At 71.8% G+C, this 57506-nt stretch carries 56 protein-coding genes, 1 rRNA gene and 1 pseudogene (1 of these 58 running past the window's edge); 8 read left to right on the plus strand and 50 right to left on the minus strand.

Going from position 1 to position 57506, the window contains the following annotated elements; genetic code table 11:
• Together HAV40_RS30345 and tyrS are read right to left on the minus strand one after the other, a co-directional pair.
• Window positions 1-81, minus strand: a 16S ribosomal RNA gene (locus HAV40_RS30345); the annotation flags it as partial.
• Window positions 82-645: 564 nt separating this feature from the next.
• A complete protein-coding gene (tyrS, locus tag HAV40_RS30350; RefSeq protein ID WP_409364997.1) occupies window positions 646-1914 on the minus strand; it encodes a tyrosine--tRNA ligase in 1269 nt (422 codons plus the stop codon).
• A 141-nt stretch (window positions 1915-2055) separates the two neighbouring features.
• Here tyrS and HAV40_RS30355 point away from each other — a divergent pair, with 141 nt between their 5' ends.
• A complete protein-coding gene (locus HAV40_RS30355; RefSeq protein WP_166387324.1) occupies window positions 2056-2709 on the plus strand; it encodes a hypothetical protein in 654 nt (217 codons plus the stop codon).
• Window positions 2710-2836: 127 nt separating this feature from the next.
• Here the strand turns inward: HAV40_RS30355 and HAV40_RS30360 are convergent, their stop codons facing one another.
• Window positions 2837-3508 carry a DNA-3-methyladenine glycosylase gene (locus HAV40_RS30360; protein WP_166387547.1) on the minus strand — a complete coding sequence of 224 codons (672 nt, stop codon included), beginning with the start codon at window positions 3506-3508 and terminating at the stop codon, window positions 2837-2839.
• A gap of 30 nt (window positions 3509-3538) precedes the next feature.
• Here HAV40_RS30360 and HAV40_RS30365 point away from each other — a divergent pair, with 30 nt between their 5' ends.
• Window positions 3539-4450 carry a hypothetical protein gene (locus HAV40_RS30365; RefSeq protein WP_166387326.1) on the plus strand — a complete coding sequence of 304 codons (912 nt, stop codon included), beginning with the start codon at window positions 3539-3541 and terminating at the stop codon, window positions 4448-4450.
• A gap of 138 nt (window positions 4451-4588) precedes the next feature.
• On the opposite strand, the gene argH is transcribed toward HAV40_RS30365, so the two are convergent.
• The 9 genes from argH to HAV40_RS30410 all read right to left on the minus strand — a co-directional run bounded on the left by argH (window position 4589) and on the right by HAV40_RS30410 (window position 13020).
• The gene (gene argH / locus HAV40_RS30370) at window positions 4589-6001 is read right to left on the minus strand and encodes an argininosuccinate lyase (protein WP_166387328.1); all 1413 of its coding nucleotides are present in this window, start codon (window positions 5999-6001) and stop codon (window positions 4589-4591) included.
• A gap of 126 nt (window positions 6002-6127) precedes the next feature.
• Window positions 6128-6664: an arginine repressor gene (locus HAV40_RS30375; protein WP_166387330.1), complete on the minus strand. Its 537-nt coding sequence runs from the start codon at window positions 6662-6664 to the stop codon at window positions 6128-6130.
• A complete protein-coding gene (gene argF, locus HAV40_RS30380; protein WP_166387332.1) occupies window positions 6661-7608 on the minus strand; it encodes an ornithine carbamoyltransferase in 948 nt (315 codons plus the stop codon). Before argF ends, HAV40_RS30375 begins: the two co-directional genes overlap by 4 nt.
• Entirely contained in the window at window positions 7605-8921 is a 1317-nt protein-coding gene (locus tag HAV40_RS30385; RefSeq protein WP_409364998.1) for an acetylornithine transaminase, read from the minus strand. The genes argF and HAV40_RS30385 overlap by 4 nt, the downstream gene beginning before the upstream one ends.
• Window positions 8915-9799, minus strand: a complete 885-nt coding sequence (argB, locus tag HAV40_RS30390; protein ID WP_166387336.1) for an acetylglutamate kinase — start codon at window positions 9797-9799, stop codon at window positions 8915-8917. Before argB ends, HAV40_RS30385 begins: the two co-directional genes overlap by 7 nt.
• Window positions 9796-10953: a bifunctional glutamate N-acetyltransferase/amino-acid acetyltransferase ArgJ gene (argJ, locus tag HAV40_RS30395; RefSeq protein ID WP_166387338.1), complete on the minus strand. Its 1158-nt coding sequence runs from the start codon at window positions 10951-10953 to the stop codon at window positions 9796-9798. The genes argB and argJ overlap by 4 nt, the downstream gene beginning before the upstream one ends.
• Before the next feature lie 55 nt (window positions 10954-11008).
• Window positions 11009-12022 (minus strand): N-acetyl-gamma-glutamyl-phosphate reductase, encoded by a 1014-nt coding sequence (argC, locus tag HAV40_RS30400; RefSeq protein WP_166387340.1) that lies wholly within the window; start codon window positions 12020-12022, stop codon window positions 11009-11011.
• Between the two features lie 69 nt (window positions 12023-12091).
• Window positions 12092-12343, minus strand: a complete 252-nt coding sequence (locus HAV40_RS30405; protein ID WP_166387320.1) for a hypothetical protein — start codon at window positions 12341-12343, stop codon at window positions 12092-12094.
• Window positions 12340-13020 carry a TNT domain-containing protein gene (locus tag HAV40_RS30410; RefSeq protein WP_203671760.1) on the minus strand — a complete coding sequence of 227 codons (681 nt, stop codon included), beginning with the start codon at window positions 13018-13020 and terminating at the stop codon, window positions 12340-12342. The genes HAV40_RS30405 and HAV40_RS30410 overlap by 4 nt, the downstream gene beginning before the upstream one ends.
• 109 nt (window positions 13021-13129) lie before the next feature.
• Here HAV40_RS30410 and HAV40_RS30415 point away from each other — a divergent pair, with 109 nt between their 5' ends.
• Both HAV40_RS30415 and HAV40_RS30420 read left to right on the plus strand, forming a co-directional pair.
• On the plus strand, window positions 13130-13720 hold the full coding sequence (locus HAV40_RS30415; RefSeq protein ID WP_166387344.1) for a winged helix-turn-helix domain-containing protein: 591 nt from the start codon (window positions 13130-13132) through the stop codon (window positions 13718-13720).
• Window positions 13717-14979 (plus strand): MFS transporter, encoded by a 1263-nt coding sequence (locus HAV40_RS30420; RefSeq protein ID WP_166387345.1) that lies wholly within the window; start codon window positions 13717-13719, stop codon window positions 14977-14979. The genes HAV40_RS30415 and HAV40_RS30420 overlap by 4 nt, the downstream gene beginning before the upstream one ends.
• Before the next feature lie 179 nt (window positions 14980-15158).
• On the opposite strand, the gene HAV40_RS30425 is transcribed toward HAV40_RS30420, so the two are convergent.
• The 11 genes from HAV40_RS30425 to HAV40_RS30475 form a co-directional block, all read right to left on the minus strand.
• The gene (locus HAV40_RS30425; protein WP_166387347.1) at window positions 15159-15872 is read right to left on the minus strand and encodes a pyrimidine reductase family protein; all 714 of its coding nucleotides are present in this window, start codon (window positions 15870-15872) and stop codon (window positions 15159-15161) included.
• 9 nt (window positions 15873-15881) lie between these two features.
• Window positions 15882-16772 (minus strand): dihydropteroate synthase, encoded by an 891-nt coding sequence (gene folP / locus HAV40_RS30430; protein ID WP_166387349.1) that lies wholly within the window; start codon window positions 16770-16772, stop codon window positions 15882-15884.
• Complete coding sequence (pheT, locus tag HAV40_RS30435) at window positions 16772-19252, minus strand: phenylalanine--tRNA ligase subunit beta (protein ID WP_166387351.1); 2481 nt, start codon at window positions 19250-19252, stop codon at window positions 16772-16774. Before pheT ends, folP begins: the two co-directional genes overlap by 1 nt.
• Window positions 19253-19254: 2 nt before the next feature.
• Window positions 19255-20346, minus strand: a complete 1092-nt coding sequence (pheS, locus tag HAV40_RS30440) for a phenylalanine--tRNA ligase subunit alpha (RefSeq protein WP_166387353.1) — start codon at window positions 20344-20346, stop codon at window positions 19255-19257.
• Between the two features lie 388 nt (window positions 20347-20734).
• A complete protein-coding gene (locus HAV40_RS30445; protein ID WP_239086847.1) occupies window positions 20735-21547 on the minus strand; it encodes a TrmH family RNA methyltransferase in 813 nt (270 codons plus the stop codon).
• An 8-nt stretch (window positions 21548-21555) separates the two neighbouring features.
• A complete protein-coding gene (rplT, locus tag HAV40_RS30450; RefSeq protein ID WP_120320125.1) occupies window positions 21556-21927 on the minus strand; it encodes a 50S ribosomal protein L20 in 372 nt (123 codons plus the stop codon).
• Between the two features lie 40 nt (window positions 21928-21967).
• The gene (gene rpmI / locus HAV40_RS30455) at window positions 21968-22162 is read right to left on the minus strand and encodes a 50S ribosomal protein L35 (protein ID WP_120320124.1); all 195 of its coding nucleotides are present in this window, start codon (window positions 22160-22162) and stop codon (window positions 21968-21970) included.
• A 73-nt stretch (window positions 22163-22235) separates the two neighbouring features.
• Complete coding sequence (gene infC / locus HAV40_RS30460; RefSeq protein ID WP_166387551.1) at window positions 22236-22811, minus strand: translation initiation factor IF-3; 576 nt, start codon at window positions 22809-22811, stop codon at window positions 22236-22238.
• Between the two features lie 350 nt (window positions 22812-23161).
• Window positions 23162-23620, minus strand: a complete 459-nt coding sequence (locus HAV40_RS30465) for a PH domain-containing protein (RefSeq protein WP_166387355.1) — start codon at window positions 23618-23620, stop codon at window positions 23162-23164.
• A gap of 188 nt (window positions 23621-23808) precedes the next feature.
• Window positions 23809-24654 carry an ATP phosphoribosyltransferase gene (hisG, locus tag HAV40_RS30470; protein ID WP_166387357.1) on the minus strand — a complete coding sequence of 282 codons (846 nt, stop codon included), beginning with the start codon at window positions 24652-24654 and terminating at the stop codon, window positions 23809-23811.
• 109 nt (window positions 24655-24763) lie between these two features.
• Window positions 24764-25027, minus strand: a complete 264-nt coding sequence (locus HAV40_RS30475) for a phosphoribosyl-ATP diphosphatase (RefSeq protein ID WP_155370357.1) — start codon at window positions 25025-25027, stop codon at window positions 24764-24766.
• 229 nt (window positions 25028-25256) lie between these two features.
• Here HAV40_RS30475 and HAV40_RS30480 point away from each other — a divergent pair, with 229 nt between their 5' ends.
• On the plus strand, window positions 25257-26204 hold the full coding sequence (locus HAV40_RS30480; RefSeq protein ID WP_166387359.1) for an NADP-dependent oxidoreductase: 948 nt from the start codon (window positions 25257-25259) through the stop codon (window positions 26202-26204).
• 129 nt (window positions 26205-26333) lie between these two features.
• Here the strand turns inward: HAV40_RS30480 and HAV40_RS30485 are convergent, their stop codons facing one another.
• From HAV40_RS30485 to pyrR, 24 genes and pseudogenes are all read right to left on the minus strand, one after another.
• Entirely contained in the window at window positions 26334-27242 is a 909-nt protein-coding gene (locus tag HAV40_RS30485) for a GerMN domain-containing protein (protein WP_166387361.1), read from the minus strand.
• A 134-nt stretch (window positions 27243-27376) separates the two neighbouring features.
• A complete protein-coding gene (gene ribH / locus HAV40_RS30490; protein WP_166387363.1) occupies window positions 27377-27850 on the minus strand; it encodes a 6,7-dimethyl-8-ribityllumazine synthase in 474 nt (157 codons plus the stop codon).
• Window positions 27850-29082: a bifunctional 3,4-dihydroxy-2-butanone-4-phosphate synthase/GTP cyclohydrolase II gene (locus HAV40_RS30495; protein WP_166387365.1), complete on the minus strand. Its 1233-nt coding sequence runs from the start codon at window positions 29080-29082 to the stop codon at window positions 27850-27852. Before HAV40_RS30495 ends, ribH begins: the two co-directional genes overlap by 1 nt.
• A gap of 2 nt (window positions 29083-29084) precedes the next feature.
• Complete coding sequence (locus tag HAV40_RS30500) at window positions 29085-29687, minus strand: riboflavin synthase (protein WP_166387367.1); 603 nt, start codon at window positions 29685-29687, stop codon at window positions 29085-29087.
• A 40-nt stretch (window positions 29688-29727) separates the two neighbouring features.
• Window positions 29728-30816 (minus strand): bifunctional diaminohydroxyphosphoribosylaminopyrimidine deaminase/5-amino-6-(5-phosphoribosylamino)uracil reductase RibD, encoded by a 1089-nt coding sequence (ribD, locus tag HAV40_RS30505; protein ID WP_166387369.1) that lies wholly within the window; start codon window positions 30814-30816, stop codon window positions 29728-29730.
• 269 nt (window positions 30817-31085) lie between these two features.
• Window positions 31086-32033, minus strand: a pseudogene (locus tag HAV40_RS30510) (GGDEF domain-containing response regulator); the annotation flags it as partial.
• Complete coding sequence (rpe, locus tag HAV40_RS30515) at window positions 32030-32737, minus strand: ribulose-phosphate 3-epimerase (RefSeq protein WP_166387373.1); 708 nt, start codon at window positions 32735-32737, stop codon at window positions 32030-32032. The pseudogene HAV40_RS30510 and the gene rpe, both read right to left, overlap by 4 nt.
• A gap of 85 nt (window positions 32738-32822) precedes the next feature.
• The gene (locus HAV40_RS30520) at window positions 32823-34280 is read right to left on the minus strand and encodes an RsmB/NOP family class I SAM-dependent RNA methyltransferase (RefSeq protein ID WP_239086848.1); all 1458 of its coding nucleotides are present in this window, start codon (window positions 34278-34280) and stop codon (window positions 32823-32825) included.
• Window positions 34277-35203 carry a methionyl-tRNA formyltransferase gene (gene fmt / locus HAV40_RS30525; RefSeq protein ID WP_166387375.1) on the minus strand — a complete coding sequence of 309 codons (927 nt, stop codon included), beginning with the start codon at window positions 35201-35203 and terminating at the stop codon, window positions 34277-34279. Before fmt ends, HAV40_RS30520 begins: the two co-directional genes overlap by 4 nt.
• A gap of 3 nt (window positions 35204-35206) precedes the next feature.
• Window positions 35207-35764 (minus strand): peptide deformylase, encoded by a 558-nt coding sequence (def, locus tag HAV40_RS30530; RefSeq protein ID WP_166387377.1) that lies wholly within the window; start codon window positions 35762-35764, stop codon window positions 35207-35209.
• A 163-nt stretch (window positions 35765-35927) separates the two neighbouring features.
• Window positions 35928-37829, minus strand: a complete 1902-nt coding sequence (locus tag HAV40_RS30535) for a primosomal protein N' (RefSeq protein ID WP_166387555.1) — start codon at window positions 37827-37829, stop codon at window positions 35928-35930.
• Between the two features lie 272 nt (window positions 37830-38101).
• Window positions 38102-39292, minus strand: coding sequence for a methionine adenosyltransferase (metK, locus tag HAV40_RS30540; protein ID WP_166387379.1), 1191 nt, complete (start codon window positions 39290-39292; stop codon window positions 38102-38104).
• Between the two features lie 133 nt (window positions 39293-39425).
• Window positions 39426-40619: a bifunctional phosphopantothenoylcysteine decarboxylase/phosphopantothenate--cysteine ligase CoaBC gene (gene coaBC, locus HAV40_RS30545; RefSeq protein ID WP_166387381.1), complete on the minus strand. Its 1194-nt coding sequence runs from the start codon at window positions 40617-40619 to the stop codon at window positions 39426-39428.
• 7 nt (window positions 40620-40626) lie between these two features.
• Entirely contained in the window at window positions 40627-40893 is a 267-nt protein-coding gene (gene rpoZ, locus HAV40_RS30550) for a DNA-directed RNA polymerase subunit omega (RefSeq protein WP_166387383.1), read from the minus strand.
• A 32-nt stretch (window positions 40894-40925) separates the two neighbouring features.
• Window positions 40926-41540, minus strand: a complete 615-nt coding sequence (gene gmk / locus HAV40_RS30555; protein ID WP_166387385.1) for a guanylate kinase — start codon at window positions 41538-41540, stop codon at window positions 40926-40928.
• Between the two features lie 324 nt (window positions 41541-41864).
• A complete protein-coding gene (mihF, locus tag HAV40_RS30560) occupies window positions 41865-42179 on the minus strand; it encodes an integration host factor, actinobacterial type (RefSeq protein ID WP_120320109.1) in 315 nt (104 codons plus the stop codon).
• Window positions 42180-42391: 212 nt separating this feature from the next.
• The gene (gene pyrF, locus HAV40_RS30565; protein WP_166387387.1) at window positions 42392-43237 is read right to left on the minus strand and encodes an orotidine-5'-phosphate decarboxylase; all 846 of its coding nucleotides are present in this window, start codon (window positions 43235-43237) and stop codon (window positions 42392-42394) included.
• A 74-nt stretch (window positions 43238-43311) separates the two neighbouring features.
• Window positions 43312-44610 (minus strand): adenosylmethionine--8-amino-7-oxononanoate transaminase, encoded by a 1299-nt coding sequence (locus HAV40_RS30570; protein WP_166387557.1) that lies wholly within the window; start codon window positions 44608-44610, stop codon window positions 43312-43314.
• A gap of 92 nt (window positions 44611-44702) precedes the next feature.
• Entirely contained in the window at window positions 44703-45746 is a 1044-nt protein-coding gene (locus HAV40_RS30575) for a quinone-dependent dihydroorotate dehydrogenase (protein WP_166387389.1), read from the minus strand.
• Window positions 45743-49099 (minus strand): carbamoyl-phosphate synthase large subunit, encoded by a 3357-nt coding sequence (gene carB, locus HAV40_RS30580; RefSeq protein WP_166387391.1) that lies wholly within the window; start codon window positions 49097-49099, stop codon window positions 45743-45745. Before carB ends, HAV40_RS30575 begins: the two co-directional genes overlap by 4 nt.
• A 1-nt stretch (window position 49100) precedes the next feature.
• On the minus strand, window positions 49101-50237 hold the full coding sequence (gene carA / locus HAV40_RS30585; protein ID WP_166387393.1) for a glutamine-hydrolyzing carbamoyl-phosphate synthase small subunit: 1137 nt from the start codon (window positions 50235-50237) through the stop codon (window positions 49101-49103).
• On the minus strand, window positions 50234-51511 hold the full coding sequence (locus HAV40_RS30590) for a dihydroorotase (protein ID WP_166387395.1): 1278 nt from the start codon (window positions 51509-51511) through the stop codon (window positions 50234-50236). The genes carA and HAV40_RS30590 overlap by 4 nt, the downstream gene beginning before the upstream one ends.
• Window positions 51512-51555: 44 nt before the next feature.
• Entirely contained in the window at window positions 51556-52464 is a 909-nt protein-coding gene (locus HAV40_RS30595; RefSeq protein ID WP_166387397.1) for an aspartate carbamoyltransferase catalytic subunit, read from the minus strand.
• A complete protein-coding gene (pyrR, locus tag HAV40_RS30600; RefSeq protein ID WP_203671792.1) occupies window positions 52461-53033 on the minus strand; it encodes a bifunctional pyr operon transcriptional regulator/uracil phosphoribosyltransferase PyrR in 573 nt (190 codons plus the stop codon). The genes HAV40_RS30595 and pyrR overlap by 4 nt, the downstream gene beginning before the upstream one ends.
• A gap of 346 nt (window positions 53034-53379) precedes the next feature.
• Here pyrR and bldD point away from each other — a divergent pair, with 346 nt between their 5' ends.
• The gene (gene bldD / locus HAV40_RS30605) at window positions 53380-53868 is read left to right on the plus strand and encodes a transcriptional regulator BldD (protein WP_120320100.1); all 489 of its coding nucleotides are present in this window, start codon (window positions 53380-53382) and stop codon (window positions 53866-53868) included.
• 68 nt (window positions 53869-53936) lie between these two features.
• Here bldD and nusB read toward each other — a convergent pair whose 3' ends face one another.
• On the minus strand, window positions 53937-54374 hold the full coding sequence (gene nusB / locus HAV40_RS30610; protein WP_166387401.1) for a transcription antitermination factor NusB: 438 nt from the start codon (window positions 54372-54374) through the stop codon (window positions 53937-53939).
• A 30-nt stretch (window positions 54375-54404) separates the two neighbouring features.
• Entirely contained in the window at window positions 54405-54962 is a 558-nt protein-coding gene (gene efp / locus HAV40_RS30615; RefSeq protein ID WP_166387403.1) for an elongation factor P, read from the minus strand.
• Between the two features lie 198 nt (window positions 54963-55160).
• On the opposite strand from efp, the gene HAV40_RS30620 reads away from it, so the two are divergent.
• Window positions 55161-55814 (plus strand): response regulator transcription factor, encoded by a 654-nt coding sequence (locus tag HAV40_RS30620; RefSeq protein ID WP_239086853.1) that lies wholly within the window; start codon window positions 55161-55163, stop codon window positions 55812-55814.
• 25 nt (window positions 55815-55839) lie between these two features.
• The gene (locus HAV40_RS30625) at window positions 55840-57111 is read left to right on the plus strand and encodes a sensor histidine kinase (RefSeq protein WP_166387407.1); all 1272 of its coding nucleotides are present in this window, start codon (window positions 55840-55842) and stop codon (window positions 57109-57111) included.
• 14 nt (window positions 57112-57125) lie between these two features.
• On the opposite strand, the gene HAV40_RS30630 is transcribed toward HAV40_RS30625, so the two are convergent.
• Window positions 57126-57506 carry the 3' portion of a hypothetical protein gene (locus HAV40_RS30630; protein WP_166387409.1) on the minus strand. It continues 93 nt past the right edge of the window, so only the last 381 of its 474 coding nucleotides appear in the window; the start codon falls outside the window, past its right edge — the gene reads right to left on this strand; its stop codon occupies window positions 57126-57128.

The raw sequence follows: 57506 nt of genomic DNA on the forward strand, positions 1-57506 counted from the left end.
CGAAAGGCCTTTCCGCTCGACTTGCATGTGTTAAGCACGCCGCCAGCGTTCGTCCTGAGCCAGGATCAAACTCTCCAAAAAGAATTCAAAAACCCGGCAAAAAACAAACCCGACATAAATGTCCAGATTGTTTAATACCAAAGTAACCATCCCAAAGGATGGCCAATAAATTGGCACTTGGCTTAAATAGCGCCCTGTTGAGTTCTCAAAGAACAAGCACACACCGCGCCGTTCCAGGTCTCCCTGGCCCGTCTCCGGGGCAACTCATCCAGCTTACCCATCCGGTCGTTCCGTGTCAAATCCGAATTTTCGGATCTGGCCGGTTCGTCCGTTTGGACACCTCGAACACGCTGAACCGCTGAGGTCCGAACGAGGATCGAGGAGAACCAGCGACCCGGCCGACGGCTTCCTCCGAGAAGATTCTCGGCGAGCTCATCCGCCCGGCTCGTCACCGGCTCGGTAACCATACCCGGTTGGTTTCGGCCGATCAAATCGGCCCCACCCGGTGCGCTCCGGCCTCTTTGCTCCGACCTTCTGGTCTCGGCTGTTTTGTCCGTTCCGCGCTGGCAGAGAGAACATTACGCGGGACGCGCCGCCGCCCGCAAATCGGGGGGACGCGTCCCGCGTCACATCATGGTCAACTGCCTATTTCAGCAGCTCAGCGCCCGCGATGGTCTTCTTTCCACGGCGCAGCACCAGGTACTTGCCGTGCAGCAGCAGGTCCGCGGACACCGGTGCGTCGGCATCGGTGACGCGCTCGTTGTTGACGTACGCCCCGCCCTCGGTGACGGCGCGCCGCGCCTCGCCGAGGCTGGCCGCCAGGCCGGACTCCTTGAACAGCACCGCCACGCTCGGCAGCTCGTCGACCTCGACCAGGCCGGCCTCGGCCAGCGCCGAACGCAGCGTCGACGGGGCGAGGTCGGTCAGCGCACCACGGCCGAACAGCGCCTGCGAAGCCGTGATGACCTGCTCGCACTCGTCCTTGCCGTGCAGCAGCGTGGTCAGCTCCTCAGCCAGCGCCTTCTGCCCGGCCCGCGCGAACGGGCGCTCGGCGGTCTCCCGCGCCAGCTCCTCGATCTCGGCGCGGGTGCGGAAGCTGAACACCTTGAGGTAGTTCACGATGTCGGCGTCAGCGGCGTTGAACCAGAACTGGTAGAACGCGTACGCGCTGGTCATGCTCGGGTCCATCCAGACCGACATGCCCTCGGCGCTCTTGCCGAACTTGGTGCCGTCGGCGCGCGTGATCAGCGGGGTGGTGAACGCGTGCACACCGCGTACGCCCTTGCGCCGGTTGAAGTCGATCCCGGCGATGATGTTGCCCCACTGGTCCGAGCCGCCGTGCTGCAGCGTCACGCCGTAGCGCTCGTGCAGCTGGTGGAAGTCGTGCGACTGCAGGATCTGGTACGCGAACTCGGTGAAGCTGATGCCGCTCTCCAGCCGGGCCTTGACCACCTCGCGGGCCAGCATCTGGTTCACCGGGAAATGCTTGCCGACGTCGCGCAGGAACTCGATCGCCGACAGCGGCGAGGTCCAGTCCAGGTTGTTGACCATGCGGGCCGCGTGGGCGCCCTCGAACGCGAAGAACGGCTCGACCTGCCGCCGGATCTTGTCGACCCAGCCGGCGACGGTCTCCTCCGAGTTCAGCGAGCGCTCGCCCTCGGCCTTGGGGTCGCCGATCAGGCCGGTCGCGCCGCCCACGAGCAGCACCGGAATGTTCCCCGCCTGCTGGAGCCGGCGCGCGGTGAGCACCTGCACCAGGTTGCCGACCTGGAGGCTGGGCGCGGTCGGGTCGAACCCGACATAGAACGTCACCGGCCCCTCAGCCAGGTGCTTGCGCAGCTCGTCCAGGTCGGTGGAGTCCTGCAGCAGGCCACGCCACTGCAGATCATCGAGGATGTCGGTCACGCCGTCGATTGTCGCGCATCGGGCTGACCGGCCGACAACCGGTTTGCCCGCCGCCGGGCCTTCGCGCTCGGCGAACATGGCACGATCGCGTGGTTGCGGCGCATGGCGGGCGGGCATAGCGCGGTCATGGAACTGTCGTTTCTTCGCGCCATGTATGACATCCCCGGTCCGTGGGCGTCGCTGTACATCGACGGGACCGACCACACCGAGGCGACCGCCGCAGCACTGAAGCTGCGCTGGCGGGCCGCCCGGGAGACGCTGCTGGAAGAGGGCATCGACGAGCCGACGCTGCTGGCACTGGAGGGCGCGCTCGCCCAGTACCAGCGGCCGCGCGAGCGGCACGGTCTGGCGGTGTTCGCCGCGCAGGGCCGGGTGCACTACTCGGAGGCGATGCCGGAGCCGCTGTGCACCGACAGCGCCGAGATGGCGCCGCTGCCGCACGTGACGCCGCTGCTGGCCAAGCGTGACGGCGAGCCGCTGCCGGACAGTGCCGCCGAGCCCGCCGCGTGCGGTGTCGCCGACACCCTGGCCGCGTTCGAGAACCGGCAGGTCGAGGCGTTGCTGCTGGATCCGTCGGTGCTGGCCAAGGCGCGGGTCTGGATCGGTGACTCCCCCGCCGACCTGTCGGCGAGCGAGGAGCGGCTGCGGCAGCTGGGGGCGTCCCGCGCCCATCCGGTACGGGCCGAGGACGCGCTGGTCCGCGCCGCCGTCCTCAGTGACGCCGAGCTGATCATCGTCAACGCCAGCGAGGTCCAGCTCGACGAGGGCGTGGGTGCGGTCCTCCGCTCCGACCCGGCGGCGTGATCCACCCAACGCGCGCACTCCACTCCTTGATAGACGCTGGCCTATGACATCGACTGGAAGAAGATCGAACTCGATGTCATAGGCCAGCGTCTATGCAAAACCGGGTGCGGAAGCACCCGCCAACCGGCTACGGCGTGCGGGGCGGGGCGGTCCCGGCCCGGCGGCGGGGCGTATGGCGGCGATACGGGCTCACCGACGGGTCCCCGTCGACCCAGAAGCGCCAGGGCCGGTCGTGTGCGGCCGCGACGCCCACGCGCGGGCCGGATCTGATCGACTCCGGCGCGACCGGCACGGTCGCCGGGAACAGCCGCGCCGGGCCGGTCCCGTCCAGCAGCGAGGTGCGGTTGGCCGTCCCGTCGATGCCCAGCGCGACGGACAGCCGGGCCGGTCCCCGTCCCAGCTCGCGGTCGGCGACGGGCCCCCGCCGCGACCGGGCCAGCTCCGCTCCCCCGATCACTCTGCCCGCGCGCAGCAGCACCGCGGCCGCCTCGCCCTCGTGCCCCGCCGTCACGTTCATGCACCAGTGCATGCCGAACACGAAGTACACGTACAGCACCCCGGCCGGGCCGAACATCACCGAGCTGCGCGGGGTGGGGCCGTTGTGGGTGTGCGAGGCGGGATCCTCACCGACTCCGGCGTACGCCTCGACCTCGGTGATCCTGACCCGTACGCCGTTGGCTTCGAGTTCCCAGCCGAGCAGGCCACGCGCGGTGTCGGTGATCCGGGAGGCGGGGGCGTCGAGCAGCGAGTAGTCCACGCCACCAGGAAACTCCGCCGTGTGCCCGTTGGCAAAATCCATGCTGTCGTACCCGTCGGGGACCATCGGCGGATGTCGACTGTCTTCACGCGGGGCGAGCGGTTCGTGTTCGAGCAGGGACGGCCGCTGGACCGGGCCCGGCTGCGGTTCCACTTCGCGTCCGGCCCGGCGCGGGCGGTGCTCGACGAGCTGGCGGCCTACCAGAACGACGACGGCGGCTTCGGCCACGCCCTGGAGCCTGACCTGCGTACCCCCGTGTCGTCGGCGGTGGCGACGTGGTGCGCGGCCACGGTGCTGCACGAGGTCGGCGCGGGCGCCGGTGAGCCGCTGGTCCGCCGGATGGTCGGCTACCTGCTGGACACGTACGACGCAGCCGGGCATCGGTGGTGGATCGTGCCGCCGCAGACCGAGGACGCGCCACGGGCCCCGTGGTGGGCGTACGCGGACATCGGCGCCACCTTCGGCGGGTGTCTGCTCAATCCGACGGCGGGCCTGGCCGGGGCGCTGTGGGAGTACCAGGAGCTGGTTCCGCGCGCGATGCTGGCCGCGCTGACCGAGGCGGTGCTGGGCAGGCTCGAAGCGGGGGCCGAGAGCACGCTGGATCGCGGTGACCTGACCGCGGCGGAGTTGTTCGTCCAGGCCGGGAAGCTGCCGGACGGTGCGCGGCTGCGGGCGGTCACCGCGCTGCGGCGGGCCGCGGCGAGGCTCGTCGAGAACCGGCCGCAGGCGTGGACGGAGTATCTGCTGCAACCGCTGGACGTGGCGCATACGCCGGATTCGCCGCTGTCTTCCGCCGTGGACCAGTCCTCGATCGCGGCCAACCTCGACTACCTGGTCGGGCTGCAATTGCCGGACGGCTCGTGGCCGCTCACCTGGAACTGGTCCGAGGTCGACGCCGACGCCTGGCGACTCGCCGAACGCGAAGCCAAGGGCATCGTCGCCGTGGACCGCTTGCTCACCCTGCGCGCCTACGGCCGCCGCTGACCGCCGCCGTCCCGCGCCGCGTCAGGGCGGGGCCGGGCCCGAGCGGCCCGCCGGTGATGATCGGCGTTTCGTGCCATGATCTGCGTTCTGACCGCAGACCATGGCACGAAACAGTGATCTTGAAAGCCGCCGCTCGCGTCAGTGGGGGACGACGGACTCTTCGGCCCAGGCGTGCCAGGTCTTGAGCTGGTCGAGGACCGAGGCGAGCTGGTCGGCGACGGGGCCGGGGCCGGTGGTGCCGGGGGTGGTGCGGGCGGCCAGGGCGGACTTGACGGTGAGCACGTCGCGGACCGACGGGTCCAGGTGCTCGCTGACGGTGGTGAGGTCGGTGTCGCTCACCTCGTGCAGCTCGCATTCGCGCACCGAGCACAGGGCCACCAGCTGGCCGGTGATCTCGTGCGCGTCGCGGAACGGCACGCCCTTGCGGACCAGCCAGTCCGCCACCTCGGTGGCCAGCGAGAAGCCGACGGGCGCGGACGCGGCGAGCCGGTCGACCCGTACCGTCATGGTGGAGATCATTCCGGCGAGCGCGGGCAGCACGAGGGTGAGCGTGTCGAGCGCGTCGAAGACGGGCTCCTTGTCCTCCTGCATGTCCCGGTCGTACGTCAGCGGCAGGCCCTTGAGCATGGTCAGCACGTTGACCAGCCCGCCGATGAGGCGACCTGCCTTGCCGCGGGCCAGCTCGGCGATGTCGGCGTTCTTCTTCTGCGGCATGATCGACGAGCCGGTGGCGAAGGCGTCGTCGAGCTCGACCCAGCCGAACTCGTACGACGTCCACAGCACCACCTCCTCGCCCAGGCGGGACAGGTGCACCCCGAGCAGCGCGGTGACGAACAGGAACTCGGCGACGAAGTCACGGTCGCTGACGGCGTCCATGGAGTTGGCGAACGAGGTCTTGAAGCCCAGCTCCTTGGAGACCGCGCCGGGGTCCAGCGGCAGGCCGGAACCGGCCAGCGCGCCCGCGCCGAGCGGGCTGACCGAGGTGCGCTCGTCCCAGTCGCGCAGCCGGTCCAGGTCGCGCAGCAGGGGCTGCACGTGGGCCAGCAGCCAGTGCCCGAAGGTGACCGGCTGGGCGTGCTGCACGTGGGTCATGCCCGGGGCGGGGGTGTCGACGTGTCGCGCGGCCTGCTCGGTGAGCGCGTCGGCCAGTTCGGTGATGCGCCCGGCCAGGTCACGGGCGTGGTCACGCAGGTAGAGGCGCAGGTCGGTGGCGACCTGGTCGTTGCGGGAACGCCCGGCGCGCAGCTTGCCGCCGAGCGCGCCGAGGCGCTCCAGCAGCCCGCGTTCGAGCGCGGTGTGCACGTCCTCGTCCTCGATGGTGGGCCGGAACGTTCCGGTCGCCACGGCGGCATCGAGGTCGTCGATCGCGGCGAGCATCCTGCCCAGCTCGTCCGGGTCGAGCAACCCCGCCGCCGCCAGGACACGGGCGTGCGCGCGCGACCCCGCGAGGTCGTACGGCGCGAGCCGCCAGTCGAAGTGCACGCTGACCGACAGCCGTGCCAGCGCCTCGGCGGGTCCGTCCGCGAACCGCCCTCCCCAGAGCCGGGTCATTGCTGGTCCTTCCTGTCTGGCCGCGTGATCGCGGCCGGTGGTTCGGGCGGGTCGAGCACGGCCCCAGGGTGGGGGCACACCGTCGAACACGTCCACAAGTTCATGATCGACGAGGTGGGGGCCGGGTCAGGAGGGGTCGTCGTCGACGATGATGAGGTCGTCGGGGCCGGCGGTGTCCAGGCCCGCCCAGGTGGCGAACTTGGCGGCGAGGGCTTCGCCGCCGACGGGGTCGCGGGCCACGACGAAGATGGTGTCGTCGCCGGCGATGGTGCCGACCAGGTCGGGCAGTCCGCTGCGGTCGATGGCGCTGGCCAGGTAGTGGGCGGCGCCGGGCGGGGTGCGCAGGACGGCCAGGTTGCCGCTGTGGTCGGTGCCGTTGAGGACCTCGCGGAGCAGGCGGATCAGGCGGGCGGGGCCGATCGCGGCGGGGCGCAGCGCGGGGTGGCCGTCCTCGGGGATGAGGTAGACCGCGGGCGCGCCGTCCCTGCCGCGCACCTTGACCGCGCCCAGCTCCTCCAGGTCACGGGACAGGGTCGCCTGGGTGACCTGTACGCCGTCGGCCGCGAGCAGTTCGGCGAGCTGGGTCTGCGAGGTCACCGCACCGCCGCGGATCAGCTCCTCGATCCGGGCGTGCCGGGCGGTACGGGTCATCGGCGCGGTCATGCGTGCTCCATGAGGAACGTCAGCAGCGCCTTCTGCGCGTGCAGTCTGTTCTCAGCCTGGTCGAAAACCGCGCTCGCCGCACCGTCCATCACCTCATCCGTGATCTCCTCGCCCCGGTGCGCGGGCAGGCAGTGCAGCACGATCGCGTCGGGGTCGGCGTGGGCGAGCAGCGCGGCATTGATCTGGTACGGCAGGAACGGGGTGATCCGGTCCAGCCCGTCGCCCTCGTGACCCATCGAGGTCCAGGTGTCGGTGGCGATCACGTCGGCACCGGACACGGCCTCCTTGGCCTCGGTGTACTCGGTGACCGAGCCGCCGGTGCGGGCCGCGATTTCGGCGGCCTGGGCCAGGATCGCCCGGTCGGCGGTGAACCCGAACGGCCCGGCGATCCGCACGTGCATGCCCGCGACCGCCCCGCCGAGCAGGTAAGAGTGCGCCATGTTGTTGGCCGCGTCGCCGACGTAGGTCAGCGTGCGGCCCTGCGTGTGGCCGAGCCGCTGGCGGACGGTCTGCAGGTCGGCGAGCACCTGGCAGGGGTGGAAGTGGTTGGTCAGCGCGTTGACCACGGGCACGGTCGCCGCGGCGGCCAGCTCCTCGATGCGGGTGTCCTCGAAGGTCCGGATCACGATCGCGTCGACGTAGCGCGACAGCACCCTCGCCGCGTCCGACATGGTCTCGCCCCGGCCGAAGTGCGTGTTCGTGGCGTCGATCAGCACCGCGTGCGCGCCGAGTTCGGAGATGCCGACCTCGAACGAGACCCGCGTGCGCAGCGAAGGCTTCTCGAACAGCACGGCGATCGACTTGCCGTCGAGGGCCTTGTGGTGCCCGCGCCGGTCCTCGGCGTACGCCTGGGCGAGGGTGAGGACCTGGTCCTGCTCGGCGGAGGTCAGGTCGTCGTCGCGCAGGAAGTGCCGTCTGCTCGGGTTGGCGGCGTGCCGGGTCATGCGGAGGCTCCGGTCTCGGTGGGGGCACCGGCCTGGGCGACGATCGCGGATTGCGCGGTCGTCTCGGGCCGGCCGGTCGGGGCGGGTGGGGCTGTCGCAGCCTCGGCGGGGGTCGCGGACGCGACAAGGTCGAGGGCAGCGCCGAGCGCGGTCAGGAACGCGTCGGCCTGCGCGCTGGTGAGGATCAGCGGCGGGGCGAGCCGGATCGCGTCGGGCTGTGCGGCGTTGACGATGAAACCGGCCTCCAGCAGTGCCTTCTGCAGGGCCGGGGCGGCCGGGGCGGTGAGCACGATGCCGAGCAGCAGGCCCGCGCCCCGTACGCCGCCGACCAGCGGGTGGCCGAGTGCCTCGACGCCGCGCCGGATCTGCTCGCCGACCCGCTTGACGTGGTCGAGCAGCCCGTCGGCGGCGATGGTGCGCAGCACCGCGAGCGCCGCCGCGCAGGCCACCGGGTTGCCGCCGAACGTGGTGCCGTGCTGGCCGGGGGTGAACAGCGCGGCCGCGCCGCCGGGGTGCCGCTGAGCGAACGCGCCGTCGGCGAAGGCGATCATCGCGCCGATGGGCAGGCCGCCGCCGAGGCCCTTGGCCAGGGTGATGACGTCGGGGGTGACGCCTTCGGCCTGGTGGGCGAACCAGTGGCCGGTGCGGCCGACGCCGGTCTGCACCTCGTCGAGCACCAGCAGCGCGCCGTGCCGGGCGGTGATCTCCCGGGCGGCGGCGAGGAAGCCGGGCGGGGCCGGGACGACACCCGCCTCGCCCATGATCGGCTCGATGATGACCATGGCGGTCTGCTCGGTGACGGCCGCGGCCAGGGCCTCGACGTCGCCGAACGGGATGTGGGTGACCTCGCCCGGCAGCGGCCGGAACGGGTCGGCCTTGGCGGGCTGGCCGGTCAGCGCGAGCGCGCCCATGGTGCGGCCGTGGAAGGCCTGCTCGCAGGCGACGACGTGGGTGCGTCCGGTGCGCCGGGACAGCTTGAACGCGGCCTCGTTGGCCTCCGCGCCCGAGTTGGCGAACAGCACCCGGCCGGGGCGGCCGGTCAGCGCGAGCAGCAACTCGGCCAGGGCGACCGGCGGCTCGGCGACGAACAGGTTCGACACGTGCCCGAGCTGGGAGATCTGCTTGGTGACGGCGGCGACGACGGCCGGGTGGGCATGGCCGAGCGCGTTGACGGCGATGCCCGACAGCAGGTCGACGTAGGAGCGCCCCGCGTCGTCCACGACGACCGCGCCCGACCCGCTGACCAGTGCCAGCGGCGGGGTGCCGTAGTTGTCCATCAGCGACTGCTGCCACCGCTGCGTGAGCGTCATGATCCCGTTCCGTCCAGGTCATCGGGGACGACCATGGTGCCGAACCCCTCATCGGTGAAGATCTCCAGCAGGGTGGAGTGCGGGACCCGGCCGTCGACGACGACCGCGGACGGCACGCCACCGCGTACGGCGCGCAGGCACGCCTCCATCTTGGGCACCATGCCCGCCGACAGGGTGGGCAGCAGCGCGTCGAGGTCCTTGGCCGTCATCCGGGAGATGAGGCTGTCGGTATCGGGCCAGTTCGCGTACACGCCGGGCACGTCGGTGAGCACGATCAGCTTGCGCGCGCCGAGCGCGATCGCGAGCGCGGCGGCGGCCGTGTCGGCGTTGAGGTTGTGCGGCACGCCGTGCACGTCCGGGGCGACCGTGGACACCACCGGAATGTGCCCGGCCGCCAGCAGCCCGTCGACCAGCGTGGTGTCGACGGCGAGCACGTCGCCGACCTGGCCGAGGTCGACCTGCTCACCGTCGACGACCGTGCCGCGGCGTACGGCCGTGAACAGGCCCGCGTCGTCGCCGGACAGGCCGACCGCGTACGTGCCATGGCCGTTGATCTCGGTGACCAGGTCCTTGCCGACCGACAGCAGCACCATGCGGACCACGCTCATCGCCTCGGCGGTGGTGACCCGCAGGCCGCCCTTGAACTCCGAGGCGATGCCCATCCGGTCCAGCATCGCCGAGATCTGCGGCCCGCCGCCGTGCACCACGACCGGGCGCAGCCCGACCGCGCGCAGGTAGGCCATGTCGGCCGCGAACGAGGCGCGCAGCTCGGGCGTGGTCATCGCGTGGCCGCCGTACTTCACCACGATCGTCTGGCCGTGCAGCCGCGTCAGCCACGGCAGCGTCTCGACCAGCGCGGCGGCCCTGTCCTGCGGCGTCATGAGGAATAGGCCGAGTTCTCGTGGACGTACGCGTGGGACAGGTCGTTGGTCCACACCGTGGCGCTGTGGTCGCCGGCGTTGAGGTCCACGGTGATCCGCACCTCGACCCCGGACAGGTCCACCTTGCTGCGGTCCTCGGCCGCCGCGCCCGCCCGGCAGATCCACACGTCGTTGATGGCGACGTCCAGCTCGTCGGAGGAGAAGACGGCATCGGTGCAGCCGACCGCGGCCAGGATCCGGCCCCAGTTGGGGTCCTTGCCGAACAGCGCGGTCTTGACCAGGTTGTTGCGGGCGATCTCGCGGCCCACGATCACCGCGTCGTCCTCGGAGTCGGCGTTGACCACCTCGATCGCGATCTGCTTGGTGTGCCCCTCGGCGTCGGCCAGCAACTGCTGGGCCAGGTCCTGGCAGGCCCGGGTGACCGCGGCGGTCAGCTCCTCCTGCGTCGGCTCGACGCCGGACGCGCCGGAGGCCAGCAGCAGCACCGTGTCGTTGGTCGACATGCAGCCGTCGGAGTCCAGCCGGTCGAACGTCAGGCGGCAGGCCTCCCGCAGCGCCTCGTCGAGGGCGTCGCCACCGGCCATCGCGTCGGTGGTGAGCACGCACAGCATCGTGGCCAGCGACGGGGCCAGCATGCCCGCGCCCTTGGCCATGCCGCCGACCGTCCAGCCGTCACCGCTGTCCACCTCGACGACCTTGGCCCGGGTGTCGGTGGTCATGATGGCCTCCGCCGCGGCGAAGCCGCCCGCCTTGGCCAACGCCTTGGTCGCGCCGTCGACGCCCGCCAGCAGCTTGGGCATCGGCAGCCGCTCGCCGATCAGCCCGGTCGAGCAGACCGCGACCTGGCCCGCGCCCATGCCGCCCAGCCGGGAGGCGACGTACTCGGCGGTGGAGTGGGTGTCCTGGAAACCGCCCGGACCGGTGCAGGCGTTCGCGCCGCCGGAGTTGAGCACCACGACCTTGACCGCGCGGCCCTTGAGGACCTGCTGCGACCAGAGCACCGGGGCTGCCTTGACCCGGTTGGCGGTGAACACGCCCGCGGCGGTGGCGTCGGGGCCGTCGTTGACGACCAGCGCCACATCGAGCGCGCCGCCGCTCTTCAACCCGGCGGCGACACCCGCGGCCCGGAAGCCCTTGGGAGAGGTCACGGTCACTGTGCTGCCCTTTCGTTCACGACTGCGGGACTCCGCTCCGCTACGTTCCTCGCGCTCACGGTGCGACCCCGAAGACGGACAGGCCGGAGGTCTCCGGCAGGTCGAACATGATGTTGGCGCACTGCACGGCCTGCGCCGCCGCGCCCTTGCCGAGGTTGTCGATCGCGCTGACCACGATGATCCGGCCGCTGTCGACATCCACGGTGGCCTGCAGGTGTGCCGAAGCCGAACCCAGGGTGGCGGCGGTGTGCGGCCACGCGCCCTCGGGCAGCACGTGTACCAGCGGCTCGTCGCCGTAGGCCTCGGCGAGCACCGCGCGCACCACACCGGAGGTGATGTCGCAGTTGGTGGGCTTGGCGGTGACGGTGGCCAGGATGCCCCGCGGCATCGGCGCGAGCACCGGCGTGAACGACAGGCTCGTAGCGCCGGTGGCCTGCTTGATCTCCGGCACGTGCTGGTGCGCGCCCACCTTGTACGGGCTGAGGTCGCCCATGACCTCGCTGCCCAGCAGGTGGAGTTTGGCGGACTTGCCCGCGCCGGAGGTGCCGGAGGCGGCGACCACGACCACATCCTTCGGCTCGGCGAGGCCGCTGTGCAGCAGCGGCGCGAGCGCGAGGATCGTGGCGACGGCGTAGCAGCCGGTCGCGGCGACCCGGGACGAGCCCGCGATCAGTTCCCGCTGACCGGGCAGCTCGGGCAGGCCGTAGGTCCACGCCCCGGCGTGCTCGCCGCCGTAGTAGCGGGTCCAGGCGGCGGCGTCGTGCAGCCGGTGGTCCGCGCCCAGGTCCACGACCTTGGCCCCGGCGGGCAGGCTCGCTGCCACGGCCCCGGACTCGCCGTGCGGCAGGGCCAGGAAGACCAGGTCCGCGTCGGCGAAGACCTCGGGCGTAGTCTCGGTCAGGGTCAGGTCGAGCCCGGTCAGGTGCGGGTGCACCGCGGCCACGGGTTTGCCCGCCTGGCTGTGTGCGGTGGCGGCGACGAGTTCGAACTCGGGGTGCGCGGCGATCAGGCGCAGCAGTTCACCGCCCGCATATCCGCTGGCCCCGGCAACGCCGATCCGGATTCCCATACCCACCTCCGCATAAACATTCGCCATGAGCATACGACCCGGTGCATGTTCATGCAAATGAGGTACGCGTCACTCATCCGGGAAACCGGTCACCATCTCGTAGAACCGGGTGCAGGCGACGGCCTCGGCGGGCAGGACCTCGCGCACGTCGTACACCCCGCGCTCGTAGTAGCCGAGCTCCCAGCCACCCCCGGCCGGGCGCAGGAACCAGAAGTCGGTGGGGATCGGCACGTGCTCGTGCACGCCCGGCACCTGGAAGGACTCCGGCGGCTGACCCGCTTCGAGCAGCGCGGTGACGAGCACGTGCCGATCCGGGATCACCCCCGCACCGCCGGAAGTTCCTCGACCAGGTAGCCGTTGGTCAGCAGCCACGTCACGCTGAGCTGCGTGCCCGCCTCGGGCAGGTAACCGGGCATCAGCTTGTACTGCATACCCAGGCCCGGCTGGCCGAACCAGGGCGCGGTCATGCCCGCGTCCACGGTGAACGCCTTGGCCACGCAGTACACGTGGTAGTTGGCCTGCGGGGCGTCCTGCGGGGTGTTCAGGTTCTGCGGCGGCAGCGCCCGGTCGGCGTACGGCGTGCGCACCGGGGCCAGGAACGAGCCGCCCGCGAAGCCGAACCGGTCGAGCCGCGCCCCGACGGTCAGCTGCAGCGGGTTGCGGTCGACCATGTCGCCGTGGGTCATGAAGCCGTCGTTGGGCGGGTAGACCCAGTTGGCCCCGTCGCGGAACTGCGCGACGAAGTCGGCCTCGGTCAGCGTGCCGAAGCGCTGGTAGCCGTGCAGCAGCGGGCCGACCACGCCCGAGCGGGGCAGCGGCTTCGGGCCCAGTTCCGGCTGGGCCGGGTCGTAGAACCGCTGGGTCGCCGGGGCGACGGCGGGAGTGCCGGGACGGCATTCGCCGCGGCCGTAGCCGAGGGCGGCGGACGCGTCGGCGGCCGGGGCGAGCGGGACGAGCAGCGCCGCGGCGACCGTGGCGAGCAGGATACGGATTTTCACAAAACCCCCGTTAGTGAAGCAATAGGCATGATCACTAACGGGCGTACGGGCCACGGGGTTGCTGTCCCGGCACTCCCCAAGAAACGTTTGGTGGTCTACACTCCCCAACATGTCTTTGGGAGATGAGCCCGATCCGGCGCCGTCCGGCCGCACCGTCACCGGGGACCTGCGCTCCCTAGCCCACCCGATCCGGCTGCGCATCCTGTCCCTGCTCACCGGAGCGGAGATGAGCGCCGCCGAGATCGCCCGCGAACTCGCCATCACCCACGCCAACGCCAGCTACCACCTGCGCCTGCTGCTCGGCAGCGGCTCGATCGTGGTCGCCGGGCAGGAGAAGATCCGCGGCGGGCAGGCCAAGCGCTACCGGTACGACGTCAACCAGGCGTTCACACCCCGCGCCGACCAGGACCACCCGCACCCCGACGACGTCCAGATCATCTACGCCGCGCTGGCCGCCGAACTCCAGCGCCGCGCCCGCGAGATCGTCACCGGCCCCGCGTCCGTCGGCACCCTCACCGACGCCGAACTCTGGGTCGACCTCGACGAATGGAAGCAGATCCGCGACCGCGTCGCCCAGGCCAGCGAGCACCTGCACCGCATCGCCCAGCGCCCGCACAGCCCCGGCACGGTACGGGTCAGCGCCTCCATCGCCCTGTTCCGCATGCGCGACGCCACACCCACCCCCGAGGAGCAGCCGTGAGCACCTTCCGCGACTCGCTGGCGCCGCTGCGCCACAAGCCCTACCGCCACCTGGTCACCGGACGGGTGATCAGCCTGCTCGGCAACTCCGTCGCGCCCATCGCGCTGGCCTTCGCCGTGCTCGACCTGACCGACTCCCCCGTAGCGCTCGGCCTGGTCGTCGGTGCCCGGTCACTGACCAACGTGCTGTTCGTACTGTTCGGCGGCGTGCTCGCCGACCGGCTCCCCCGGCACCTGGTCATGGTCGGCTCCAGCATGCTGGCCGCCCTGACCCAGGCCGCCGTCGCCGCCCTCGTGCTCACCGGCACCGCGACGGTCCCGCTGCTCATCGGCCTGAGCGCGATCAACGGCGTGGTCAGCGCACTCGCCATGCCCGCGACCGCGGCCCTGCTGCCGCAGACCGTGCCCGCAGACCAGCTCACCCCCGCCAACGCCCTCAACCGGCTCGGCGGCAACACCGCCATGATCGGGGGCGCGGCGCTGGGCGGCATCCTCGTCGCCGCCGTCGGCCCCGGCTGGGGCCTGGCCGCCGACGCCGCGACGTTCGCGCTCGGCGGGCTCGCGTTCGCGCTGGTCCGGGTGCCCGAGGTGCGCGACCGCACGGCCCCGCGCGAGAGCACCCTGCACGAGCTGCGCGTCGGCTGGACCGAGTTCGCCTCGCGCAGCTGGGTATGGACCATCGTGCTGGCCTTCATGTTCATCAACGCGGCCAACTCCGGCGCGATGGGCGTACTCGGGCCCACCATCGCCGACCGGACCATCGAACGCTCCGGCTGGGGCATCGTGCTCGCCGTGCAGACCGCCGGAATGGTCGCCGGGGCCGTGCTCGCGCTGCGGCTGCGGGTGCGGCGGCCACTGCTGGTCGGGTGCGTGGCGATGTTCGGCTACGCGCTGCCGACGGTGGCACTGGCCGCGTCGCCGACACTGCCGGTGCTGGTGGTCAGCGGCTTCCTGGCCGGGGTCGCCGCCGAGCAGTTCGCCATCGCCTGGGACTCGTCCCTGCAACGGCACGTGCCCGCCGACCGCCTCGCCCGCGTGTACTCCTACGACATACTCGGCTCGTTCCTGGCCATCCCCGTCGGCCAGGTCCTCGCCGGACCGCTCGACAGCTGGATCGGCACCGAGAACGCCCTGCTCTGCGCCGCCGCCCTGATGACCCTCTCCGTCACCGGCATGCTCGCCAACCACAGCGTCCGCCACCTACGCGCCGACACCCCCGTCAAGTCATCCAGCCCCGTCCCCGAACCCGCCGCCGCCTGAGCCACCACCACCGCCACCGCCTGAGCCGAAGATCGCTGTTTCGGGTCAGAACCTCTGGTTAGACCCGAGGTTCTGACCCGAAACAGCGATCTTGCTTGGCGCGAACCGCGTGGCTAGACCGGCGCGGCGCGGCTTGGCGCTAGTGGAGCGGGGGGCGGGCGGTCAGCGGGGGCCGGTGGTCAGGGGGTGCGGGTGTGGCGGAGGTAGAGGTGGGTGCCGTCGGTGAGGACGTGGGCGGGGTGCAGGCGGTGAGGGGATGTCGGGGGGCCGGAGACGATGCGGACGGAGCCGGGGCCGGCGAGGGTGGGGCTGACGGTGAGGCAGAGTTCGTCGACGAGGTCGGCGGCGAGCAGGCTGCCGAGCAGGTGGGGGCCGCCCTCGCAGAGGATCTGGGTGAGGCCGCGGGTGGCCAGTTCGGCGACCATGACCGCCGGGTCGACCGAGGAGTCGCCGCAGTCGATCACTTCGGCGGCCTCGGGGAAGTCGTGCGGGGCGGCGGCGTGCGTGATGACGATCGGGCGCGCGGGCGGGTCGGCGAAGAACTTCGCGGGTACGTCGCCGCCGCGGGTCACCACGGCGAAGCGCGGGTGCGGGGTGAGCCCGTTCGCGACCCGCCAGGCCTGGGCGTCGGCGTCGATCAGGGTCGCGCCGTACCCCTCGACCCTGATCGTGCCCGCGCCGACCACGACCACGTCGGCCTGCATCCGCAGCCGCTTCATCAGGTCCTGGTCGGCGGGCCCGCCCAGCGAGCCGGAGCGGCCCTCCAGGGTGGCCGCCCCGTCCAGCGACGTGATCATGTTGACCCGTAGCAGCGGGGAGTCGGTACGCGGATAGGCGGCGAGCAGGTCGGAGTCCGGCAGCTCACCGGCGGGATCGGGCGACAGCCTGCGCATACGCTGACCTCACATGTTGTGGACGGTGTAGGCCGGTTGCCGCCAGCCCAGGATCGCCTCGGTCATGCGGACGGCGTCGACGGACTCGCGCACGTTGTGCATGCGTACGATCCGGGCCCCGAGCATGATCGCGGCCACCGCGGCGGCGAGGCTGCCGGACAGGCGCTCGCCCTGCGGGCGGTTCAGGGTCTCGCCGATGAAGTCCTTGTTGGACACCGCGGCCAGCATCGGGTAGCCGACCGCGGCGATCTCGGGCAGCCGCCGGGTCAGTTCCAGGGTGTGGAACGTGTTCTTGTTCAGGTCGTGGCCCGGGTCGATGACGATCTGCTCCGGGCGTACGCCCCGCTCCAGTGCCACCGCGACCCGCGACCGCAGGAAGTCCGCGATCTCGGCCGCCACGTCGGCGTACTGCGGGCGCGGGAAGTGGGTGCGCGGCCTGGCCCGGCTGTGCGTGACGATGAGCTGGGTGTGCGGGCGGGCGGCGACCAGGTCGGCCAGCGCCGGGTCGTGCAGGCCGGTGGTGTCGTTGACGACGTGCGCGCCCGCGTCCAGGCAGGCCTGGGCCACGTCGGCGCGGAACGTGTCCACGCTGATCACCAGGTGCGGGTGCCGCTCGACGGTGGCCTGCACCACCGGCAGCACCCGCGCCAGCTCGACGTCGGCGTGGACCTCGCCGCCCTCGGGGGAGAACTTGACCCCGCCGATGTCGATCCAGTCCGCGCCCGCGGCGGCCGCGGCATCCACTGCCGCGACCGCCGCGTCGAGCGCGTACGTGGCCCCCTTGTCGTAGAACGAGTCCGGGGTCCGGTTCACCACCGCCATCACCGCGACCTGACGGTCGAAGTCGAACTCGCGTCCGGCGATGACCCGCCTGGCGGCGGCGATGTCGGGGACGAACATCAGGCGCCGCGCAGGACCGCGCCGAAGCGCTGCGCCGTGACGGCCACCGCCGCGTCCCGGGCCGCGACCGCCTCCTCGACGGTCAGCGTCCGGTCCGGCGCACGGAACGTCAGCTTGTACGCCAGCGAGCGCTGACCGGCCCCGAGCTGCTCGGACGTGTACACGTCGAACAGCCGCACCGACTCCAGCAGCTGCCCCGCGCCCTCGGCCAGCGCCGCCTCGACCTGCGCCGCGGGCACCTCCGACGGCAGCACCAGCGCCACGTCGATGAGCGCGGGCGGGAACGTCGAGAACACCGGCGGCGGCGTCGGCTTGGGCAGCGGCACCGCGTCCAGGTTCAGCTCCATCGCGCAGGTGCGCTTGGGCAGGTCCAGCGCGGCGCAGACGGCCGGGTGCAGCTCGCCCGCGTACCCGACGACGGCGCCGTCGACCGAGATCGCGGCGCACCGCCCCGGGTGCCAGGGCGCCTGCTGTACGGCCGCGACGCCGATCGACGCGTCCGGCACGGCCGCAGCGGCCAGCACCTCGCGCGCGGCCTGCACCGCGTCCGACCAGGACGCCGCGCGGCCGGGACCCCACCAGCCGGAGCGCTCGAACTCCCCGGCCAGCACGACGGCCACGTGCCACGGCTGCACCGGGACGGAGGCGTTGGCCTTCTCCCACAGCGCCGGGTCGGGACGGCCCGCCACACCCATCACCGGGGGCACCCCGGCCGACAGGTCCGGCAGGAAGACCAGGCCCTGCTCGAACAGCGCGACGTCGCGCTGCCCGCGGCCGACGTTGCGCTTGAGCGCGGTCAGCAGCGGCGGCAGCAGGCTCGTCCGCATCAGCGGTTCCTCGTCGGACAGCGGGTTGGCCAGCCGCACCGCGTCCGTCGGCAGCCCCAGGGTGACCAACGCACTCGGCGACACGAACGGGTACGACAGCACCTCGACGTAGCCGTGCTCGGCCAGCGCCCGGCCCACCGAGCGCTTGCGGCGCTGCGACGGGGTCAGGCCCTGGCCGGGCGGGGCGATCGGCAGCACGCTGGGCACGTTCTCGAAGCCGTCCAGCCGGACGATCTCCTCGACGAGGTCCGCGGGCTGGCGCAGGTCGGGCCGCCAGGACGGGGTGATCACGTCGACCCGGTCGTCGTACACCGCCGCGTCGCAGCCGACCTCGGTGAGCAGGTCACCGATCCGGTCGACGGAGTAGTCCACGCCGATCAGCCGGCGGGGCTCGGTCGCCGCCATCGAGATCATGGTCGGGTCGCCGGGGTGGTTCAGGTCGAGGACCTCCTCGCCCGCCGTGCCGCCGCCGTGCTCGACCAGCAACTGGACGGCACGCTCGATCGCGACCAGGCACAGCTGCCGGTCGACGCCGCGCTCCCAGCGCTTGGCGGCCTCGCTGAACAGCTTGTGCCGCCGCGCCGTGCGCCCGACCATCGTCGGATCCCAGTGCGCCGCCTCGAACAACACGTTCGTAGTGCCGTCGACGACCTCCGAGGTCTGCCCGCCCATGACGGCGGCCAGCGAGATCGGACCGGTGTCGTCGCAGATCACCATGTCCTCGGCGGACAGCACGCGGGCCTGCCCGTCCAGGGTGGTGAGCTTCTCCCCCTCGGTCGCGCGGCGCACCACGAGCCCGCCGGTGATCCGGTCGGCGTCGAAGGCGTGCATCGGCTGGCCGAGTTCGAGCATCACGTAGTTGGTGATGTCGATGGCCAGGCCCAGCGTACGCACTCCGGCGGTGAGCAGCCGCTTGGCCATCCAGTCCGGGGTCGGCGCGGACGGGTCGATCCCGCGCACCAGCCGGGCGGCGAACCGGTCGCAGCCCTGGATGTCCTGGACGGTCACCGGCCACGCCGGAGCCGCGGTGCCCGCCGGGGCGGGCACGAGACCGGGATCGGTGAACCGCGCCTTGAACGCGTGCCCCAGCTCGCGGGCCAGACCACGCACCGACATCTGGTATCCGCGGTCGGGCGTAACCGTGACGTGCACCTCGATGTCGTCCAGGCCGACCACGGCGCGCGCGTCGTCGCCCGGCTGCGCGGTCACCGACTCGGGCAGCACGATGATGCCGTCGTGGTCGCCGGACAGGCCCAGCTCCGCCGCGGAGCAGATCATGCCGTGCGAGTTGCGGCCGTACGTCTTGCGCGCGCCGATGGCGAAGCCGCCGGGCAGCACGCCGCCGGGCAGGATCACCACGACACGGTCGCCCTCGGCGAAGTTGCGGGCCCCGCAGACGATCTCCTGCGGCGCGCCGGTGCCGTTGGCCTGGCCGACGTCCACGGTGCAGAACCGGATCGGCTTCTTGAACTCGGTCAGCTCCTCGATGGTCAGCACCTTGCCGACCACCAGTGAGCCCTGCACCGAGTGGCGCTGGTCGGCGATCTCCTCGACCTCGATGCCGAGGTCGTTCAGCGCGACGTCGAGATCGGACTCGGTGAGGTCGGCGGGCAGCTCGACATGCTCACGCAGCCATGACAGTCCAACCTTCATGGTCAGTGCACCTCCATGCCGAACGCGCGGGTGAACCGCACATCGCCTTCGATCATTTCCCGCATGTCGCTCAGGCCGTTGCGGAACATCAGGGTCCGCTCGATGCCCATGCCGAACGCGAACCCGGAATACACGTCCGGGTCGATGCCGCAGGCCCGCAGCACGTTCGGGTTCACCATGCCGCAGCCGCCCCACTCGACCCAGCGCGGGCCGTCGCGGTGCTCGGCGAACCACACGTCGAACTCGGCCGACGGCTCGGTGAACGGGAAGTAGTGCGGCCGCCAGCGGGTGCGCGCGTCCGGGCCGAACATCGCCTTCGCGAAGTGGTCCAGCGTGCCCTTGAGGTGCGCCATCGTGATGCCCTTGTCCACCACCAGGCCCTCGACCTGGTGGAAGACCGGCGAGTGCGTCGCGTCGAGCTCGTCGGTGCGGTACACCTTGCCCGGCACCACCACGTAGATCGGCGGCTTGCGGCTCAGCATGGTCCGCGCCTGCACGGGCGAGGTGTGCGTACGCAGCACCAGCCCCGACTCGGTGGCCCCGGTCGCCGACGCGGCGGCCTTCACCCAGAACGTGTCCATCAGGCCACGGGCCGGGTGGTCGGGCGAGATGTTGAGCGCGTCGAAGTTCGCCCACTCCAGCTCGACCTCGGGGCCCTCGGCGATCTCGTAACCCATGCCGATGAACAGGTCGCCGACCCGCTCCATCAGCGTGGTCAGCGGGTGGCGGGCGCCACGGGGGCGGCGGTCCCAGGGCAGGGTGACGTCGACGGCCTCGGTCTGGAGCACCCGCTGGGCCTGCTCGGCCTCCAGGATCACCAGGCGCGCGTCGTACGCGGCCTGGATCGCGGTGCGGGACTCGTTGACGCGCTTGCCCGCCTCGGACTTCGCGGCCGGGGGCAGCGCGCCGATCTCGCGGCGGGCCAGCGACACCGCGGAGCGGTCGCCCAGGTGCGCGGCCTTCTGCACGGCGAGGGCGTCAAGGTCGGCGGCATCCGCGAAGGCCTTGTCCGCCGCGGCGACGGCGTCGTCGAGCGCGGCCGGATCGAGCATCGCGGCCTGCTTCGGGTCGTACGGATCGTGACGGTATGTCATCAGAACTCCAGATCGGCAACCGGATCAGTCTAGGCATAGGCCCAGGACGGGCACGCGCGGCTTCGCCGCCGCCCACCGGTGCGACCTGAGAGGAAGAGCTGAGCGCAGTCAGTTCCGCCGCCCGCCACCGGCGGGCTGACTAAAGGAACGGCGCACCATGACAGTTCTTCCCTCTCGACAGGTTCTCGCCCCGGAGCATACCGCCCCACCCGCCCGCCCCGCGCCCCCGTTCCACGGGTCACGTCCCGCGCCACACGCACTCCACTTTCATAGACGCTGGCCTATCACATCGATTATTTGCAGATCAAACTCGATGTAATAGGCCAGCGTCTATGAAAAACGGGGCGGGTCGAGGCGGAGCGAGACGGGGTGGGGCGGCTGCGGCGCCTCAGGGGCGCTGCGCGCGGGCGGAGGCGTAGAGGCAGACGGCGGCGGCCGCAGCGAGGTTGAGGCTCTCGGCGCGGCCGTGGATGGGGACGCGGACCGCGGCGTCGGCGGCGTCGCGCAGGTCGTCGGGCAGGCCGTGCGCCTCGGAGCCGAACAGCCACGCGGTCGGCCGGGCCAGCGAGCCGTCGTCGGCGAGATCGTCGAGGTCGGTCGCGCCGTAGCCGGAGGTGGCCAGCGTGCGCAGACCCGCCTCGCGCAGGGCGGCCAGGGTCGCGGCGGCGTCGGGGGCGCGTACCACGTCCAGGTGGAACAGGCTGCCGGCGGAAGCGCGTACACACTTGGGGTTGAAGGGGTCCACGGCGTCGCCGGCGAAGATCACGGCGGTGGCGCCCGCGGCGTCGGCGGTGCGCAGCACCGTTCCGGCGTTGCCGGGGTCGCGGATCTCGACGGCGACCGCGACGAGCCGGGGCGCGCGGGCCAGGGCAGCGTCGAGGGGCACGTCGAGCAGGTCGCAGACGGCGATGACGCCCTGCGGGGTGACCGTGTCGGCGAGTGTGGCCATGGCCTCGTCGGTGACCACGGAGAGGTTCGCGCCGCGCAGCAGGGTGCGGTGCCGGGCCTGGCCGTCCTCGGTCACGAAGATCTCGCGTACCGCACCGGCTTCCAGCGCTTCCCTGACCGCCTGCGGGCCCTCGGCCAGGAAGCGGCCGGCCTTCTCGCGGTCGCGGCGGCGGTGGAGCTTGACAGCGGCAACGACCCGGGGAGTCCGCTGCGTGAACAGCGGGTCCCCGGGTCGATGGAAGTGCTGCGTCACCGACGGACTCAGGCGGCCTGAGCCTCGGCGACGGCCTTCTTGGCCACCGCGACGATGCCGGCGAACGCGGCCTCGTCGTTGACGGCCAGGTCGGCCAGGATCTTGCGGTCCACCTCGACACCGGCGAGCTTGAGGCCCTGGATGAGGCGGTTGTACGTCATGCCGTTGGCACGAGCGCCCGCGTTGATGCGGGTGATCCACAGCTGCCGGAAGTCGCCCTTGCGGTCCTTGCGGTCCCGGTAGGCGTACTGCATCGAGTGGAGGATCTGCTCCTTCGCCTTGCGGTACAGGCGGGAGCGCTGGCCGCGGTAACCGCTGGCGGCCTCGAGCAGTGTCCGGCGCTTCTTCTGGGCGTTGACCGCCCGCTTGACGCGTGCCATATCAGCTTCTCCTTAAAGGTTTCCGTCTAAAAGGCGCGCGTCAGCGGCCGAGCATCTTCTTGATGCGCTTCTCGTCGGCCTTGGCCACCGGGACCGTGCCGCTGAGGCTACGGGTCTCCTTGGAGGACTTGACCTCCAGGCGGTGGCGCAGACCGGTCTGCTCGCGCATGATCTTGCCAGAGCCGGTCACCTTGACCCGCTTGGCCATGCCGCTGTGCTTCTTCATCTTCGGCATAGGAAGTTCTCCCCTGTTGCAGAATCTCGCCGCACAGCGGGGGCTGTGCGGCAGGTGCCCAAATCGAGCGTCGTCAGGCCTGCGCCGAGGGCTCGGCCAGGACCTCCTCGGCCTCCGCACCGGTTCCCTCGTCGCCCTTGCGGCCGGCGAGCTTCACGCTGCGGTGCGGCGCGAGCACCATGATCATGTTTCGCCCGTCCTGCTTCGCCGACGACTCGACGAAACCGACCTCCGCGACCTCTTCCTCCAGCTTGCGCAGGAGGCGGAAGCCCAGCTCCGGGCGGCTCTGCTCGCGACCGCGGAACATGATCGTCACCTTGACTTTGTCCCCGGCCTTGAGGAACCGCACGACGTGACCCTTCTTGGTCTCGTAGTCGTGCGAGTCGATCTTCGGCCGGAGCTTCATCTCCTTGATGACCGTCTGCTGCTGGTTACGCCGGGCTTCCCTGGCCTTGAGCGCGCTCTCGTACTTGAACTTGCCGAAGTCCATGAGCTTGCAGACCGGCGGGCGTGCCATGGGCGCAACCTCGACCAGATCCAGATCGACATCGGCGGCCAACTGCAGGGCGCGCTCCAGCGGGACGATGCCCACCTGCTCGCCCTCGGGGCCGACCAGCCGGACCTCACGTGCCCTGATCTGATCGTTGATGCGTGGCTCGACGCTGATGTGGCCTCCCTCAATCGTGTTCCGCACCGCCGTATGCGCGGCGATGCGCTTGGCGTCTGACCGAAAGCAGAAGGCCCAGGCAGATAGCCTGGGCCCGCTCGACCGGTCTGGGTGCACGCCAAGTGCACGACCCGAGATCAGGACACGAAAGTCCTTCATCAGGTGACCGGACCCGAACCGCTCAAGGCGATCGGGTGGGAGCAGGCGCTCCGCTTGCCTCCGGAGTGCCGGACCACGCTCAAGGCATGATCACGGGCAACCGGAAAGGTCGACTGGCAAAGATTACCACAACCCGGGATTGCGTCCGCCGGGCGGTGACGGTATGGCTCAGCTCACGCGGCCGCGGGCTGCTCTTCCCGGGCCGCCGCGCGCAGCGCCCGCATCGCCTGGACGGCCTGCACGGCGTACTCCTTGTCGACCCGCTGCACGGCCAGCACCGAGACGGCGTCGTCGTTCTCCAGCTCCAGGCTCATCCAGGGCTGGTTGCGCTCGAAGGTGATCGCGCGCACCGCACCCCAGGGCAGCTCGTACCCGCCGAGGATGTTGCGGACCCGCACGCCGTCGGCGTCGGCCTCGACCCGCGGCCGGGCCACGGCCATGATGCCCAGGGCGAAGACCACACCCAGACCGATCATGGCGTACTGGTCACCCTTGCGGAAAACCCCTTCGCCCACCTCGGTCAACGCGGTCCCGATCACGGCGAACAGCACCACGACCACCACCGCGGCCACGATGCACACCGTCCGGGTGCGCTGGGGCCGAAAACTGAACCGCTGTCCCTCACTACTCACCCGCCCGAGTCTGCCACGCGCCCGGTGACCGGGTGTCACCGCCACGGCCTTCCATAGACGCTGGCCTATGACATCGACTTTTTCGCGATCGAACTCGACGTCATAGGCCAGCGTCTATGCGGGGACGGGGCGAGGGCCGGCGCTCCCCGGACCGCGGATGTCGGCCGCGGTCCGGGCGCGATCCGGGGTTACAGGCGGCAGGCGTGGATGTCGGTGACCAGGATGGCGCGGGCGCCGAGGTCGTACAGCTCGTCCATGATCCGGTGCACCTCGGTGCGCATGACCATCGCCTGTACGGCGACCCAGCCCTCGCGGTGCAGCGGCGACACCGTCGGCGACTCGATGCCCGGGGTGAGCGCCACCGCGCCCTCCAGCCGGTCGGCGCGCACGTCATAGGCGAGCATCACGTACCGCCGGGCCACCAGCACGCCCTGCAGCCGCCGCAGCAGCTGGTTGACCGCGCCGTTGCGCTCGCCCTCGGGGCGGCCGACCAGCACCGCCTCGGAGACCAGGATCGGCTCGCCGACCGGGACCAGCCCGGCCTGGCGCAGCGTGCCGCCGGTGGCGACGACGTCGGCGATCACGTCGGCGACGCCCAGGCGCACCGCGTTCTCCACCGCGCCGTCGAGCCGTACGACGTCGGCCTTGATCTCGTGGTCGGCCAGGAAACGCTCGACGACGCCCGGGTAGGCGGTGGCGATCCGGCGACCGGCGAGGTCGGGCACGTCCCGGACGGTCTCCGGCGGCGCGGCGAACCGGAACGTGGCCGGGGCGAACCCCAGCGGCAGCAGCTCGCTGACCGGGGCGCCGGAGTCGACCAGCAGGTCCTGTCCGGTGATGCCCAGGTCGAGGTCGCCGGAGCCGACGTACACCGCGATGTCACGCGGGCGCAGGTAGAAGAACTCGACCCCGTTGTCGGCGTCGACGCACACCAGGTCGCGGTCGTCGCCGCGCTGGCGGTATCCGGCCTCGCGCAGCATGTCGGAGGCGGGTTTGGACAGGGTGCCCTTGTTGGGCACGGCAATGCGAAGCATCTCTTGACTCGTCTCTGTGATCAAGGCTAGTTGATCATGAGAGCCGAGCGCGGCTCACCGTCGAGTCGCGCCGTGGTTCATGATCAACCCGGAGGGAACCGGGGCGGGATCACAGATGTCGGTAGACGTCCTTGAGGGTGAGGTTGGAGGCGAGCATCAGCACCTGGGTCTGGTAGAGGAGCTGGGAGATTTCCTCCGCGGCCCGCTCGGGGCCCTCATGCTCGGCGGCCATCCAGGACTCCGCCGCTTCCTCGACCACCTTCTTGCCGACCGCGTGCACCCCGGCGGTGACCGCCTTGACGGTGCCGGAGGCCGGGTCACCCGCGGCCACCTTGGCCTGCAGCTCCTCGAACAGCTCCTCGAACGTCTTCACGGCTTCATTCTGCCCGACCCCACCCGTCCCACCCGCACCGCCCGCCCGCACGGCACATGCTGGGACGATCCGCCGCCCCGCCCGGTCGCTCACGGGCCGGGTCGGCTCACCGGCCCGATCCAAGATCGCTGTCTGGTGTCGAAAGCTGCGGTTCGACCCCACCCTTCGACACAGGACAGCGATCATGGAATCGCCCCGGCGGTGCGGAGGACGGGGAATCATGGCAGGTATGGGTGAACGGATGGTGGCCATCAGCCAGGACAGCTTCGGTGGGCCCGAGGTGCTCCAGCTCGTGGAGGTCGACCGGCCCTCCCCTGGGCCGACCGAGGTGCTGGTGCGGGTACGCGCGGCCGGGGTGAATCCGGTGGACTGGAAGGTGCGTACGCGCGGCGGCGCGGTCGGCGATCCGCCGTTCACGGTGGGCTGGGACGTGTCCGGCGAGGTCGTGGAGATCGGCGCCGGGGTGACCCGGTTCGCGGTCGGCGACGAGGTGTTCGGCATGCCGCGCTTCCCGCAGGCCGCGGGCGCGTACGCGCAGTACGTCACCTCGCCGTCGCGGCACCTGGCCCGCAAGCCCGCCGGACTCGACCATGTGCACGCCGCGGCGCTGCCGCTGGCCTCGCTGACGGCCTGGCAGGCACTGATCGACACGGCCCAGCTCGCCGAGGGGCAGCGGGTGCTGGTGCACGCCGCCGCGGGTGGGGTCGGGCACATCGCGGTGCAGGTCGCCAAGGCCCGGGGCGCGTACGTGCTGGGCACGGCCCGCGCTGCCAAGCACGGCCTGCTGCGCGAACTGGGCGTGGACGAGCCGATCGACTACACGGCGTACGACTTCGTGCAGGTCGCGCAGGACGTCGACGTGGTGCTGGACACGGTCGGCGGCGACTACGAGGACCGCTCGCTGCACACGCTGCGCCCCGGCGGCATCCTCGTCGGCATCCTCAACGCGGGCAGCGCCGCCGAGACCGCCCGAAAAGCACAGGCCCTGGGCGTACGCGGCACCGGCATGCTCGTCGAGCCCGACCACACCGGACTGGAGGAGGTCGCCGCACTGGTCGACGCGGGCCACCTGCGTCCCCTGGTCGCCGCGACGTTCCCGCTCGCCGAGGCGGCACGGGCGCACGAGCTGGGCGAGACCGGCCAGACCTCCGGCAAGATCGTCCTGACCGTCGACTGAGCGGACCCGCATCGCGGCCCTCCCGTCGAGATCGCTGTTTCGGGTCATGATCTGCGGTTGAACGCCAGATCATGACCCGAAACGGCGATCTTCAGTGCGGCGGCGGAACAGGAGCCGCGCGCCGGTCCATCACTTGACCGTGACGGTGTGGTTGTCGACGAACATCTTCGCGCCGTCGTTCTCCGAGATGTCGAAGACCTCGATCACGTACGTGCCGGCCGGCAGCGACAGCCTCAGCTTCGCCTCGCCCTGGGCCGGGCCGCCCGCGTCGAGGGTGACGAAGCCCTCGCGGACCACCGTGGTCCCCCGCCGGACCTCGTAGTTCATGGTCGCCTCGAAGACCATGCCCGCCACGTGCAGGGTGAAGTCCTTGGGCACCGTCGCGCCCTCCTGCGGGTCGATCAGCCACACCGGCAGCAGCGTGCCCGACGCCGACGCGCGCCGCAGCGGGTCCCTGGTGCCGACGTGGCCCCACAGCTCGTCGACGGGCTTGCCGTCGAGGTGGATGCGCACCTTGGGTTTGCCGCTGACCGCCGTCGCGGTCCACACCAGCTGCTGCACCGCCTGATGGGCGGCGAACGAGCCCGCGTCGCCGTTGATCCGCGCCCCGGCCAGGTCGACGGTCACGGTGTCCCCGGAGACGGTGACGCCGCGCACCCGGGCGCTGGCGGGCCACATGCTGGAGTAGTCGGGGTCGTACGCGGTGCGGCCGTCGAGCATCTCGGCGACCGCGGCCTTGACCTTCGCCGCGACCGAGCCGTCGCCGGTGGACAGCCGGTGGAACTCGCGGACCAGTTTCGGCTCACCGCGGTCGTTGGCCAGGTAGTAGACGGCCAGCGCGCCGGCCGTGTTCGCGGGCGGGGCGGGTTCGGTGGTGGAGCCCGGTGCGCCGGGGGTGGGTGCGGTGGTGCCCGGCGCGGCCGAGGCCGACGGCGCCGCTGACCCCGTGGGGTCCGGTGAGGGTGTGGCGGGGGTGCACGCGGCCGACAGCGCGACGAGCGCGACCGGCAGCAGCACACGGAACCTCAGCGCAGACATACCTCAGGTGTACGTCCACCCGTCAACCCTCGCCACCCACCGAACAGGCGAAGGACGAAGGAAGGGCACCTTCCTAACGGACGTCCGTTAGGAAGGTGCCCTTCCTTCGGTCAGGTCAGCGCGCTTCAGTCAGGTCAGCGCGCGAGGGCGCGCAGGGTCACGGCGGCGTCGAGGGCCGCCAGGACCGCGCCCCAGCCCTTGTCCTCACTGGACTCCGGCAGCCCGGCCCGGTCGCGGGCCTGCTCCAGCGTGTCCACCGTGAGCACGCCGTGCGCGACCGGGGTGGACTCGTCCAGCGCGATGCGGGTCAGGCCCTCGGTGACCGAGGAGCTGACGTACTCGAAGTGGGCCGTCTCGCCACGGATGACCACGCCGAGGGCGACCACCGCGTCGTGGCGGCGGGCCAGCGCCTGCGCCACCACGGGCAGCTCGACCGAGCCCGCCACGTGGGCGACCTGCACGTCGGCCACACCGCACGCCTTGGCCGCGGCCTGCGCCCGATCGAGCATCTGCTCCACCAGGTCGGCGTGCCAGCGGGTGGCGACGATGCCCAGGCTGAGCCCGGTCGCGTCCACGGTCGATGAAACGGGGGCGCCGTGACCGGCCATCAGCTCAGCCCTTCCAGGTCGTCCAGCCCGGACAGGTCCAGGTCGTGGCCCATCCGGTCGCGCTTGGTGCGCAGGTAGCGCAGGTTCTCCGGGTGCGGGCGGATCGGCAGCGACTCGCGGCCGGTCACCTGCAGGCCGTACCCCTCCAGCCCGGCGCGCTTGGCCGGGTTGTTGGTGAGCAGCCGCATGGTGCGCACACCCAGGTCGTAGAGGATCTGCGCGCCGGTGCCGTAGTCACGGGCGTCGGCGGGCAGACCCAGGTCGAGGTTCGCGTCGACGGTGTCCCGCCCGGCGTCCTGGAGCTGGTATGCCTGCAGCTTGTGCAGCAGGCCGATGCCACGGCCCTCGTGCCCGCGCACGTACAGCACCACGCCGCGGCCCTCCTCGGCCACCTTGCGCAGCGCAGCCTGCAGCTGTGGGCCGCAGTCGCAGCGCACCGAGCCGAACACGTCGCCGGTCAGGCACTCCGAGTGCACCCGGACCAGCACGTCCTGGCCGTCGCCGACCTCGCCGTAGACCAGCGCCACGTGCTCGGCGTTGTCGTGCGTGGCGTGGTAGCCGACGGCGGTGAAGTCGCCGTACTCGGTGGGCAGGCGGGCCTCGACGACCCGGCTGACCAGCTGCTCGGTACGGCGGCGGTACGCGATCAGGTCGGCGATGCTGATCAGCACCAGCTCGTGCTCGGCGGCGAAGCGCTGCAGGTCGGGCAGGCGCATCATGGTGCCGTCGTCGTTGACCATCTCGCACATCGCGGCGGCCGGGTGCAGGCCCGCGAGCTGGGCGAGGTCGACGCCGGACTCGGTGTGCCCGGGGCGGCGCAGCACCCCGCCGGTCTTGGCGCGCAGCGGCACCACGTGGCCGGGCCGGGCCAGGTCGGTGGGCTTGGTCGCGGCCTGGCCGAGCAGCCGCAGCGTACGGGCGCGGTCGGCGGCCGAGATGCCGGTGGACACACCCTCCCGGGCGTCGACGGTCACGCAGTACGCGGTGCCGCGGCGGTCCTGGTTGGTGTAGTACATCGGCGGGAGTTCGAGGCGGTCGGCCTCCTCCTCGGTGATCGCCACGCAGATGTAGCCCGAGGTGTAGCGCACGGTGAAGGCGACCAGCTCCGGCGTGGCCAGCTCGGCCGCGAAGATCAGATCGCCCTCGTTCTCGCGGTCCTCGTCGTCGACCACGATGACCGGTTTACCGGCCTTGATGGCCGCGATGGCGTCCTCGATCGTGTTGAGTACCATGTTCACTCTGCTCCCCGCTGCGCTGCGACCAGCTTCTCGACATACTTGGCGATCACGTCGACCTCCAGGTTCACCAGCGCACCGGGCTGCTTGCGGCCGAGCGTGGTGAGCTCCAGCGTGGTCGGGATCAGGCTCACCGTGAAGGACTCGTCGTCGACCGCGACCACGGTCAGCGAGATGCCGTCCACGGTGATCGACCCCTTCTCCACGATGTACCGCGACATGCCCTCCGGGAGCAGGATCCGGACATCTTCCCAGCCGCCGCCGGGCTTCTTGGAGGCGATCGTGCCCACGCCGTCGACGTGGCCCTGCACGATGTGCCCGCCCAGCCGGGTCGCGGCGGTGACCGCGCGCTCCAGGTTCACCCGCTCGCCAGGGGCGAGGGAACCGAGCGAGCTGCGGTCGAACGTCTCCTTCATGACCTCGGTCTCGAAGGTGTCGCCCGTGGTGGAGATGACGGTCAGGCAGACCCCGTTGACGGCGATCGAGTCCCCGTGCTTGGCGTCGGTGACGACGACCGGGCCGCGTACGGTGACCTTGGCCCCGTCGCCCTCCCAGGCCAGGCTCACAATCTCGCCGAGCTCTTCCACGATGCCGGTGAACACTGGTTCCTCCTCGCGTGCCGGCGACTGGCGTCCGGCCGTGTCACAAAGTGCCGCTGTCCGCGCTCGCGCGCGGCCGTGCGGTCAGGCGCAGATCAGGCCCAACCCGGTCAACATCTAGCACCTCGAGGTCGATGGCGTCCGTGATGGTCGTCACCCCCGCACCTACGAGCGCGGCCGGGCCGTCCCCGAGCAGTTTCGGCGCGACGTACGAGATGATCAAGTCTACGAGGCCCGCGGCCAGGAACGCTCCGGCCAGCCGGGGGCCGCCTTCGAGCAGCACGCTGCGGATGCCGCGGTGGTGCAGTTCACTGAGCACGGCGCGTAGGTCCACCCTGCCCTCTTCGTCCCCGCCGAGCAGGGCCGTGGTGGCGATCAGCGTCGGCGCGGCGCCGTCGCGCACCCGGGCGCCCGCGGGCGTACGCCCGTCCGAGTCGATCACCACGCGCAGCGGCTGCCGGATGGCCAGGCTGCCGGTACGCAGGTCACGGGTGGTCAGGCGGGGGTCGTCGGCGAGCACGGTGCCCACCCCGACCATGATCGCGTCGACGGTGCCGCGCAGCCGGTGCACGTCCATCCGGGCCGCCTCGGAGGTGATCCACATGCTGGTGCCGTCGGCGGCCGCGGAGCGCCCGTCGAGGGTGGAGGCGGTCTTCCAGATCACGAACGGCCGTCCCCGGCGCACGGAGGTCAGCCAGGCGATGTTGCCGTCCTCGGCCTCGGCGGTGCGTACGCCGGTCAGCACCTCGATCCCGGCGTCACGCAGGGTCTGCTCGCCGCCCGCCGCCAGCGGGTTGGGGTCGTCCACGGCGATCACGACGCGGGACACGCCCGCGCGGATCAGCGCCTGCACGCACGGGCCGGTGCGGCCGGTGTGGTTGCACGGCTCCAGGGTCACCACGGCGGTGCCGCCGCGGGCCTTCTCACCGGCCTGGGCCAGGGCCACGATCTCGGCGTGCGGGCCGCCCGCGTACGCGTGGAAGCCCTCGCCGACCACGTGCCCGGCGGCGTCCAGCAGCACGCAGCCGACGACCGGGTTCGGGCTGGTCGTGCCCAGTCCGCGCGCGGCCAGCTCGATCGCCCGAGCCATCGCCTTGTCCTCGGCCGGGCTGACCGCGGGTAGCTGACCCATCCGCCCATCCTCCTGCGCTGTCGTGCTCGCCGCATCCGCGGTATTGCGCGATGTCGTCCTGGGTCTCGCCGCGGACGGCACCGCTCGGCTGCGCCGTCAGGCAGGGTGTGCCTGACCGGCACGCCAGTGTGTCACGCGTGCGGGCCGGTTTCGGCGGCGGTGTCGCTCTCTGTGACGCGCTGCTGGGGCAGGGCGGGCGGCTGGTCCTCGGCGGGCCGCCGCCGGGGCAGCGGGCCGAACGGGTCCTGGACGGATTGCGGGCGGTCCGAGCGCTGGTCCAGGGCCACGTAGTTGCCCTTGTACTTCTTCGCCGCCGCCTTCATCTCCGACGCCACCGCGACGACCTCGCCCGGGTGGCCGAAGACCCGGCTGGTGGACAGCGCCACCCCGACGGACAGTGTGACCAGGTTGACCTCGAACACGATGCCGCGCCGGTCGACCACCTCCAGGTAGCCGCGGGAGGAGTCGATCGGGTCGTACAGCGCGTCCGAGGCCCGCTGGAAGTCGTAGATCGCGTAGCTGGTGATCTCCTGCACCTGCGACGGGTGGCAGACCACCACGAAGTCGTCGCCGCCGACGTGGCCCAGGAAGGCCGGGGGCAGGCCCACCGACACCGTGGCCCGGCGCATCGAACGGGCCAGCGCACTGATGAACTGGTCACCGCGGCCGAAACCGTACACGTCGTTGACGCTCTTGAACCGGTCGATGTCGACGTAGCAGACGGCGTAGTCGTCGCCCGCCTTCAGCCGGTCGGCGATCTCGCGCAGGATGCGGGTGTTGCCGGCCAGGCCGGTCAGCGGGGACACCTCCCGCGCCTCCTGGTTGCGGCGCAGCGTGGCACGCACCCGGGCGATCAGCTCGGAGGTGTCGAACGGCTTGACGATGTAGTCGTCCGCGCCCGCGGCAAGGCCGGCGACCTTGTCGGAGGTGAGCGCCTTGGCGGTGAGCACGATGATCGGCAGCGCGGTGACCATCGGGTCGGCGCGCAGCCGCCGGGTCAGCTCCAGGCCGTCCATCTCGGGCATCATCAGGTCGACCAGGGCCAGGTCGGGCCTGCGGTCCTCGAGCAGCGCCAGCGCCTCCGGGCCGCTGTGCGCGGTCATCACGTCGAACCCGTGCAGACGCAGGTTGACCTCGACCACGCGCACGATGTCCGGGTCGTCGTCGACGACCAGGATCACCTCGGCCTGACCGGCTGCCTGCGGCTCGGTGGTCAAACTGTCCTGCCCCCACTGTCCGATGTGGTCTGACGAACGCGGGACGCCTCCGCCAGAGCACGCAGTTTACGACAGGCCCGCGCGGGATCGTCGGCTCCGTACACCGCGGTTCCGGCCACGAACGCGTCCGCCCCCGCCGCGGCGGCGGCCTCGATGGTGTCGTCGGCGATGCCGCCGTCGACCTCGATGCGGATGTCCAGGTGACCGGCGTTGGCGTGCCGCCGCGCGGTCCGCACCTTGGCCAGCATCTCGGGCATGAAGGCCTGCCCGCCGAAGCCCGCCTTGATGGTCATCACCAGCAGGGTGTCGAAGTGCGGCAGCAGTTCCAGGTACGGCTCGATCGGGGTGTCCCGGTCCACCGCGAGCCCGGCCAGCGTCCCGGCCGCGCGCAGGTCCTTGGCCAGCGCCACCGGGTCGTCGCAGGCCTCCGCGTGGAACGTCACGTTGTACGCGCCGAGCTGCGCGTACGCCGGAGCCCAGCGTTTCGGGTCCTCGATCATCAGGTGGCAGTCGAACGGGATGCCGGTGGCCCGGCGCAGGCTGGCGACCACGGGCGGGCCGATGGTCAGGTTCGGCACGAAGTGGTTGTCCATCACGTCGACGTGCAGCCAGTCCGCCGCGCCCTCCACCGCGTGCGCCGCGGCGGCGAGATTCGCGAAGTCGGCGGCGAGGATGCTGGGGGCGATGATGATGTCGGGCGTCACACGATCAGCTTACGGAGCGTGAAGCGCGATTCGCTCGCCGCGTCCCCCTCCCGCCGTCGGACGACGGGAGGGGAAATCAGGTCGTTCAGGCGTTGCGGCGCAGCAGGGCCAGGAACATGGCGTCGGTGCCGTGCCGGTGCGGCCACAACTGCACCGTCGGCCCGTCGCCGAGTCCGGGCATACCGGACGGCAGGGACTGCCGGGCGTCGACGAACGCGACGTCCATTCCGGATCGGCGCACCGCCTCGGTGACGCTGACCTGGGTCTCCACCAGGTGCGGCGAGCAGGTCACGTACGCCACCAGCCCGCCGGGCCGCACCGCGCGCAGCGCCGCGGTGATCAGCTCGCGCTGCAGCTTGGTCAGCGGGGGCAGATCCGAGGGCTGCCGCCGCCAGCGCGACTCCGGCCGCCGCCGCAGCGAACCCAGGCCGGTGCACGGCGCGTCGACCAGCACCCGGTCGAACCCGCCCTCCGGCAGGTCACGGTCCGCGCCGACGCTGCGCCCGTCGGTGCAGACGACGGTCGCGGGCAGGCCGCGCACCGCGTTGGCGACCATGTTCGCCCGGTGCTCGGTGATCTCGACCGCGGTCAGGTGCGCGCCGCGCTGGGCGGCCAGCGCCGCCAGCAGGCCCGCCTTGCCACCCGGACCGGCGCACAGGTCGAGCCAGCGCTCGTCGCGGCCGTCCAGCGCGGTGTCGATCAGCGCGCTGGCGACCAGCTGGCTGCCCTCGTCCTGCACGTGCGCCCGGCCGGTCTTGATCTCGACCAGCTCACCCGGCGAACCGCCGCCGAGGTAGACCGCGTACGGGGAGAACGCGCCGGGCTGCCCGCCGACCTCCTCGGCGAGCTCGATCGCGTCGGCGCGGCCGGGCCGGGCGCACAGGTGCACCTCGGGCCGGTCGTTGTCGGCGTGCAGGAGCTGGGCGGTCTCGGTGAGATCGCCGCCGAGCGCCTCGCGGAACGCCCGTACGATCCATTCCGGATGGTTCTCGGTGACCGCGAGGTGGCCGACCGGGTTCTCCTGCTCGGACGGTGCCACCTGGGCCAGCCAGGAGTCCAGGTCGCGCTCGGCGATGCGGCGCATGACCGCGTTGGCGAAGCCCGCCGCGCCCGGCGCGACCGCGTGCACCAGGTCGACCGTGGAGGCGACGGCGGCGTGCGCGGGCACCCGCGTGTGCAGCACCTGGTACGCCCCCAGGCGCAGCGCGTCCCGCGCAGGCGGGTCGATGCGGGTGATGTCGCGGTCCGCGGCCGCTGCGATGATCATGTCGAGGGTGCCCCGGGCGCGCAGCGTGCCGTAGGTCAGCTCGGTCGCGAACGCCGCGTCCCGGCCGAACAGGCCCGCCTCACGCAGCAGCCCCGGCAGCACCAGGTTCGCGTACGCGTCGTCGCGGTGCACCGCCAGCAGCGCCTGGTACGCCGCCATCCGGGACGGGTCGTGCGCGGGCCGCCCGGCCCGTGGACCGCGCCCGCCCCGGGCGTCGCGGTCGTGCTGGCGCGGCTTTGCCGCACCGGAGCTGCTGCCCCCGCGGAACGATGTCACGAAAAACTGTCCTCACCCTCGACACGGACCCCACGGGCCCAGTCCACCGCCGACATGGGCTTCTTGCCCGCGGCACGTACCTCACCCAGCTCCACCGGCGTGGTGGCGGTGCCCACCAGCACCCGGCGCTTCTCGACCAGCAGATCGCCCGGCTTGAGCGCGGGCCCGTCGGCCACCGGCAGCACCGGTCCGAGCTTGACCCGCTCCCCCCGGAACGTCGTCCACGCACCCGGTCCGGGCGTGGTCGCGCGCACCCGCCGGTCCACCGCGAACGCGGGGGAATCCCAGCGCACCTCGGCGTCCTCGACCGTGATCTTCGGAGCCAGCGTGATGCCGTCGACCGGCTGCGCCACGGCGCGCGCCGCGCCCGCGCCGATCGCGTCGAGCACCGTCACCAGCAGGCCCGCGCCGTCCACGGCCAGCCGCTCCAGCAGGTCGCCGGAGGTGTCGCGGGGACGGATCGTCTCGGTCAGCGTGCCGAACACCGGCCCGGTGTCCAGGCCCGCCTCCAGCTGGAACACCGCCGCGCCGGTGAACTCGTCGCCGTGCCAGACCGCGTGCTGCACCGGGGCCGCGCCACGCCACGCGGGCAGCAGCGAGAAGTGCAGATTGACCCAGCCGTGTACGGGGATGTCCAGCGCGACCGGCGGCACCAGCGCGCCGTACGCGACGACCGGCACGCAGTCGGGGGCCAGTTCGCGCAGCCGGTCCAGGAACTCGGGCTCACGCGGCCGGGCCGGGGTGAGCACCTCGATGCCGCGCTCGTCGGCCCACGCGGCCACGGGCGAGCGCACCATGCGCCGCCCCCGGCCCGAGGGCGCGTCGGGGCGGGTGACCACGGCCAGCAGCTCGTGGCCGGACTTCTCGATGGCGTCCAGGGACGGCAGCGCCACCTCGGGTGTGCCGGCGAAGACCAGGCGCACGGGCTACCTCCCCAGGCCGAACGGGCTCGGCGCGGCGTGCGGGGAGACCTTGACGACGGTGCGCGTCGGGTCGTACCACTCTGCCCGGCGGATGTCGCGCAGCGCGGTCTTGCGCGACGCCATGTCGAGGCGGTCGATGAAGATGACGCCGTCGAGGTGGTCGGTCTCGTGCTGGATGCAGCGCGACATCAGGCCGGTGCCGACGATCTGCAGCGGGTCGCCGGACTCGTTGAAGCCCTTGGCGATCACGTTCTTGCGGCGCTTGGTGTCGTAGTACAGCCCCGGCACGGACAGGCAACCCTCGTCGCCGTCCATCTCCTCCTCGTCGGGGAAGTGCAGCACCGGGTTGACCAGGTGGCCGACGACGTCGTCCACGTCGAAACTGAACACCCGCAGCCCGACGCCGATCTGCGGCGCGGCCAGTCCCACGCCTCCGGCGTCGCGCATGGTCTCGGTCAGGTCGCGCACGAGGCCGCGCAGTTCCTTGTCGAAGGTGACCACCTCGTCGGCGGCGGTGCGCAGCACCGGATCCCCGAAGAGTCGGATGGGCTGGACGGTCACAGGGGTCGTCTCCTCGAATACGAAGGGCAGTGCTGATCAGTCTACGGAGTGCCCCGTGCCCGCCTGCACGATCGGTCGCGCGCCGAGGGCTTTGTCCTGTTCTCGACGCCGCACATCACACCTCACGCCGATCACCCGGATGCCGCCCCGTGCGCCGGGAGGGTCAGAGCTCGTGCGGGTCGAGCTGGATCCGTACGGGGTGGGGGGCTTTGCGCAGGCTGCGGACGCCGGCGGCGTCGTGCAGGGCCTTGGCCAGGGCCAGGCCCCCGGCGCGGCCGGTGCGCAGCAGCATGCGCTCCTCGTCCTCGCCGACCGGCAGCGGCCCGAGCACCTGTACGCCCTCCGGCAGGGCGATCAGGTTCAGCAGCTCGTCGACCGCCGCCGCCTGGCCGGTCAGCGAGGCCAGCCGCGCGGCGGGCGGGAAGCCCAGCTCGCGCCGCTCCCGCAGCTCCCGCTCGGCCAGCCAGGCGGGATCCCAGCGCACCAGGGCCTGCACCGTGGCCAGGCCGCTGTCGGCCACCACGACGACCTTGCCGCCCCGACCCGCCGGGCGGGCCAGCGCCGCCGCGTTGAACCAGCGCCGGGCCGCCTCCTCGGTCGCCCGCAGATCGGCCCGGGTCAGCAGCGCCCAGGCGTCCAGCAGCAGCACCGCGCCGTAACCGCCCTCGGCCACCGGCTCCGCGCCCGGCGTGGCCAGCACCAGCGCCGCCTCGGCGGGCACCGTGGCCAGCACCGCGTCGCGCCCCGACGTCCGCACCGGCACACCGGGCAGCGCCCGGCCCAGCTCCTCTGCCGTACGCCGCACGCCCGTCACCGCGGCCCGCAGCCGCCGCCCGCCACACGCCGGGCAGGCCCACCCCGCCGCGGGCCGGGCGCACCAGCGGCACGTGGCCACGCCGGCGGCACTGCCCAGCGCCAGCGGACCGGCGCAGTGCGCGCAGCGGGCCCGCTCGCGGCACTCCTGGCAGGAGACCGCCGGCACGTACCCCCGCCGGGGCACCTGCACCAGCACCGGCGCACCGGCGGCCAGCGCGTCGCGGGCCGCCAGCCACGCGGCGCTGGGCAGCCGGGCCGACGCCGCCGCCGGGTCCCGCGCCAGCTGGTTGTCGTCGGCGGGCAGCACCACGGGCGCGTACCGGCGCAACTGGTCACGGTTCGCCGCGATCTCCTTCGCCCACCCCGTCGACAGCAGCAGCTGCGCCTCGGCGGTCCGCGCGAACCCGCCCACCAGCACCGCCGCGTCCTGCTGCTGCGCGCGGGTGAGCAGCACCTGCCGCGTGTGCGGATACGGCGAACGCGGCTCGGCGTGCAGGTCGTCGCCGTCGTCCCAGATCGCCACCAGCCCCAGGTCCGCCACGGGCGCCAGCGCGGCCGACCGGGTCCCGACGACGGCCGCCACCTGGCCGCGCCGGGCCCGCAGGAAGCGGCGGTAGCGTTCGGTGGGCCCCAGCGCCGCCGACAGCGCCACGTGCCGGTCCGGCCCGAGCAGCGCGAGCAGCGCGGTGTCCAGACGGTCCAGGTCACGCGCGTCGGCCACCACGACCACCGCGCCCCGGCCCGCGTGCAGCGTCGCGGCGACGGCCTCGGCGATCCGGTCCGGCCACTGCTCCCCCGGCAGCGCCGACCACACGGCCCGCGGCGCGCGGCCCTCGCCCAGCGCCCGCAGGAACGCCTCCCCCGCCGGGTAACGCTGCCAGCCCTCGTGCGGCGGCTCGGCCACCCGGCCCTGCGGCACGGGCAGCGCCGGTTCGGCCTCGACCTTCGCCTGCCGGGGCGGCACCGCCAGGCGCAGCACGTCGGCGAGGCTGCCCGCGTACCGGTCGGCGACCTCGCGGGCCGCGCGCAGCACCTGCGGGTCGAGCACCGGCTCGGGCGAGACGACCTTCTCCAGCCACGACAGCCGCCCCTCGTGCGCGGTGTCCTCGACCCGGTCCAGCAGCCACCCGTCGACGAGCTGCCCACTGAACCGCACCTTCACCCGTGTCCCCGGCCACGCCTTGACGTCGAGGTCGGACGGCACCCGGTAGTCGAACGTCCGGTCCAGGTGCGGCAGCGGCACGTCCACGCACACCCGCGCGACGGGCAGGCGCTCAGCCGGCTCACGGTCACGTCTCGGGCGCACAGTCACCAGGAAGTCCTACCAGACCCCTCCGACTCCCCCGGCCACCTCCCCCGTCCCACGCCGCCCCCTAAAATAGACGCTGGCCTATTACATCGAGAATTTGTAGATCAAACTCGATGTAATAGGCCAGCGTCTATGGAAAGTGGGACGCGGAGCGCCCTGCCGGTGTCGCGTGACGCCACCGGTAGGGGCGGGTCGGTCACCGGCGGGGTGGGTCAGCTGACGGCGGACTTGAGGTCGGCGACGCGGTCGGTGCGCTCCCAGGTCAGGTCCGGCAGCTCGCGGCCGAAGTGGCCGTAGGCGGCGGTCTGCTGGTAGATCGGGCGCAGCAGGTCCAGGTCGCGAATGATCGCGGCGGGACGCAGGTCGAAGACCTCGCCGATGGCGCGCTCGATGCGCTCGACCGACACCGTCTCGGTGCCGAACGTCTCCACGAACAGGCTGACCGGCTTGGCCTTGCCGATGGCGTACGCCACCTGGACCTCGCAGCGCTCGGCGAGCCCGGCCGCGACGACGTTCTTGGCGACCCAGCGCATCGCGTACGCCGCCGAACGGTCGACCTTCGACGGGTCCTTGCCGGAGAACGCGCCGCCGCCGTGGCGGGCGTAGCCGCCGTACGTGTCGACGATGATCTTGCGGCCGGTGAGGCCAGCGTCGCCCATCGGGCCGCCGATCTCGAAGCGGCCGGTCGGGTTGACCAGCAGCCGGTAGCCCTCGGTGTCCAGGCCCAGGCCGTCGAGCTCCGGCGCGATGACGTGCTCGCGCACGTCGGGCGTGAGCAGCGACTCCAGCGAGATGTCGGGCGCGTGCTGCGAGGACACGACGACCGTGTTCAGGCGCACCGGCTTGAAGCCGTCGTACTCGATGGTGACCTGGGTCTTGCCGTCGGGGCGCAGGTACGGGATCGCGCCGTCCTTGCGGGCGGCGGTGAGGCGGCGGGCCAGCCGGTGCGCGAGCGCGATCGGCAGCGGCATCAGCTCGGGGGTCTCCGAGCAGGCGAAGCCGAACATCATGCCCTGGTCGCCCGCGCCCTGCGCGTCGAGGGTGTCGGCGCCCTCACCGGAGCGCTGCTCCAGCGCGCTGTCGACGCCCTGGGCGATGTCGGGCGACTGCGAGCCGATCGACACGCTCACGCCGCAGGACGCGCCGTCGAAGCCCTTCTTGGAGGAGTCGTAGCCGATGCCGAGGATCGTGTCGCGCACGATGGTCGGGATGTCGGCGTACGCCTGGGTGGTCACCTCGCCGGCGACGTGCACCTGACCGGTGGTGATCAGCGTCTCTACGGCGACGCGGCTGCGCGGGTCCTGGGCGAGCAGCGCGTCCAGGATGCCGTCGCTGATCTGGTCAGCGATCTTGTCCGGGTGACCCTCGGTGACCGACTCCGAGGTGAACAGGCGACGTGCCACTCGATTTCTCCAATACAGCGCTTGATGACGATGGATGGACCGTAAGGCCATCGGCGTCCTGGCGAAAGTCTAGTTCCCTACAACGCCCCGGCGACGCAAGCCCTGCCCGAGAGTCCGCAGGACGGGACGGTGGTCACAGCAGCGCGACGACCTGGTCCCAGACCGCGTCGGCGAGATCGTCCTTGCTGCGGGCGGGCAGTTCGCGCGACGAGCCGTCCGCGCCGAGCACGACCGCCTCGTTGTGGTCGGCCCCGAAGACCTTGTCCACGCCGACCTCGTTGACCACGATCAGGTCGGCGCGTTTGCGGACCAGTTTGCCCCGGGCGTGTTCGAGCGCGTCGTGCGTCTCGGCGGCGAAGGCCACCAACACCTGGCCGGGGCGCTTGGCCGCGCCGAGTTCGGCCGCGATGTCCGGGTTCGTGGTCAGCTCGATGACCGGGGCGCTCCCGCCGTCGGTCTTCTTGATCTTCTGGTCGGCGTACACGGCAGGGCGGAAGTCGGCCGGGGCCGCCGCCATGATCACGGCGTCGGCCTCCTCGGCCGCGCCGATCACCGCGTCGCGCAGTTCGGCCGTGGTGCCCACCCGCACCAGGTCCACCCCGGCGGGCGTGGGCAGGGAGACGTTAGCGGCCACCAGCGTCACCCTGGCGCCGCGGGCGACGGCGGTGCGCGCGAACGCGTACCCCTGCTTGCCGGACGAGCGGTTGCCCAGGAAGCGCACCGGGTCCAGCGGTTCGCGGGTGCCTCCCGCGGTGACCACGACGTGGCGTCCGGCGAGGTCGGCGCGCGGCGCGACGCCGCGCGCCAGCACCCGCAGGGCGACCTCGAAGAGCTGCGCCGGGTCGGGTAGCCGGCCCTTGCCGGTGTCCTTGCCGGTGAGCCGGCCGACGGCGGGCTCGACGACCAGCGCGCCGCGGCGGCGCAGGGTGGCGACGTTGTCGGCGGTGGCCGGGTGCTCCCACATCTCGGTGTGCATCGCCGGGGCGAACACCACCGGGCAGCGCGCGGTGAGCAGCGTATTGGTGAGCAGGTCGTCGGCCATGCCGTGGGCGGCCTTGGCCAGCAGGTCGGCCGTGGCGGGCACGACGAGCACCAGGTCGGCGCTCTGCCCGAGCTTGACGTGCGGCACCTGTGGCACGTCGGACCAGACCTCGGTCGCGGCCGGCTGGCCGGACAGCGCCTCCCACGTCGGCGCGCCGACGAAGCGCAGCGCGGACGCGGTCGGCACCACGCGCACCGTGTGACCGGACTCGGTGAGCAGGCGCAGCAGCTCGCACGCCTTGTAGGCGGCGATGCCGCCGCCTACACCCAGGACGACGCGAGCCACGTCAGGCTCAGGCCTCGTTGGTCGGCTCAGCGGTGAGCAGCCCGGCGTTGATCTCCCGCATGGAGATCGACAGGGCCTTCTCCTGCGGCGTGGTCTCGACCAGCGGGCCGACGTACTCCAGCAGGCCCTCGCCGAGCTGGCTGTAGTAGGCGTTGATCTGCCGCGCACGCTTGGCCGCGAAGATCACCAGCGAGTACTTCGACGACGTCTTGTCGAGCAGCTCGTCGATGGGCGGGTTGGTGATGCCTTCGGGGTGGGCGACGGTTCCAGCCACGTGTCAATCCTTGTCTAAGAGAGTGCCGGGCGCTAAACGCGCGGTCGTGCAGCAGCGAGCGCCGGCGAACCGAGCAATCCTACCAACTCGTCCGCGGCGCGCTCGAGGTAGTCGTTCACGACGGTCACGTCGAACTCGGACTCGGCGGCCAGTTCCTCGTCGGCGTGGGCCAGCCGGCGGCGGATGGTCTCCGGGCTCTCGGTGCCCCGACCGACGAGCCGGCGGCGCAGCTCCTCGCGGCTGGGCGGGGCGAGGAACACGAGCTGGGCGTCCGGCCAGGTCTCGCGGACCTGGCGGGCACCCTGGAGGTCGATCTTCAGCAGGGCCGGGATGCCGGCGGCGATCCGGCCCTCGACCGCGGCACGCGGTGTGCCGTAGAGGTTGCCGGCGAACTCGGCCCACTCCAGCAGCATGCCGGTGTCGGCCAGTCGCTCGAACTCGGTGCGGTTGACGAACGTGTAGTGCTTGCCGTCGATCTCGTAGTCCCGCTTCTTGCGCGTGGTGACCGAGACGGAAAGCCATACCCAGGGAGAACGCTTGCGGATGACCTCGATGACGGCGTCCTTGCCGACACCTGAGGGACCGGAGAGCACGGTAAGGCGGGCGGGCGCGGCCACTCTGGCGGCGAGCGGTACGTCGTCTTCCATTCTCAAGTTCTACCCAATCGGGGAGCGGTGGTGGCAGCCGGGCCCCTGTTTGAGCAGTACGTCACCAGGAGCTGACAGGGGGTTCCGGCCCGGATGGGGTCTTCCTGCCCGCATAAACGAACCAGCGGCGCTGTCGACTCGACAGCGCCGCTGGGCGACGATCTGCGCAACGGCCCGCTCACCCGATGGTGTGAGCGTCACTCACGCCAGGCTGGTGGCCCGTTGCGGTGGGCAGGCGGTGGAGCCTCGGCACACCGCTGCCCGTTCGCCGCGGACGGGGCGTCCGTCCGCGACGAGGTTGTTCCGCTGACGAGGTTCGTCGGCTCAGGCCGCGAACTCGGCCAGCAGCGCCTTGCGCTGCTGGTCGCCCAGCCCGCGCAGGCGGCGCGAGTCGGCGATCTTCAGCTTCTCCATGATCTGCGTGGCCCGGATCTTGCCGATGCCGGGGAGCGCCTGCAGCACGGCCGAAACCTTGAGCTTGCCGACGACATCGTCGCCCTCGGCGCGGTCAAGCACGGCGGCCAGGGTGGTCTTGCCCTGCTTGAGCTGCTCCTTGAGCTCAGCCCGAGCCTTGCGGACCTCCGCGGCCTTCTCCAGCGCGGCAGCGCGCTGCTCTGGGGTCAGTGACGGGAGCGGCACCAGTTCTCCTCAGGTCCTCTTGGTCACGCCGACGGGATCGCCGGCGTGTGGTGCGTCGGGTTCCCCACCTGAGTCGGTGGCTAACCTTCGGCACCCGTTGCTGGTGACAACCCGCGTGACTGGTGGGCCACGCGAGCAGATCAGCCCAGCGCGGGGAAACCTAGCGGTCGACGGCGTTTTCGGCAACGTCACCGCGCATGATCACGGAAAGGTCACGACCGGCCCGGACGTCCCCATGCGTCCCGGCAGGCATCGAGAGTCCGAGATGCCGCGTCCCGCAGCGACTGCACGTCGGGGCCCGCACCGAGCACCTCGCGCGACGACGAGGGCAGCACCGCGCCGAGGTTCCCGGCGAAGATCCGCCGAAGATCGTCTGGCGTCCCGCCCTGCGCGCCGAGCCCCGGAACGAGGAACGGCCCGTTCACCTGGGAGAGGTCGTGACCGGTCTCGCCGATGGTCGCCCCGACCACCAGTCCGAGGCTGCCGAGCGGCTCGACACCCTTGTTGAGCTGGGAAATCTCGTCGATGATCGTCTGCGCGACGGTACGGCCGTCGATACCCCGAGCGTGTTGCACGGCCGGACCCTCCGGGTTGGACGTGAGAGCCAGAACGAAGACGCCCCCGCCGTGCTCAGCCGCCATGTCGAACATCGGCGACAGCGATCCCAGACCCAGAAACGGACTCGCGGTGATCGCATCTACATACATGGGTCTCGATGGGTTCAGATATGCGTCGGCATAGGCGGCGGCGGTGGAGCCGATGTCGCCGCGTTTCACATCGAGGAGCACAAGGGTTCCGGCCTGCCTAAACTGTCGGATAGTTGACTCAAGAATCTCCACCCCACGGGACCCGAATCGCTCGAAAAAGGCCGACTGCGGCTTGACGACAGCGACCCTCCCGGCCAGCGCGTCGACCGTCGTCTGGCAGAACGAGGCCACCCCTTCCGCGTCGTCGGACAGGCCCCAAGCCCGCAGCAGCGAGCTGTGCGGGTCGATCCCGACACACAGCGGACCGAGCTCGTCGACCGCCCGCGCGAAACGCGCACCGAACGACTCCATGACATCTCTCCTCACACTCGGGTGTGCGCGCCGCGCCGGTACGGTCGCGTCCGGCGACCGTCCCGGCGGGCGCGTCAGGACGAACAGGCAGCAGCGGCCGCGTACATCGCCTTCGTGATGGCCGACACATCCTCATCGGAGCTGACGAACGGCGGCATCGTGTAGATCAGATCGCGGAACGGGCGCAGCCACACGCCGTGTCCCACCGCGGCGGCCGTGGCGGCCGCCATGTCAACGTCGTGGTCGAGCTGCACCACGCCGATCGCGCCCAGCACCCGCACGTCGGCCACGCCCGGCAGCTCGCGCACCGGGGCCAGGCCCGCGCGCAGTCCGGACTCGATCCGGCGCACGTTCGCCCGCCAGTCACCCGACAGCAGCAGCTCGATGCTGGCGTTGGCGACCGCACAGGCCAGCGGGTTGCCCATGAACGTCGGCCCGTGCGCGAGCACCGGCACCGCGCCCTGCGAGATGCCCCGAGCCACCTCGGCCGTACACAGTGCCGCGGCCAGTGTCAGATATCCGCCGGTCAGCGCCTTGCCCACGCACATCACATCGGGTGTCACCCCGGCGTGGTCCGCGGCGAACAACTCCCCGGTGCGCCCGAAGCCGGTAGCGATCTCGTCGAACACCAGCAGCACGTCGAACTCGTCGCACAGGTCCCGCAGCGCGCGCAGGTAACGCGGGTCGTGGAAGCGCATCCCGCCCGCGCCCTGCACCACCGGCTCGACGATGACCGCGGCCAGCTCGTGCGCGTGCGCCGCGAGCGCGTCCTTGAGCACGGTCACATAGGACTCGTCGTAGCCGGACGGGGGCGTGTCCACGAACACCTGCCGGGGGAGCACGTCGCCCCACAGGGAGTGCATGCCGCCCTCGGGGTCGCACACGCTCATCGGCTGCCACGTGTCACCGTGGTAGCCGCCGCGCCACGTCGCCAGCCGCCGCTTGGCCGGGCGGCCCCGCGACACCTGGTACTGCAGACACATCTTGACCGCGACCTCGACGCTGACCGAACCGGAGTCGGCCAGGAACACGTGCTCCAGCCCGGCCGGGGTGATGTCGACCAGCGTCTTGGCCAGCCGCACCGCCGGTTCGTGGGTGAGCCCGCCGAACATGACGTGACTCATCCGCCCGAGCTGGTCGGCGACGGCGGCGTCGAGCACCGGGTGCCGGTAGCCGTGGATCGCCGCCCACCAGCTGGACATGCCGTCGATCAGCTCGCGCCCGTCGGCCAGGCGCAGCCGGACCCCTTGCGCGCTCCGCACCACGAGCGGCTCGGCTCGCCCCGGCATCGGCCCGTACGGGTGCCACACGTGCGCCCGGTCGAGTTCCACCAGTTCAGCGAAAGGAAGGGCACCTTCACCACGGTCTGCCACGTGCGCCCGGTCGAGTTCCACCAGTTCAGCGAAAGGAAGGGCACCTTCACCACGGTCTGCGTGGCGGAAGGTGCCCTTCTCGACCTCGTCGGTCACCGTGTGGCCTCCGGGGCCCGCCGCGCGGCGGCGTGCACCAGCGCCGGGCCGTGGTAGATGAATCCGGTGTAGAGCTGCACCAGGCTCGCGCCCGCGTCGAACATCCGGGCCGCGTCGTCGGCGCTCATCAGGCCGCCCACGCCGACGATCGGCAGGCGGCCGTTCGTCTCGCCGTGCACGAACGACACCACCTTGTGCGCCCGCTCGGTCAGCGGCGCGCCGGACAGCCCGCCCGCCTGCGCCGCCGTAGCCTGGTCGGCCGGGGCGACGCCGTCGCGGCTGAGCGTCGTGTTCGTCGCGATCAGACCGGCCACCCCGCGTGCCAGGCACACTTCCAGCAGCTCGGCGATGGCGTGTTCGGTCAGGTCGGGTGCGATCTTCACGAGCACCGGCCTGCCGCCTGCGGCGTCCGACTTCCCCGGGATCAGCGCGGCGAGGATCGCGTCCAGCTGGTCGCGGTCCTGCAGGCTGCGCAGGCCCGGCGTGTTGGGCGAGGACACGTTGACCGCGAAGTAGTCGCCGTGGGACCGCAGCGCGTCGTATGACGCCCGGTAGTCCGCTACGGCCTCCTCCAGCGGGGTCACCTTGGACTTGCCCAGCGAGATGCCCAGCGGCACGCCCAGCGGGCCGAGCGCCGCCAGCCGGGAGGCCAGCGCGTGCGCGCCCTCGTTGTTGAAGCCCATCCGGTTGACGATCGCCCCGCTGTCAGGCAGCCGGAACAGGCGCGGCCGGTCGTTGCCCGGCTGCGCCAGCGCGGTCACCGTGCCGACCTCGACGAAGCCGAACCCGAGCGCGGGCCACGCGCGCAGCGCGACCCCGTTCTTGTCCATGCCCGCCGCCAGCCCGACCGCGTTCGGGAAGCGCACCCCGAACACGTCCACCGGCCGGTCCACCGCGTACCGCCGCTTGAGCAGGTTCAGCACGGCGGGCTGGCGGGAGATCCCGGCCAGCCGCCGCAGCGTCCACTCGTGCGCGTGCTCGGCGTCGCCGCCCCCGATCCGGAACAACCGGGGGCGGACGACCTTCTCGAACAGGGTCACGCCGACAGCTCCGGGCGGATCACGGCGTGCAGGTGCTGCAGGGGGCGTACGGTCATGTCGCCGCGGATCAGGGCCTCGATGCCCATGACGGCCGCGGCCGCGCCGGGGACCGTGGTGCAGCACGGGATGTCGGCGGCGACGGCGGCGGAGCGGATCTCGTAGCCGTCGGAGCGGGCCTTGGCGCCGGAGCCCTGCGGGGTGTTGATGACCATCTTCACCTCGCCGGACGCGATGAGGCTGACCGCGTCGCGCTCGGCGTCCTCGCTGTGCTTGCCGACGACCTCGCAGACGATGCCGTGGCGGCGCAGCACCTCACCGGTGCCGATGGTGGCGACGATCTCGAAGCCCAGGTCGGCCAGCCGCTTGATCGGGAAGATCATGCCCCGCTTGTCGCGGTTGGCCACCGAGACGAAGATCTTTCCGCTGGTCGGCAGCATGCCGTACGCCGCGGCCTGGGACTTGGCGAACGAGTGCCCGAACGCCATGTCGATGCCCATGACCTCGCCGGTCGACTTCATCTCCGGCGACAGCAGCGTGTCGACGCCCTTGCCCGACGGGGTGCGGAACCGCTTGAACGGCAGCACCGCCTCCTTGACCGCGACCGGCGAGTTCTCCGGCAGCAGCCCGCCGTCGCGCGGCGCACCGTCAGGACCGGCCGCCAGCAGCATGCCCTCGGCGCGCAGCTCGGCGATCGTCGCGCCGAGCATGATCCGGGCGGCCGCCTTGGCCAGCGGCACCGCGGTCGCCTTGGAGACGAACGGCACGGTGCGCGAGGCGCGCGGGTTGGCCTCCAGCACGTAGAGCATGTCGTCCTTGAGGGCGTACTGCACGTTGAGCAGCCCCTGCACGCCGACGCCGCGGGCGATCGCCTCGGTGTACTCGCGCACCACGTCCAGGTGCCGCCCGCCGAGGGTGATCGGCGGCAGCGCGCACGCCGAGTCGCCGGAGTGGATGCCGGCCTCCTCGATGTGCTCCATCACGCCGCCGAGGTAGACCGTGCCGTCGGCGTCGCAGAGCGCGTCGACGTCGATCTCGATGGCGTCGTCGAGGAACCGGTCCACCAGCACCGGGTGCTCCGGCGAGATGTCGGTGGCGCGGGTGATGTAGTCGCGCAGCGTGGCGTCGTCGTAGACGATCTCCATGCCGCGCCCGCCGAGCACGTACGACGGCCGCACCAGCACCGGGTAGCCGACCTCGTCGGCGATGTGCTTGGCGTCCTCGTACGAGATGGCGGTGCCGTGCGCGGGGGCCCGCAGCCCGGCCTCGGCCAGCACCCGGCCGAACGCGCCGCGCTCCTCGGCGAGGTGGATCGACTCGGGGCTGGTGCCCACGATCGGCACCCCGGCGTTCTTGAGCCGCTGCGCCAGGCCCAGCGGGGTCTGCCCGCCGAGCTGCACGATGACGCCGACGACGCCGGGGCCGCCCGCGGCCACGCCCGTGCTGTGCTCGACGTGCACGACTTCGAGGACGTCCTCGAAGGTCAGCGGCTCGAAGTAGAGCCGGTCGGCGGTGTCGTAGTCGGTGGACACCGTCTCCGGGTTGCAGTTGACCATGACGGTCTCGTAGCGCCCCTTGAGCGCCATGACCGCGTGCACGCACGAGTAGTCGAACTCGATGCCCTGCCCGATGCGGTTCGGGCCGGAGCCCAGGATCAGCACCTTGGGCCGGGCGCTCGGGGCGACCTCGGTCTCCTCGTCATAGGACGAGTAGTGGTACGGCGTGGCGGCGGCGAACTCGGCGGCGCAGGTGTCGACGGTCTTGTAGACCGGGCGTACGCCGAGGCGGTGGCGCAGGGTGCGCACCCCGTCCTCGCCCGCGAACTCGGGGCGCAGCGCGGCGAGCTGCCGGTCCGACAGGCCCGCCCGCTTGGCCTTGCGCAGCAGCGGCAGGTCGACCACGGGCGCGTCGAGGATCTGCGTACGCAGCTCGACCAGGCCCAGGATCTGGTCCACGAACCACGGGTCGATGCCGCCCGAGGCCGCGGTGACCTGCGCGACGGTCGCGCCGTGGCGCAGCGCCTCCTCGACGGCGTACAGGCGGCCGTCGTGCGGGATGCGCAGCGCTTCGAGGGCCTCCTCGGCGGAGCCGAAGCGGTCCGGGGTGGTCCAGAAACCGGCGGCCTTGGTCTCCATCGAGCGCATCGCCTTGTTCAGCGCCTCGGAGAAGTTGCGGCCCAGGCTCATCGCCTCGCCGACCGACTTCATGGTTGTGGTCAGCTCCGGGTCCGCGCCGGGGAACTTCTCGAACGCGAAGCGCGGGATCTTCACGACCACGTAGTCGAGCGTCGGCTCGAACGCCGCCGGGGTCTTGAGCGTGATGTCGTTCGGGATCTCGTCGAGGGTGTACCCGATGGCCAGCTTCGCCGCGATCTTCGCGATCGGGAAGCCGGTGGCCTTGGACGCCAGCGCCGACGAGCGCGACACTCGCGGGTTCATCTCGATGACCACGATGCGGCCGTCGGCCGGGTTGATCGCGAACTGGATGTTGCAGCCGCCGGTGTCGACGCCGACCTCGCGCAGCACCGCGATGCCCAGGTCGCGCATCTCCTGGTACTCGCGGTCGGTCAGGGTCATCGCGGGGGCCACGGTCACCGAGTCGCCGGTGTGCACGCCCATCGGGTCGATGTTCTCGATCGAGCAGATGACCACGACGTTGTCGTGCTTGTCGCGCATCAGCTCCAGCTCGTACTCCTTCCAGCCGAGCACGCTCTCCTCGATCAGCACCTCGGTCACCGGCGAGGCGGCCAGGCCGCTGCCCGCGATCAGGTCGAGCTGCTCGGGGGTGTGCGCCATGCCGGAACCGAGGCCGCCCATGGTGAACGACGGCCGGATGACGACCGGCAGGCCGAGCTCGGCGACGGTGTCGCGGACCTCGTCCATGGAGTGGCAGACCCGGCTGCGCGGCACCAGGTCACCGGTCAGCCCGAGCCGGGCCCCGGCCTTGGCCACGACCCCCTTGAACAGCTGCCGGTCCTCGCCGCGCCGGATCGCCTCGATGTCGGCGCCGATCAGCTCCACGCCGTACTTCTCCAGCACCCCGGACTCCCACAGGGCGACGGCGGTGTTCAGCGCGGTCTGCCCGCCCAGGGTCGGCAGCAGGGCGTCGGGGCGCTCGGCCGCGATGACCTTCTCCACGAACTCGGGCGTGATCGGCTCGATGTAGGTGGCGTCGGCGAACTCGGGGTCGGTCATGATGGTCGCCGGGTTCGAGTTGACCAGGCTCACCCGCAGGCCCTCGCTGCGCAGCACCTGGCAGGCCTGGGTGCCGGAGTAGTCGAACTCGCAGGCCTGGCCGATGACGATCGGCCCGGAGCCGATCACCATGACGTGCTTGAGATCAGTACGCTTCGGCATCTCACTTGCCTCCGTTGAGTCGCGCACGGGCCATGCCGGGCCGTTCCACGAGTTCGGCGAACCGGTCGAACAGGTAGTCGGCGTCGTGCGGCCCCGCTGCCGCCTCCGGGTGGTACTGCACGGTGAAGGCGGGCACGTCCAGCGCGCGCAGGCCCTCCACCACGTTGTCGTTAAGGCACACGTGCGAGACCTCGACCCTGCCGAACGCCGTGTCGGCCACGCCGTCGCGCGGCGCGTCGACGGCGAAGCCGTGGTTGTGCGAGGTGACCTCGACCTTGCCGGTGGTGCGGTCCATCACCGGCTGGTTGATGCCCCGGTGTCCATAACCCAGCTTGTACGTGCCGAAGCCGAGCGCGCGGCCCAGGATCTGGCTGCCGAAGCAGATGCCGAACAGCGGCATGCTCCGCTTCATGACCTCCTGCGCCAGCGTCACCGCGTGGTCGGCGGTGGCCGGGTCGCCGGGGCCGGGCGAGAAGAACACCGCGTCCGCGCCGACCGACAGCAGGTCGCCCAGCGTCGAGTTGGCGGGCAGTACATGCGTCATCACCCCGCGCGCGGCCAGCCGCCGGGGCACGTTGCGCTTGATGCCCAGGTCCAGGGCCGCGACGGTGAAGCGGTGCTCGCCGACAGCGTCGACGGTGTACGCCTCCGGGGTGGAGACCTGCAGGGACAGGTCCGCGCCGGTCATCTGCGGCTGCTCCAGCACCCGGGCCAGCAGCGCCTGCGGGTCGGTCTCGACGCTGGACACACCGACCCGCATCGCGCCGCGCTCGCGCAGGTGGCGGGTCAGCGCGCGGGTGTCGACGCCGCTGATGCCGACCACGCCGAAGCGCTCCAGCCGGGTGCCCAGGTCCTCCGTCGAGCGCCAGTTCGACGGCGTACGGGCCGGGTCGCGCACGACGTAGCCCGCGACCCAGATCCGGTCGGACTCGTCGTCCTCGTCGTTGACGCCGGTGTTGCCGATGTGCGGCGCGGTCTGCACCACGACCTGGCGGTGGTACGACGGGTCGGTGAGGGTCTCCTGGTAACCGGTCATGCCGGTGGTGAAGACCGCCTCGCCGAAGGTCTCGCCGACCGCCCCGTAGGCCTCGCCCCGGAACGTGCGGCCGTCCTCCAGGACCAAGATTGCTTCGGTCACTTCTGAACCTTTCCGTCGAGCACCGTCGGGACGCCCCGCAGGAAGGTGGCGACGATCCGGCCGGGCACGGTCATCCCGGCGTACGGCGTGTTGTGGCTGAGACTGGCCAGCCCGGTCGGGTCGACGCTCCACCGCACCGTGGGGTCGACCAGGGTCAGGTTCGCGGGCGCGCCCGCGGTCAGCGCGTTGCCGTGCCCGTCCAGGCCCGCGATGCGGGCGGGGGCGTACGACATGCGCTCGGCGATGAGCGGCCAGTCCTCACCCAGCACGTCGAGCACGATCGGCAGCGCGGTCTCCAGGCCGAGCATGCCGGGGCGGGCGTACGCCCACTCGCACTCCTTGTCCTCCGCGGCGTGCGGGGCGTGGTCGGTGGCCACGATGTCGATGGTGCCGTCGCGCAGGCCCGCGCGCAGCGCCTCGACGTCGGCGTCGGTGCGCAGCGGCGGGTTCACCTTGTAGACGGGATCGTAGGACTCCGCCTTGGCGTGGGTGAGCAGCAGGTGGTGCGGGGTGACCTCGGCGGTGACGCGTACGCCCCGGGCCTTGGCCATCCGGATGATCTCGACGCTGCCCGCGGTGGACACGTGGCAGACGTGCAGGCGCGCGCCCACGTGCCCGGCCAGCAGCACGTCCCGCGCGATGATCGACTCCTCGGCGACGGCGGGCCAGCCGGTCAGGCCCAGCCGGGCCGACACGTCGCCCTCGTGCATCTGCGCGCCCTGGGTGAGCCGGGGCTCCTCGGCGTGCTGGGCGATGACGCCGTCGAACGCCTTGACGTACTCCAGCGCGCGGCGCATCAGCCGCGGGTCGGCCACGCAGAAGCCGTCGTCGGAGAAGACCCGCACCCGCGCGGCCGAGTCGGCCATCGCGCCCAGCTCGGCCAGGCGCTCCCCGGCCAGCCCGACGGTGACCGCGCCGATCGGCTGCACGTCGACCAGCCCGGCCTCCTGGCCCAGCCGGTACACCTGCTCGACCACGCCGGCGGTGTCGGCGACCGGCGAGGTGTTCGCCATCGCGCAGACCGCCGTGTAGCCGCCCAGCGCGGCGGCCCGCGAGCCGGTGTGGACCGTCTCGGCGTCCTCGCGGCCGGGCTCGCGCAGGTGGGTGTGCAGGTCGACCAGGCCGGGCAGGGCCACCAGGCCGGTGCCGTCGACGACCTCCGCACCCTCGGCGGAAAGGCCCGCGCCGATCTCGGCGATCACGCCGTCGCGCAGCAGCAGGTCGGTCGGCTCGCCGCCCAGCACGCGGGCGTTGCGGATCAGGATGTCGGGCACGGGTGTCCTCCGGACGGTCATCGGGCTGCTGGCGGGAGGCTGCGTCATCGCGCGCCCCCGAGCAGGAGATACAGGCAGGCCATGCGCACCGAGACGCCGTTGGTGACCTGCTCGACGATGGTGGAGCGGGGCGAGTCGGCCACCTCGGGCGTGATCTCCATGCCGCGGTTCATCGGGCCGGGGTGCATGACGATCGCGTGCGCGGGCATCCGGCGCAGCCGCGCCCCGTCGAGGCCGTAGCGGCGCGAGTACTCCCGCGCCGAGGGGAAGTAGGAGTCGGTCATCCGCTCCTTCTGCACCCGCAGCATCATCACGACGTCGGCCTGCGGCAGCACCGCGTCGAGGTCGTAGGCGACCTGGACCGAGGCGTTGAGGTCGGTGGGCACCAGCGTCGGCGGGCCGACCAGGGTCACCTTCGCGCCCAGGGTGTTGAGCAGCAGCACGTTGGAGCGGGCCACCCGGCTGTGCAGCACGTCGCCGACGATCACCACGTGCAGGCCGTCGATCCGGCCCATCCGGGAGCGGATCGTGTACGCGTCCAGCAGCGCCTGGGTCGGGTGCTCGTGGGTGCCGTCCCCGGCGTTGAGCACGCTGCCGGTGACCCAGTCGGCCAGCCGGTGCGGCGCGCCGGAGGCGGGGTGGCGGATGACGACCGCGTCGGCGCCCATGGCCTGCAGCGTCCAGGCGGTGTCCTTGAGGCTCTCGCCCTTCTCGACGCTGGAGCCCTTGGCCGAGAAGTTGATCACGTCGGCGCTCAGCCGCTTCGCGGCGGCCTCGAACGAGATCCGGGTCCGGGTGGAGTCCTCGTAGAAGAGGTTCACCACGGTGCGCCCGCGCAGGGTGGGCAGCTTCTTGATCTCCCGGCCCGACACGCTGGCCATCTCGGTGGCGATGTCGAGGATCTCGGTCGCCGTGGCCGCGTCCAGGTCGGCCGTCGACAGCAGGTGCTTCATCGGGTGCCGCCCTTCACACCGGTGGCCAGGACCACCTCGTCGTTCCCGTCGATCTCCACCAGCTTCACCTTGACCTGCTCGGACAGGGCGGTGGGGATGTTCTTGCCGACGTAGTCGGCGCGGATCGGCAGCTGCCGGTGTCCCCGGTCGACCAGCACGGCCAGTTGCACGGCCGCGGGGCGGCCGAGGTCGGACAGGGCGTCCAGGGCGGCCCGGATGGTGCGGCCGGAGAAGAGCACGTCGTCGACGAGGATGACCTTGCGGCCGTCGACGCCGCCCGCGGGCTCCTCGGTGCGCCCGACCGCGCGTACGGAGCTGCTGCGCAGGTCGTCGCGGTAGAGCGTGATGTCGAGGATGCCGACCGGCACCTGTACGCCCTCGAAGGCGTGGATGCGCTCGGCGAGGCGGCGGGCGATCGGGACGCCACGGGTGGCGATGCCCATCAGCACCACGTCACGGGCCCCGGAGGTCTTCTCGAGGATCTGGTGCGCGATGCGGTCCAGCACGCGGGAGACGTCCGCGGCGGAGATGACGATCTTCGTGGGAGCCGGCCCGGCCGGCTGCTGCACTGGAGCGTTCGACTCGTCGGTCGTTGGGCGCGCCAAGGCAGACCTCCTTCCCCGCCTCACCGGACGGGTCGTTAAAGGATGTCAAGGTCATGATCGCCGCCGTCGCCGGCCGCCATCTGATCAGTAAACTTAGCAGCGTGACAGCGGCCTATACGCACGGGGGTGAGTCAATCCGCAGGTCATACCGTTGACACTGGCGGATCAGTTCAGTTGATCAAGCTACTCGGATGAGGTTGTCTCAACTTGTGGTCAACGAGCACTTGACCGCGTGTCGTCTGCGCCGTACCGTCACGCTGCGTAGCGATCGTCGGGGAACCCGCCCCGGCATATAGCTGGGAGTGTCGGAATGCCGTCTGATTACGCCAAGTCCCTCGGTGCGCGACTGCGCTCCATCCGCCAGCAGCAGGGCCTGTCCCTGCAGGGCGTGGAGGAGAAGTCGAACGGGCGTTGGAAGGCTGTCGTCGTCGGCTCGTACGAGCGCGGCGACCGTGCTGTCACGGTGTCCCGGCTGGCCGAGCTGGCCGACTTCTACCGCGTGCCCGTCGGCGAGCTCCTGCCCGACGGCCCGGCCCCGCGCCAGGAGGCGACGAGCAAGATCGTCCTCGACCTGGAGCGCCTGTACGACGGTGCCAAGGAGGACCTGGCCTCGGTCGCCCGCTACGCGCGCGCCATCCAGCAGCAGCGCGGCGACTACAACGGCCGGGTGCTCTCCATCCGGGCCGTCGACCTGCAGGCGCTCGCGGTGTTCTACGACTGCACCCCCACCGAGCTGATCGAGCGGCTGGCCGACCACGGTGTGCTGGTTGCCGACCCGCGCGCGTTCTTCGCGAGCTGACACTCTCGCGTACCACGAAAGCGGCCTTTCACCCCGGCAGGGGCGAAAGGCCGCTTTCGTGTTGACCCTCAGTGGCGCGGGGCGTAGTCCGCGATACGGCCGAGCAGGCCGTTGAGGAAGCGCGGCGAATCGTCGGTCGACAGCTCCTTGGCCAGCTCGACGGCCTCGGTGATGGCCACCGGGTCGTCGATCTCGGGCACGTAGAGCAGCTCGAAGACCGCGATCCGGGCCAGGTTGCGGTCGACCACCGGCATCCGGTCGATCGTCCAGCCCTCGGCGAAGGTGGCGATCGTCTCGTCGATGTTGTCCAGGTGCTCGTTGACGCCCTCGGCCAGCGAGACCGCGTACGGCAGGTGCTCCGGGCGCGGCAGTTCCATGCGCTCCAGGTATGCCGCCAGCACGGTGCGCACCGGCAGGTCGCGCAGATCCGCCTCGTAAAGCACGTCGAGTGCCCGCTTGCGCGCCTTGCGGCGGGCGGGCGACTGCGACTTGGGTCCCTCAGCCACGAGCAGTCCTCCGGACGGGCGCGAAGCCCATCAGGACCGGCCCAGGTAACGGCCGTCGCGGGTGTCGACCTTGATCTTCTCGCCGTTGGTGATGAACAGCGGCACCTGCACGGTCGCACCGGTCTCGATGGTGGCCGGCTTGGTGCCGCCGGTCGAGCGGTCGCCCTGCAGGCCCGGCTCGGTGTAGGTGATCGTGACCATCACGCTGGTCGGCAGCTCGACGTACAGCGGCACGCCATCGTGCTGGGCGACGGTGACCTCGGCCTCGGGCAGGAGGTAGTTCACGTTGTCGCCGACCGTCACGCCGCTGACGTGGATCTGCTCGTAGGTGTCCAGGTCCATGAAGACGAAGTCCTCGCCGTCGGCGTACAGGTACTGCATGGTGCGCTTGTCGACGTTCGCGGTCTCGACCTTGGTGCCGGCGTTGAACGTCTTGTCGACGACCTTGCCCGTGAGCACGTGCTTGAGGGTCGTGCGCACGAAGGCCGGACCCTTGCCGGGCTTCACGTGCTGGAACTCGACGACGGCCCAGAGCTCCTTGTCGAGGTTGAGCACCATGCCGTTCTTGAGGTCGTTCGTGCTAGCCACAGCCAGGCTCCCGTACATGATCAGATACTTGACAAAGAACAGACCTGACTACTTTACCGGCCCGTGATCTGCCCCCGGCCGCGCGGGTGGGCGGGGACACGGTGTGACGATGACCCGTCGCGGACACCCGTCCCGAGCGGCCGCGCTAGCCGCGCGAGCCGGTTGCTTGCTAGCCTCGCCGCCGTGCGGGTGCTGGTCGTGGAGGATGACCCTGAGGTGCGCGGGGTGGTCGTGACCGCCCTGCGCTCGGTCGGGTTCGCCGTCGACCAGGCCGCCGACTGGAGCCAGGCCGACGTCAGCATGAGCGTCAACGACTACGACTGCCTGGTCCTGGACCGCATCCTGCCCGAGGGCGACTCCGCCGGCCAGCTCCGCCGCCGCCGCGAGGCCGGTCTCGGCGTACCCGCCCTCATGCTCACCGCCCTCGACGACGTCACCGACCGCGTGGCCGGTTTCGAGGCCGGCGCCGACGACTACGTCGTCAAACCCTTCGTAGCCGCCGAACTGGTCCTGCGCGTACGCGCCCTCTGCCGCCGCCGCGGCACCATGCTCCCGCCGGTGATGCGCGCGGGCGACGTGGAGGTCGACACCGCCCGCCGCGAGGTACGCCGCGACGGCATCCTGCTCACCCTCACCCCGAAGGAGTTCTCCGTCCTGGAGATGCTCCTGGTCCGCCGCCCCGCCGTGGTGACCCGCGCCGACCTGTTCGAGCACTGCTGGGACGAGCAGGCCGACCCCACGTCCAACGTCGTGGACGTGGTCGTCGGCCAGCTCCGGCGCAAGCTCGGCGACCCGCCCGTGATCACCACCGTGCGCGGCACCGGCTACCGCGTCGATCTGGCCGGGCGCTGATGAGCAGGCGGGGCGCGGTGGCGCGATGAGGCGGCAGACGCGGCAGCTGCAGACCGCCGAGCGGCTGGCGGGGCTGCGGATGCGGCTGACGGCGCTGCTGCTGGCGCTCAACATCATCGGGCTGGCGGGCATGGGCGCGGTGGCACTGGTCGTCGACGAGCGCCAGCGGGCCGAGGCCGTCAACGCCGACCTGCACCGCACCGCGGGCACCGCGGTCGCGCTGCTCTACTACGACTCCGGCGCCCTGCTGCTGGACAAGCTCTACGACAACGCCATCGCGCAGGGGTCGACCGCGGTCTACGTGTACGAGGCCGATCGGGCCGACGTCACGCTGGTGTTCGCGCACCCGGCGCGGCTGTCCGTGATCGCGCCGCCGACACTGCTCGGACCCGCGCGCGAGGTGCGCGCCGTCGGCGACGAGCTGACCGAGGCGGTCCGCGACGAGCGGTCCGAGGTCGTACACCTGCTCGCGGTGCCGTTCCGGCACGCCGACACCGGCTCGATCGCGGGCACCGTGGTCGCGGTCGCCGACCCCGGACCCGGACAGGCCGCCCACCGGCGGCTCGCGCTCGCGCTCATCGTCGGCGGCACCGCGTTCACGGTGATGACCTGCCTGGGCGGCTACCTGCTGGCCCGGCGGGGCACCCAGCCCATCGCCGACGCGCTCACCCAGCAGGAGCGCTTCGTCGCCGACGCGGCACACGAGCTGCGCACCCCGCTGACGGTGATCCGCGCGGTCTCGGAGTCGGCGCTGGGCCTGCCCGACCGGCAGCCCGACGCGCTGCGCCGGGTCATCGCGGCCACCGACCGGCTGACCGACGCCGTCGCCGCGCTGCTCACCCGCGCCCGCCTGGTCGCCGGGCTGCGCCACCTGGAGCGTCAGCGCTTCCGGCTGGACCAGCTCGCCGAGGAGGTGCTCGCCGACACGGTCCAGCCGCCGCACACCGCGACGGCGTACACCCGCCCGGCCGTCGCCCTCGGCGACCCGACACTGGTCCGCATCGCCCTGCGCAACCTGATCCACAACGCGGTGCAGCACGGCCGCGACGGCGAGTCCCCCGCCACCATCACGCTGACCGTCGTGCCCGGCGCGGTCACCGTCCGCGACGCGGGCCCCGGCCCCGGCGCCGACCTGCCCGCCGACACCGCCGAGCGCTTCCGCCCCGGCTCCCCCAACGGCACCGGCCTCGGCCTGGCCATCGCCCACTGGGTAGCCGACCTGCACGACGGCTCCCTCACCCTGCGCCCCGCCGAAGGCGGCGGCACCGAAGCCACCCTCACCCTCCCCGCCCCCTGACCGGCGGCGCGGGGTCAGGCGGGGCTGGGGCCGGCGCGGGTGCCGATGGGGGTGACGGCGTACCAGTGGCCGTCCTGGCCGTGGCCGTTGGCGTCGCCGGGCATGCGGTCACCGGCGTACCCGTAGAGGGGCCAGCCGGCCAGGGTGAGCTGCTGGGTGCCGTCGGGGCGGGTCATCGTGCCGATGAGCTGGCGGTCGATGCCCTCGACCCGGATCGGGTCGGCGGCGGGGACGGGCAGCCAGGCCTGGGTGCAGGAGCCGGTGCAGGCCGAACGCGGCGGGTGGTTGCCGTCGAGCTCGCTGCGGTAGAGGACGTAACCCTGCGCGTCGATCACTATCCAGCCGAGCGTGTCCGAGCTGATGCCGAACAGCGCGGGCTGCAGCCCGGAGGGGCG

Source organism: Catellatospora methionotrophica, from assembly GCF_011297335.1.
GTDB lineage: Bacteria > Actinomycetota > Actinomycetes > Mycobacteriales > Micromonosporaceae > Catellatospora > Catellatospora methionotrophica.

Coding starts and splice junctions, on each gene's coding strand:
- HAV40_RS30355 (WP_166387324.1), top strand. CDS start 2,056: ATGTATGACATCCCCGGTCCGTGGGCGTCGCTGTACATCGACGGGACC.
- HAV40_RS30360 (WP_166387547.1), bottom strand. CDS start 3,508: ATGGATTTTGCCAACGGGCACACGGCGGAGTTTCCTGGTGGCGTGGAC.
- HAV40_RS30365 (WP_166387326.1), top strand. CDS start 3,539: ATGTCGACTGTCTTCACGCGGGGCGAGCGGTTCGTGTTCGAGCAGGGA.
- argH (WP_166387328.1), bottom strand. CDS start 6,001: ATGACCCGGCTCTGGGGAGGGCGGTTCGCGGACGGACCCGCCGAGGCG.
- HAV40_RS30375 (WP_166387330.1), bottom strand. CDS start 6,664: ATGACCGCGCCGATGACCCGTACCGCCCGGCACGCCCGGATCGAGGAG.
- argF (WP_166387332.1), bottom strand. CDS start 7,608: ATGACCCGGCACGCCGCCAACCCGAGCAGACGGCACTTCCTGCGCGAC.
- argB (WP_166387336.1), bottom strand. CDS start 9,799: ATGACGCCGCAGGACAGGGCCGCCGCGCTGGTCGAGACGCTGCCGTGG.
- argC (WP_166387340.1), bottom strand. CDS start 12,022: ATGGGAATCCGGATCGGCGTTGCCGGGGCCAGCGGATATGCGGGCGGT.
- HAV40_RS30415 (WP_166387344.1), top strand. CDS start 13,130: ATGTCTTTGGGAGATGAGCCCGATCCGGCGCCGTCCGGCCGCACCGTC.
- HAV40_RS30425 (WP_166387347.1), bottom strand. CDS start 15,872: ATGCGCAGGCTGTCGCCCGATCCCGCCGGTGAGCTGCCGGACTCCGAC.
- folP (WP_166387349.1), bottom strand. CDS start 16,772: ATGTTCGTCCCCGACATCGCCGCCGCCAGGCGGGTCATCGCCGGACGC.
- pheT (WP_166387351.1), bottom strand. CDS start 19,252: ATGAAGGTTGGACTGTCATGGCTGCGTGAGCATGTCGAGCTGCCCGCC.
- pheS (WP_166387353.1), bottom strand. CDS start 20,346: ATGACATACCGTCACGATCCGTACGACCCGAAGCAGGCCGCGATGCTC.
- rplT (WP_120320125.1), bottom strand. CDS start 21,927: ATGGCACGCGTCAAGCGGGCGGTCAACGCCCAGAAGAAGCGCCGGACA.
- rpmI (WP_120320124.1), bottom strand. CDS start 22,162: ATGCCGAAGATGAAGAAGCACAGCGGCATGGCCAAGCGGGTCAAGGTG.
- hisG (WP_166387357.1), bottom strand. CDS start 24,654: ATGCTTCGCATTGCCGTGCCCAACAAGGGCACCCTGTCCAAACCCGCC.
- HAV40_RS30480 (WP_166387359.1), top strand. CDS start 25,257: ATGGGTGAACGGATGGTGGCCATCAGCCAGGACAGCTTCGGTGGGCCC.
- HAV40_RS30485 (WP_166387361.1), bottom strand. CDS start 27,242: ATGTCTGCGCTGAGGTTCCGTGTGCTGCTGCCGGTCGCGCTCGTCGCG.
- ribH (WP_166387363.1), bottom strand. CDS start 27,850: ATGGCCGGTCACGGCGCCCCCGTTTCATCGACCGTGGACGCGACCGGG.
- HAV40_RS30495 (WP_166387365.1), bottom strand. CDS start 29,082: ATGGTACTCAACACGATCGAGGACGCCATCGCGGCCATCAAGGCCGGT.
- ribD (WP_166387369.1), bottom strand. CDS start 30,816: ATGGGTCAGCTACCCGCGGTCAGCCCGGCCGAGGACAAGGCGATGGCT.
- gmk (WP_166387385.1), bottom strand. CDS start 41,540: ATGGAAGACGACGTACCGCTCGCCGCCAGAGTGGCCGCGCCCGCCCGC.
- pyrF (WP_166387387.1), bottom strand. CDS start 43,237: ATGGAGTCGTTCGGTGCGCGTTTCGCGCGGGCGGTCGACGAGCTCGGT.
- carB (WP_166387391.1), bottom strand. CDS start 49,099: ATGCCGAAGCGTACTGATCTCAAGCACGTCATGGTGATCGGCTCCGGG.
- HAV40_RS30595 (WP_166387397.1), bottom strand. CDS start 52,464: ATGAAGCACCTGCTGTCGACGGCCGACCTGGACGCGGCCACGGCGACC.
- bldD (WP_120320100.1), top strand. CDS start 53,380: ATGCCGTCTGATTACGCCAAGTCCCTCGGTGCGCGACTGCGCTCCATC.
- HAV40_RS30625 (WP_166387407.1), top strand. CDS start 55,840: ATGAGGCGGCAGACGCGGCAGCTGCAGACCGCCGAGCGGCTGGCGGGG.